A 57,671-nucleotide genomic window follows, 5' to 3' on the forward strand; every position below is an offset into this window, starting at 1 on the left:
TCTGCCTTCTGCCTTCTGCCTTCTGCCTTCTGCCTTCTGCCTTCTGCCTTCTGCCTTCTGCCTTCTGCCTTCTGCCTTCTGCCTTCTGCCTTCTGCCTTCTGCCTTCTGCCTTTGTTTGTAATCTGCACAATCTGTCTCCCAAAATGGTAGAGCCGACTCGCAAAAAATCCCTAAGAGAGCGATTTAATATTTCCCAGTTAGCGATCGAGTTTCCCTGGTTGAGTATCAGCTTTTGGATCGCGGTGACTGTAGCAGGGATATTGGCTTTCACTTCTCTGAAGTATGCGCTGTTCCCGGATATTACCTTTCCCGTGGTGGTAGTCAATGCCTCAGCCCCACTCAAAACCGCTCTGGATACCGAAAATCAACTCACTAATCCAATTGAGCAACAACTCAAATCCCTAGAAAGGCTGGATGAGAGCCGTTCTTCCTCCTATCCTGGTCAAAGCGTCGTCAGTTTGTCGTTGGCGGTGGGGACGAACCTGGAAAATGTCAGTCGTCAGGTGGAAACGTCACTTAAGAATTTAAAGCTGCCTGCGGGAGCAACGTTTAAGGTGATTCCCCTCAACCTGAACGAATCTGCGGTTGTGAGTTATGCCATCCAAAGTTCATCCCAAAATCTGAGCGATTTAGCGAAGCTTGCCAACGACAAAATTGTGCCTGCGATCTCCCAGATAGCGGGAGTCCTGAAAGTTGAGTTACTGGGTGAACCCCCTTCATCGCCTCTGTCTCTTTCATCAGCCAGTGATGCCTTAGGTCAAGGGGCGACCTTAGTGCGATTTAATGGTCAAGATGCCCTAGCGTTTCAAGTGATTAAGCGGGGGGATGCGAACACGCTGGATGTGGTGAGCAAGGTGGAAAAAGAAGTTGAAAAACTTAAATCTACCCTGTCCGGCGTACAACTTACTCTCGCGGCAACTCAGGCTGAGTATATTCGCGAGGCAACTCATGCGACAATTGATGCCCTGATTCAGGCTGTGGTGTTGTCGGTTTTGGTGATCTTTCCCTTCTTGTGGAACCTACGAGCAACGCTAATTACAGCACTAGCGATTCCCATCTCCCTGTTGGGGACATTTATCGTCATGGCGATTTTTGGCTTCAATCTCGAAACCATCACGTTGCTGGCATTGGCGTTAGTGATTGGCATTATCGTCGATGATGCGATCGTAGATGTGGAGAACATCACCCGGCATATTGAAAATGGAGAAACGCCTCGTCAAGCGTCAATTTTAGCGACCAATGAAATTGGTTTAACCGTCTCAGCGGCTACCTTTACCATCGTGGCGGTGTTTCTGCCAGTGGGTTTCATGGGAGGTGTGGTGGGTCAGTTCTTTAAGCCTTTTGGGATAACAGTTTCGGCAGCGGTACTTACCTCTTTGTTAGTTGCCCGGACTTTATCGCCGTTACTCGCTTCTCGTTGGCTCAAACCCAAAACCGCTCGCCGACGAGAGAGTAAAGAATCTGGCTTGACTCAAGGGTACCAAAACTTACTGGCGTGGTCTTTGAATCATCGATGGATGGTAATGGGATTGGCCGTTTTGAGTTTGGTGATGGGTTTAGGATTGATTCCGCTAATTCCCAAGGGGTTTATTCCCAAACTCGATCGCGGTGAGTTCAATATTACCTACACGGCTCCTTTACCCACCATTCCCAAAGAACTTTCTGCCGCTTCCGCCTTGGGTGGGTTGCCATCCGTGCCGCCCAATGGTGAATCTCCCTCACCTTTAGCGGGAGCCAGTGGTTCTTCTTCACCCGCCGATTTGCAGAAATCTCTAGCTGCTGCCCAGAATGGTTCTCTTTCACCGGATGCTGTAGAGGCATTGCGGCAAGCTCAAGCGGCTTCAGCATTTAATCCACTGAATGATTCGCTTCAGGTGGCTAAGCAGTTGGATGATGTTGTGCGGAAATCCCCTCAAGTCAAGGATGTCTTTACCATTGTTGGGTCACGTCAGGGGGAACCGAATAAGGGTAGACTCTATGTGAAACTCAATAACGACCGCACCCTGAAAACGGCGGACGTGCAAAACCAATTAGCGCGACTCATTGCCTCCGATTTCCGGTGTCACGACGAGCATTGAAGATATTCAATTTGTGGATACGGGTGGGGACAAACCTCTCAAGTTAGCGTTACTGGGGGACAATCTCGAACAACTCAACCGCACGGCTAAGCAGATTAAAGAGCGACTTGAGAAACTGCCTGGTTTTGCGGATGTAACCTCTAGTGCTACAGCCAATCAACAAGGCACAATTTTGGAAATTCAGCACGATAACACCCGCCGCACCGCTTATGTCGGTGCCAATTTGGGGCAAGATGCGACGCTAGGAAATGCAACTGACCGTATGGTTGCAGAAGCTAAAGCGGTTCTCCCTTCTGGAATCACACTCGATTTGGGAGGAGATTCTGCCCGCAGTCGTGAAATTTTGGGCAGTTTTGGCACGACGTTGGCGCTGTCGGTTTTATGCATTCTGGTGGTGCTGGCGTTGCTCTTCAAAAGCTGGAGCGATCCACTGGTGATTATTTTCTCTCTGCCGTTATCCATTGTGGGGGCAATGCTAGGGTTACTGATTACCCGCAGTGACTTCGGTATGATTTCCCTAATCGGTATCATCTTTTTGATGGGTCTAATTAACAAGAACGCCATTTTGATTGTGGATTACATCAATCAATTGCGAAGTTCTGGGTTAAATCGTACTGAAGCCATCCTTCAGGCTGGCCCGATCCGGCTGCGACCGATCTTAATGACCACGGCTTCTACTATTCTGGGGATGCTGCCTCTGGCATTAGGACTGGGAGCGGGTGCCGAGTTACGGGCACCGATGGCGGTGGCAATTATCGGTGGATTGACCACAGCCACGCTGTTGAGCCTGATTGTTGTTCCAGTTGTCTATGCTTTGCTGGACGATTTGCGGCACCGTAAGCGCTTAATATAAGTCATTTTTGAGGGCAAAATTGGTCAATCCAACATCCAACATCCAAAATCTAAAATTCAATAGGGTTTTTGTTACGGGAGGCACGGGGTTTATCGGTGCGAATCTGCTCAGGTTGCTGGTGCAACAAGGGTATGCCGTGAAAGCCCTTGTCCGTCCCTCCAGTCGCTTGGATAATCTGCAAAATCTGGATGTAGAAATTGTTCCAGGGGATTTGAACGATACGGAGTTGTGGCGGCAGATGGAGGGGTGTCAGGCGCTCTTTCACGTTGCGGCTCACTATTCCCTGTGGCAAGCTGACCAAGAGGTACTTTATCGCCATAATGTCCTAGGAACCCGAAATGTTTTAGCGGCTGCTCGTCAAGCTGGGATTGAGCGAACTGTTTACACCAGTTCTGTCGCCGCAATTGGTGTTGGTACTCTGGGTGAAATTGTCGATGAAACCCATCAAAGCCCTGTGGATGCTTTGGTCGGTCACTATAAAAAGTCTAAATTCCTGGCGGAGCAGGAAGCGAGGATTGCAGTTGAGGCGGGTCAAGATATTGTCATTGTCAATCCCAGCAGTCCCATTGGCCCATTTGATATTAAACCGACGCCAACGGGTGATATAATACTTCGCTTTCTGCGACGGGAAATGCCCTTTTATTTAGATACGGGGCTAAATTTTATTGATGTGCGGGATGTGGCGTGGGGACACTTGCTAGCACTCGAACGGGGGAAAACAGGCGATCGCTACATTTTAGGCAACCAAAACCTCACATTAAAACAACTCCTCGATCAACTCGCGCACCTCACAGGCATGAGTGCCCCAAAGCATACGGTACCCGCTTGGTTACCTTTGAGTGTGGCTTGGATTGACGAGCGAATTCTCGCGCCTTTGGGTAAAACGCCTGACGTGCCCTTAGACGGCGTGCGGATGGCACGTCAACAGATGTATTATGATGCCTCAAAAGCTGTTCGAGAATTGGGATTACCTCAGTCTCCTCTCTCGACGGCACTCAAGGATGCTGTAGATTGGTTCGTGAATCAGGGATATGTGGAGATAAGGCAGCCATCAAGCCTCAGCTAACAGGAACGATGATGGTAATAGCTAGGAGCTTACATGTGTATCCTGCCGAATCAGGTTTTCCAATGCTTCCATACGTTCACTGGACATTCCGATTCAGTGAATACCTTTGCCTTTACCCCAGATGGTCAAACCCTTGTCAGTGGTAGTGATGATACTACAATCAAGATTTGGCACTTGAGTACTGGGGCAGTGCTAAATAGCTTTGCTAGTCATTCTAGCCCCGTTGGTTGTGTTGTTATCAGCTCGGATGGTCAGACTCTTGCCAGTTGCAGTGCCACTCCGAAACTGTATCGTTATGGTGATCACTTGAATTGGGATAACACAATTAAAGTCTGGAGCTTAACAACAGGGCAACAAATTCATTCCATTACTGGACATTCAGACACGGTTACTGCTGTTGCCATCAGTCCAGATAGCCAAATTCTTGCTAGCGCCAGTTGGGACAATACCATCAAAGTGTGGGAGCTTTCTTCTGGTAACCTGCTCCACACCCTTATTGTTGATTATTCAAGTAGTACTAATCTTAATCCCATTGCCATCAGCCCAGACGGTCAAATCTTTGCGAGTGAAAGTCGTGGGAATATCGCTATTGGGAGTTTGTCATCGGGTGAATGGCTGTATATTTTAGCTGGAGATGCGCCCTCCTGCACGTCATTAGCTTTCAGCCCTGATTATCAGACTCTTGTCAGTGGTAGTAGGAACGGGATAATAAAACAGTGGAATTGGCGCAGCCGCGAATTCCTGCACACCTTTACTGGGCATTCACACAGGGTTAATTCTATTGCGATCAAACCTGATGGGCAAGTCTTTGCAAGTAGTAGTGATGACGGTACAATCAAGTTTTGGCATTTAGACAGTGGAGAATTGTTGAGTAATCTCACCTTTGCAACAGGAGTTGATGCGATCGCTTTTAGCCCTGACGGACAAACTTTTGCAAGTGCCTGTGGCAGCGCAATTCAGTTGTGGGAAACGCCGTAAAACTCTAGTTCTTTCTTTATGTAGCAGTTCTCTCAAATTAATCAAAAGAAAAGCCACATGGTTTGAGGGAGTCCAAGCCTAACCCTACAATTTTTACTCAATTGCGAGATTTGATTTTTTTAACAAACCACAGAGGCACAGAGCGCGCAGAGGAGAGAAAAGGAGGTTTTCAGGAATCATTTCAGGCTGCTAGAGATGCTAAGAGTTTATAGATGATAATTTAATACCAATTCGTCTTGAAAGATGGACGATAAATCATTAATAATAAAAGTATCTTAGCTCATTAAAAACCTCTCTATTCAGGGCATTTATTGATGAAATATGCTCGACTGGGATTGAGCTTGTTAGCGTCTAGTATTTTGCTCGCTGGAATTATCCCTACCTTTTCAGTACTCCCTCAACCTATTACACCAGCATCAGACGGTACTAACACAGTTGTCACCCAAAATGGCAATCGATTGGACATCTCAGGGGGTTCTTTTTCCAGCGATCGCGCCAATCTCTTCCACAGTTTCCAACAATTTGGACTCAGTGATGGTCAGATTGCCAATTTTTTATCGAATCACTCGATTGACAATATCCTAGGGCGGGTTGTTGGCGGTTCCCCTTCAATCATTGACGGTTTGATTCAGGTTACAGGCGGCAACTCAAACTTATTTTTGATGAACCCTGCCGGCATTATTTTTGGTCGGAATGCCAGCCTCAATGTACCTGCCGATTTCATGGCGACAACTGCCACGGGCATTGACTTTGGTTCTCTTACCTCAGCCGGGGGAGTATGGTTTAACGCCACTGGGAATAATGACTACCAAACTTTAATCGGTACCCCCAGTCGGTTTGCATTTGACCAAGTTCAACCCGCAAGTATGATCAATGCGGGTAATTTAACCGTACCACAGGGCAGAAATTTAACGTTACTTGGCGGCAGTGTGATTAATACCGGTCAAGTTACCGCACGATCGGGAAATATTACCCTTGCGGGTGTGCAGGGTGGGAATCTCGTCAAAATCAGTCAACCGGGACATCTGCTGAGTTTAGAGATTTCTCCACCGCGCAACTTATCGGGTCAGCCGTTGCCGATTACGGCTCTAAGTTTACCGAGTTTGCTGACAGGAACGGCTGGAATTGTAGAGACAGGATTGACCTTTTCCAGTAGCGGCGAAGTGCAGTTAACCAACTCCGGCACAACCCTATCATCTGAGGCAGGAATGGTGATAGCGGCGGGCACTCTCGACACATCCAACATCGGGACAACCCAGGCATCGTCCTTACTGCAAACGGGCGGTAGTGTGAATCTCTTGGGCGATAAGGTGGGTCTATTGGGTGCCACGATCAATGCTTCTGGCAATGATGGGGGTGGAACTGTCTTGATTGGTGGCGGTTTTCAAGGTAAAGGCAGCGTGCCGAATGCCATTAGCGCTTATGTGAGTAACGATTCAACGATTAATGCTTCGGCACTATTAAATGGTGATGGTGGTACCGTCATCATTTGGTCAGATCAGGCGACCCGATTTGATGGCACGATTAACGCCTTAGGGGGTGCGGTTTCTGGCAATGGCGGATTTGTGGAAGTGTCGGGGAAGGAAAGTCTCAGCTTCAAGGGTACTGTCGATACAAGTGCGGCGAATGGCAACGTGGGTACCTTGCTGCTCGATCCGACAAACATCATCATCCGTAATGGGACTGGGGATGGTGATGATTTGGATGGCTCGATCACGAGTTTTGCAGGCAGTCCGACTGGGGGTGTAGGTCAGGTACGAGCAGGTGATGCGACACCCACAATCCTGTTTGAGTCAGAGCTAGCCGGATTGGCAACGACGAACAACGTCATTTTAGAGGCTAGTAACAATATCACCATTGAAGACCTGAATGATAACTTGTTTGGAGCTAACCCCTTCCTAGTTCCAGGGTCGTTGCTTCAGGGTTCAATCACCTTTAGCGCAGGTGGTTCGTTTGCAATGAATTCAGGGGATACTCTGTTTACCCAAGGAGCAATCACGATTTCGGCAGCGAATATCGCAACGGGTAATCTGCTGGCTGGTAGTGGCATTACCCTGAAGGCTACAGGCAACATTACCACCGCTGATTTGGGAAGTTTTGGGCCAATTAACCTGACCGCAGGGGGCACTATCAGCACCAATCGTCTCCAGACAGGCGGTACCACCACTCTCGGAGGGATTCCGATTAATCTTGGGGTTGATAATGCGGCAGATATCACCCTAACAAGCATCGGCAACATTACCACTGGCGGAATTAATGCTAGTGCCAATAATGGCAATGCTGGAAACGTCAGTCTTACCAGTACAGCAGGGGAAATTCTGATCGATCCAACACGCGGTGAGAGTACGCTAATTATCGATCGCGACCCGCTTGACGCTCAAGGAGCCGTGTTTTCTGTGGCTCAGAAATCTGGACGGGGAGGAAATATCTCGCTGCGTGCTCTGGGTAATATTACGACAGGCCCGATCGCTTCTGGCTCTTTGGAAGGCAATGGAGGCGAGATTAACCTGATCAGTACAGCCGGTGCGATCGATACGACAGAAGGTGAAATTCGATATCGGGGTCAAACCATTCCTGACACCGGACTGCTACTGTCGGGTTCTGGGGGGAGTGGAACGGGTGGAAAGATTACAGTGTCCTCTGCGGGGAATCTGATTACGGGGCCAGTGGTTTCTGCTTCTATAGAGGGGAATGGCGGTGATATTAATCTCAGCAGCACAACAGGTAGTATCAATACATTGCAAGGACTGACCTCCCTTCAAGCCTTCGAGGCTCTACTTGCGATCGCTAATGTTTCGTCTGCTGACCTGTCACCCCAAACCTCCTCGACGCTTTTTCCCCTTGCCAGGACGGTTGCTGGGTCTATTGTTTCGGGTTCTGGGGGGAGTGGAACGGGAGGGAAGATTACCGTAAATTCGAGCGGTAACCTTTCTACTGGAGGCGTCATTTCCACTTCTATGGATGGCAATGGGGGCAATATTAACATCACCAGTAGTACTGGTGATATTGAAGCCTACTTAATCAACAGCCAAAGTTTAGGGGCAGGTAAAGGGGGTAACGTTGAGGTTAACGCGAGCCGTTTTTTCCGGGCTACAGGTACCGTTGCGGCGGCATTGGAGCAATTACCCCCCGATGTCATTAATCCCAGCGATATCCCTGCACAATTAGATCGACAAGCGAGCATCTCGACTTACGGCGGTGCTGGCGGCGGTTCAGTTACGATTCGTCATGGCGGGGGTGACAGGAACATTCCCTTTAGTGTGGGTAATGTCACAACCAATGGAACCGCTGGCTCAATTACAACCAGACCCAGCAACACAATTTCGCCAACCCGTGACTTTTTGGGGAGCTACACTCAGGATAATATTCAAATCATCACCTCACAACCACCACAACCACCACAACCACCACAACCACCACAACCACCACAACCACAACCACAGCAACTACCCAACCCAGACTTTCCCCCCGTACTCGATTCGCTCCCCCTGCAAGAGCCATCCACTCAATTACCAGTCGTTACCCTAGACGAGGCGCGTAAGACTCTGCGCCGCATCGAACAGAAGACGGGTGTAAAACCGGCTCTGATCTACGTCCGTTTCACACCCAAAGTTCTGGTGAGTGAACCCAGCTTTACTCAACTAGAGGACACACTGACACAAGATTTTCAGAACTATCTCGGTTTGCAGAAAGTCGCCACCAATGCAACACTTTCCTTTGAAGAGCAGGGTAGTGACCCACTCGAAGTGTTATTGATCACGGATCGGGGAAAACCCATTGTCAAACGAGTACGCAATGCTACGCGATCGCAAGTTGTCAAAGTGGCTCAAGAATTCCGCAATGACCTGACTAGCCGCCGTTCCCGTGCTTACTTAGCCTCCGCCAAGCAACTTTATCGGTGGTTTGTGGCTCCTCTGGAACAGGATTTACGAGCGCAAGAAATCAAGAATTTAGTCTTCATTATGGACACTGGGTTGCGCTCCCTACCTCTTGCCGCGTTGCATGATGGTAGTGACTTTATCATCGCCAACTATAGTGTGGGCTTAATGCCCAGCCTTTCGCTCACCGATACTCGCTACGCCAATGTGAAAAATGAACAAGTGTTAGCTATGGGCGCGAGCCGATTCTCTGACCAAAATGCCTTACCCGCCGTCTCTACCGAGTTGTCTGTGATCACACAGCAGTTATGGACAGGTCGCTCCTTCCTCAACGAGGCATTTACCCTGGAAAATTTCGAGCAAGCCCGCGCTCAACAACCCTTTGGCATTGTGCATTTAGCCACCCATGCCGAATTTCAACCGGGTAAGCCCAGTAATTCTTACATCCAGTTATGGAACACTAAGTTAACACTGAACCAACTGCGCCAATTCGGATTGAATAACCCATCAGTAGAGTTGTTGGTTTTAAGCGCCTGTCGCACAGCGCTAGGGGATAAGAATGCGGAATTAGGCTTTGCTGGGTTGGCTGTGCAGGCGGGAGTTAAGTCGGGGCTGGGAAGCCTCTGGTATGTCAATGATGAAGGGACATTGGCGTTCATGACAGAATTCTACGAGCAATTGAAACAAGCTCCGATCAAAGCTGAAGCGCTGCGGCAGGCACAATTGGCAATGCTCAAGGGAAATGTGCGTTTAGAAGGAGAAACGCTAATGACAACGCGAAATAAATTCCCTTTACCGCCTGAGTTAGCTCAACTAGGAAGCCCAGATCTTTCTCATCCCTACTATTGGAGTGCATTCACAATGATTGGCAATCCTTGGTAAGTTGAGCAACATTCGGTAACTATCCTGCCTGAAAATGGTAGCCTTCTAACAATTACTGAGTCCCAATTTAAAATTCGCAACGGTAAGAGGACATCATGGCAATTCATCTACAACAAGCCTTTGAAGTTGGGAAATACCTAGTCACGCAACGTCTAAAAGGGCGCAAACGTTTCCCGTTAGTTTTAATGCTCGAACCTTTGTTTCGGTGTAATCTCGCTTGTCCAGGCTGTGGCAAAATCCAGCATCCCACGGATGTTCTCAAGCAAAACCTCACCCCCGAACAGTGCTTTGCCGCTGTGGAAGAGTGCGGTGCACCGATTGTCTCCATTCCGGGAGGGGAACCCTTACTTCATCCCCAGATTGACCAAATTGTGAAGGGATTGGTCGATCGCAAAAAGTTTGTTTACCTATGTACGAATGGATTATTGCTAGAAAAAAGCCTGGATAAATTTCAGCCTTCCTCTTACCTTACCTTTAGTGTCCACCTAGATGGGGTGGGAGAATTACACGACAAATGCGTTGACCGTAAAGGTGTGTTTGAGATTGCCGTCAAAGCGATTCGTGCCGCCAAAGCCAGGGGATTCCGGGTAACAACAAACACCACAGTTTTTGAAGGCGCTAATCCCCAAGAAATTCAAAATTTATTCGACTTTTTGGAGACACTCAAAATTGATGGCATGATGATTTCTCCGGGCTATAGTTATGAGTGGGCACCCGATCAAGAGCATTTTCTGAAACGGGAACGAACACGGGCACTTTTCCGAGAAATTCTCGCTCCTGTCAAAGCTGGGAAGAAGAATTGGAACTTCAACCATAACCCCTTATTCTTAGATTTCCTGATCGGGGAAAAAGATTACGAATGCACACCTTGGGGTAGTCCAAGTTACAGTGTCTTAGGTTGGCAAAAACCTTGTTATTTGCTGAATGAAGGTCATTATGCTACCTTCCAGGAACTACTCGAAAAAACCGACTGGAGTCAATACGGTCGAGCCAGTGGCAACCCCAAATGTGCGGATTGTATGGTGCATTGTGGTTACGAACCAACCGCCGCCATGGATGCCATGGAGCCGCAAAACGTTGCTCGTTCCTTTGGCAGTGTCTTAGGCATTTTCCATTAATTTTAGGGGGTGCGTTACCTGACAAGTAACGCACCCCCTAAAAATTAAGAACTAACAAGAACTCTCCTCCCAAAACTCTGCGATCCTCTGCATTCCTCTGCATTTCTCTGCCTTAAAAAACTATTTCGACACTAACAAACTTGATATCAAACTCTCTTACTCTCACCCACGACTTCTTGAGCTTGACTATTCCGCAATTTCTGAGAGTAGAACGAGGCGGTTTCCTTCCCCCGCGCACACTCAGCGGCAAATTTAATTAAATGATGACCCACCAATCCCACATGAATTAAACCTTCAATCTTCCCAGCTTTCAGTTTCGGATAGGCCATTTTCCAGAAAGTTTTACGGTAGTGGCTAAATACTCCTACGCGAATCAAAATATTGGCTAACATGGCCAATCCCTTGCGAATATTAGCCCCAGAGGTACGAGCAGGACTATTCGGAACCTTAATCCGATTTGGATACGTATGTTCCATATTATAGTCAAATCGCTGATATAAGAATTCCGGTTCGTAAGCCTCTGTAATGCAGCGCTGCCACATATCAATCACCTGTTCGTAAGGCATTAAAAATTCCACATTTGAATCTCGATTTTCCTCAAAAACAAGGCGATCTTCCTGTTCTAATCTGCGCCATAATGGAGTTCTCGGTAAGGCATGAAGCAGATTAATAGTCAACATGGGAATCTGGGACAGACGAATAAACTCTAAAATTCGGTCTGCGGTTTCGGAAGTATCAGTATCCAATCCCATGATGATTCCCGATACAACTTCCATGCCGTAACTATTTAAAACCTTAACAGCATCCAGAATAGGCATACTGAGGTTGTGAGTTTTGGAAATTGACTTGAGTGCTTCCGTTTCCGGTGTTTCAATGCCACAGAAAACAGTACAAAAATAAGCCTCTCGCATCATTTCTAAAAGCTTGGGGCTTTGAGCCAGATTTAAGGTGGCCTCACAGGCAAACTGCACGGGATAACCATTGCGTTTTTGCCAATCAATCAGGTGAGGCAGCAACGTCATGAGGGCACGGCGATCGCCCACAAAATTATCATCAACAAAATACACCGCTCCCGGATTCCCAGCTTGGCGGATTGCATCCAGTTCAGCCAGAATTTGTTCTGGATTTTTCATGCGAGGATTGCGTCCATACAGTTCAGGAATATCACAAAACTCGCAGCGATAAGGGCAACCACTAGAAAACTGAATATTGGCTAAGAAATAGTGGTTGATATTCAGCAAATGGTAAGCAGGAAGGGGAAACTCACTGAGGGGTAAACGCTCCTTTGTTTCAAAGCGAATTTGTTGCTTGGGGCGTTCGCTATGTTGGTCTAAATACTCAATCATCTGGTCAGTGGCATCCCCCAATTCCCCCAGATGCAAAATGTCAAAATCCGGGTAATATTCAGGGCAACCTGACACCGAGGGGCCACCGACAACGGTGATTTTTCCGGCACGATGGGCAAGTTGATTAATGTGATTAATTTGGGGACGTTGAATGTGCATCCCGCTGACAATTACAACATCAGCCCATTGGTAATCTGCCCGTTTGGCAGGATGCACATTTTCATCAATAAAGCGAATTTCCCACTCTTTCGGCAAATAAGCTGCAACAACCAAAATTCCTTGAGGTGGCATGAACGCCCGCACCGGCCTGACTCCCATGAGAGGATAGGCATGGTGAAAGGTGCCAAATGATCGCGAATATTTGGGAAAAATGCAGAGGATGCGTCGATGGTTTTGCGGAATATAACGGGTTTTTCTAGCCGGGGTTTCAGAAACTGGATTCTCGAAGGGCTTTAATTGAGTAGTCATCCAGAACTTTTCCTCACGAAACTGAGCAATAAGTTGGGCAGGACTTTAGCTCAGATCTTGCACCCTTTTTAGGGCAGACAGGACGCCCATCTCACGGCGGCGAGATTTGTTGGGTGAGGTAGGGATGAAGCCAGCCCCATGAACAACTCACTTGAGGTCGGTGCCAGATCTGAAGCCAGCAAAGTCCGCTTGAATTGGGACTAGCTTATACCATTTTGGATTTGGGATTTGGGATCTATTTCCAGACGGAGGCTTTTACCCCCTTCTCTTGAACTCGCATCTATCTAAGATGTGACTTTTTATGCCCGCCGCCGAATTTTTGTGAAAAATCGGATTAAAATTAGCTGGCGTCAGAGTATTGAGACCTAGCGACTTGGTGAAGAGCTATCAGGGTTGGGGTGGTTGAGTCTCGTTTCAACCGGATTGATCTAGATGCCAATTCGTGTTACTCTGCCTTATCATTTCGCCAACCCCTCCAGCGCCGTCTTTCTGAAGAATTTGCTTTCGGCAATCAGCTTAGCCAACTTTTCCGAGTCAGCCCTTCAGCGTTAAAGCGATGACTCCAAGCCAAACTCTACTCATCAAAATTCAGTAAATGGACGACTAGTGCAGCATGGCGGAAATAACTATCGAGTTGAAAAAGCTTAAAAAGCTTACTGTATAAACTTTCTTTCCTTCTGCCTCCTGCCTTCTGCCTTCTTGTACTAGAGGGATTCAAACATAGCCGTAAAGCCGTCCAAAGTCATGCACTCTTCCACAAATTCTTCAGTATCGTTGACGTTTTCGAGCTGATATTCCATGATGCGTCGCTCATCGGCCCGCATCATTATAGAAGACAAGAGGGTGGCAGGATATTTAGCGGCGATCGCCTTAAAGGCTGTAGCAGAGTTGAGCCAACTTTCAGCAGAACATTGGATAATCACTCGCCACATAATTAAAGCTCCCGTTACGTTCAGTGTATAAGTCATCCGGGAACCATTGTGTCACGATTTGGGTGTGACCTGTCTATCCGGCGTATAATTTATCGGCTCATTCATGAGTGCTTTTTGACCTCCATCTGTTTGATCAACGTTCAATACATCAGAAAACCCAAAAACGAGAACAATGGCTAAAAAAATCGATAGCAATTCCCAACTCCCTTCGTCAATCCCAACTCCTGGCGGTCGCATAGCCAAACCCAGTTCTGAGTTTTACTCGATTTTTTCGCCAGAAGAAGTTTTAGGGATAATTGATGCCTTAGAATTCCGGCGAGAAATGCCTCTCAAGTATTCTTATAAAGGTAGAGGCGCTAAAATTTGGGATAATTTTTATCTAAAATATATTACTCCTAGATGGTATCGTTCATCTAGTACTGAAATTGACCTTTTAAGAGATAATTTTGACTATCTTAACGACCATTGCAAAAATTGTCAGAAGGTCAATATTGTAGATGTAGGCGCAGGAAACTCATATCCGGTCAAAGAATTTGTTGGTAGACTTCATAAATTGGGTCGAATCAATAAATATATCGCCTTAGATATTAGCGAAAATCTACTCCAACTATCTAGAGATAATTTCAACAATTGGTTTCCAAATATAGATTTCACAAGCTCCCAAATTGATATAGAAAATAATTCTTTAGCCAAAGTACTATTAGAAAAACGAGCTAATACTGAATCGGAGTCTATAGCCCAAATTTTCTTCCATTTAGGTGTAACTATGGGCAATCATCAAAACCGCTCTGGCGTTTTCAAAAATTTTAGACATAGTATGAACAAAAATGATTTATTTGTATTCACTAACGAAATTGGTTCTAGTTCTCAATGGGATGGAAGAGCCAGAGGAGGCTTTAAGTATCATGTGGAACCCGTGTATACCTGGATTAAAGAAGAGCTTGGGATTAGAGCCGAAGATTGTGAGCTGGTGAGAAAGTATGATGATAAAATAGATAGTATAGTTGCTAATATAAAACTTCGTCATCCTTATATTCTGAATTTCAGTTTTGGGGAAATTGATAAGAGCGTTGAAATCTCGGAAGGTGAAGAAATTACGATTTGGAGACAGCATAAGTATGAGCTACCTGAACTTCAGCAAGATATAGAACGAGCTGGATTAAAACTCGTCCATTACAGTACTGACAAATACTTATCCAATGTCATGGTGATTTGTGAGGTTGCCAGTCATTAGTCTTCCAGTTAATAGGAAAACAATTTTGTCAAACCCAATCATAGAAAAGCCTAAGTTAGAGTCCCAAGCGCGTGAATCAAGATTGTGGATGCCTGAGCGCGTCTTATTTACACCTGCGGCCTTGGAAGAACCTTGGGGTCAGCAAATTTTGTCTCGCGTACAGGCTCTGAATTTGCCGATTGAGGAGTTACCTCGAAACCGCCTCACAGGTCTGCGCGGTGCCGATGAGCGGGAAACCTACAATAAAAGTAAGCGTACTCTCGCCGTTGTGACCACACCGCCCAGCGCTTTCAAACTCAGCCCTATTCCACCTTCGGCTGACTGGCAGTTTCACATTGCAGAAGGTTGTCCAGCGCACTGCCAATATTGCTATTTGGCGGGGAGTTTGTCAGGCCCACCCGTTATCCGTGTCTTTGCCAACTTACCCCAGATATTAGACAATCTGACGAAGTACGAGCAAGCGGGTAAGACAACAACTTATGAAGTGAGTTGCTACACAGACCCCTTAGGCATCGAGCATCTCACTGGCAGTCTGGAGATGTGCATCCGCCATTTTGGGACACGAGAAAATGGGCATCTGCGCTGGGTGTCGAAGTTCGATGCGGTGGATAAACTGCTCGACTTGCCGCACAAGGGGCATACACGCTGCCGGATGAGTGTGAATGCAGCCCCGATTTCGGGTCGCTTTGAGGGCGGTACGGCATCGGTGAGTGACCGACTTCAGGCTTTGCGGCGTTTGGCGCTGCCTCGCTCAAAAGGTGGCGGGAGTTACCCGGTGGGTTTAGTGATTGCGCCAATTATGCCCATAGATGATTGGATGTCACATTACCATCGCCTCTTTGACCAAATCAGCGAAGCATTTGATTTTGAGTGTGACCTCACTTTTGAGTTAATCTCCCATCGTTTCACACCAGGGTCAAAAGAAGTGTTGCAACAATGGTATCCTCACACCCAACTGGAGATGGATGAGGCAACACGTAGCGTCAAGCGCAACAAGTTCGGCGGTACAAAGTATGTTTACGAGGCTGAGACGATGAAGAAACTGAGATGCTTCTTCGAGGGTGAGATTGCTAGACGCTTTTCAATGGCTCGTGTACTCTACTGGACGTAGAAGTGGGTGTATCCCACTCCCCTTAAAAACGCCTAACGACTAGTGATCAATTCCCCCATACTCGTTAACAACAGCACCTCCGACCCGACGGCGTACAACTGTTCAATCAATCCCAAGTCTTCACAAATATCTAAGGGCTTACTGTTCTTTTTGTTTCGGGCACGAACCCTTAAATCGACATGGTAACGATCGCGAAATTCCGCATATAAGTGTCGCCATACCTCACGATAAGATAAGCTATTGGCAACGGCGTAATCTCGTACTAATCGATTGATTTTAGCGCGAGTCGAAAGAGCAGAAGCTTCAACAATAGGGGGGCTGAGTTTCTTGATAGAAGGTAGTTTTTCTGCCGGAATTAGGTCGATTTCGTTAAGCTTCTTGGTCAATTCCTGGACTTCAGAAACTTGCCGTTGAAGTTCCGCACTCTGCTGTTGATAGGATGCGATTAAAGCCGCCATCATCTGTTGATTCTGCTGTTGGATAGAATTCAACTGTGACATCAAATCATTCTGGTATTCCGAACGGGAATAGCAGCCTGTCTCCCGAACTGAAGGGAGTACCTCATGATTAATCCAACGTTTGAATTGTTTGGCTTCAGGCTGATGAGATTGGCTAATCAAGGCATAAAGTCCAGCTTCGGTAACAGCTAGAACTTTTCTCATTCTGCCAAGTGAGTCGGGGATGAGGACGGTGTCTTTTTCATCGTCGTCCAAATTCAAGACGACATCCCGATAATTTTTAATTCCCAAGGCTGTGCAGGCATCGACAGCAATCCACAAAGGCCGTGCTGGAGTACCAAATACACGTATGCTTTTCCCTTCAAAGTTGAAGAGACCTAAGTTAGAGTTCATAAGGAAGGCTCCTTTATTAAAGAAGTAAGTAGCCGTTTATGCTAGGCCAATGAGTGATTTTTAATTCCAGAAGGATACTCCTCTAACAGGCAACAGAGTTACTGGAATTTTGAGGATTGCTTTTGTCTCGTCAACCCTGTATCTATTTGATAGAATAATTAGAGTTTATTACACCTTAATCTCATTTTCTTGGTTCATCTTGGGCAGAGATTAACGGGGCTTTCGCATCTCTATTAATTCTAACAAATATGGATGAACTTGCCCACTAAAAAGACTGGACAAACAGCCTAATTGAATGAATGTTGTATTCAACAAAGAAACAGTCTACAATCCCTTCAAAGCAGTGCGTAACAAAGCCACACTAGCCAGAACTAACACTTCAAACGTACCCGTCGTCTCCCCCACGTTCCATACAAAATTACCCTCTGGTTGGGGTAAGAGTTTCGACTGTCCGGGAGCAACCAAAGATTTTTCTTCGGGAGCATCTCAGTCTAAAGGAAACAAGTTGATAATTTCTCCAGACCCTCTAATAAACAGCAAGCGAACAAAGATATTACGACTTTGATTACGGCAAAAATAAATAGCCCCCCTTGGGTAGGGGGGTTGGGGAGATTAGGCTTTATTGGGAATGAAACAGAGAAAAGCGCTTTTTGGGCTAACGAGTGCCGCCAGTGGATGCTCCAGATGCCTGCTTCTGGTAAACACTGACCACTTTCTGAACATATTGACCTTGAAAGCCACTGTTGCAGCCACTATATTTACCTGTCATCCACCAACAAGCTGCACTACGAACTGCCGCCGCCTCATTGCCAGTGGCTTTCATTTGCTTATTGAATTCCCGTCCCGCAATACAACTCACGGTACGGCGTGCCGCATCTGCATCGGACTCAAATTGTGCAGGTGTCATTTGCTTTCCGATGCATCGCTTTGTCCAATCAGGGATAATGCCCGGTAAAACTTGCCACGCGCTGTACATCCCATCATTCGGGCTATTAGGGGGTGCCGCCTGCCGTAGTGCTTCAACGAATGCGTTGAGCTGGTTATCTTTGACTTGTGCTTGTGCAGCTCCAGGCATTGTCCACAGCCCTACACTAACCAATAGTCCACTCAGGAGTAGATGTTTGCTTGTTTTGATTAACTTGAAACTCATGCTCGCGACCAATGGTATTGATGAATTGTTTCGCAATAATTTTTTACACTTTCTCGCAAGAATATCCTATACCTCTCTGGGGTGAGTACCGTTCAACCGGCTCGAAACAGATTGGCTATCAGCCCAAAGCTGCGCCTAACGTGGCAAACTTAAGATTGATGAACGGCGAAGTTCTGGCATCACACATGATTACTGCGCTGGAAATACTGCTTTTTCTCCTCATTAGTGGCTCTATTGTCTTTTATCTGGCTTGTGCTATCTGTACCCTTCTGTTTTTTACGTCTGCCGAGGAAGTGACGGACACTCCCAAACCACCCGTATCTGTGATGGTTCCCGTTTGTGGTGTCGATGCGGGGGCGTGGGATAATTGGTCGTCGTTGTGTCGGCAAGATTATCCAGAATACGAAGTTCTATTTGGAGTTACCGACCCTCAAGACCCTGCTGTTCCCGTTTTGGAAACATTGGTCGCTGCCTATCCTAAGCGAGTGCGACTGTTTACCGACTTAAAGCCTCGTGGGATTAACTATAAAGATAGTAATCTGAGCTATCTGTTGGAGGAAGCTCAGCATGAAGTGATTATCTTTGCAGATAGCGACATTCGTGTTCATTCTGACTATATTCACACGGTCACGGCACCCCTAGTCAATCCCGATGTTGGGATGGTGACTTGTGCGTTTATCGCCTACAATCCCCAGTTTTTGGGAGCAGCGTTAGCTTCCTTCGGTCGCTGCTTTGACTTTATTCCCAGCCTTTTGATTGCGCGTATCCTGGATGGTGGGCTTCGCTGTGCGGTGGGAACTACCATTGCCACGAGCAAAACTACTTTGGCTAACTATGGCGGACTGCACTTGAACCGTATTGGGTCAGACTATAACTTGGGCAAACGCGCAGCACAGGCAGGGTATCGGGTTGAACTGTCTCGCTATGTTCTGGAGTCGGATACAGGACAAGAGAGTGTGGGGCAGGTATTTCAGCGAGAGTTACGTTGGGCGAGAACGATTCGTTACAATCGCGGCGCTCAGTATTATACGATGGTGTTCTGCTACGGTGCGGTTTACTGTGTGCCTTTGTTGTTGGTATCGGGGTTTGCGAATTGGGCGATCGCAGTGACTTTAGTAACCTGGTTCATTCGCTACGCTCAGGTTTTGGTATCAATTTTCTGTCTTCGTTGTCCTAAACTCCTGATATGGCTGTGGGCGTTGCCTTTACGGGATTTACTCAGCTTTGTTGTTTGGGCGATGGGGGCGTTTGGGCAAGGTGTTTACTGGCGGGGACGACGACTTCGGGTGATGGGGGATGGTTTGATTACTCAGTGGGAGTAAGTCAAAAGTCAAAGGGAAGAATCAGGAGTGCCAATCCAAATTGAACTGACACTCAAAGTTACTTTTTTTGTGCGATCGCATTACTGGTAAAATTTGTGCGATCGCTTCAATCTCTCCAAAAATCGATGCACCACATCATTGGGGTATTTAAAGCATTCATTCGAGTCGAAACGATGAACCCAAATGCCGTGATCGAGAAAGAAACCATCTCGTTTATGGACTTCTGCGGCGCGAGAGGCTGGGTGATAGGGTTCGCCATCAACTTCTAATATTGCCCAAACACCTTCGTAGCAGATTAAAAAGTCGCATTCGCGATTTCGACGCCCCTCTGTTGTAGTCAGGCGTCCTCGGCAATTGGGGAAGAATAAAACACCAGCTCGATCTAATGCTTGGGCGATTTTCACTTCGGAAACTGAGCTGAAAGATAAATTTTGCCATTCAATCTTCTTTCGCTGAATTGGTACGATTTTGTATGTGCTGTTAGTCTCCATTGGAATTTCCTCAAAAGTTGATTTTGTTCGGTGATTTACTACTGAAGTAATCCTAAAAATAACTTGTTAAACTTCCTAGTCCCTAATAACTTCTACTCCACTAGAACTTTTCTTCTAGTTGAGGGTTTTGGATGCATTGGTTAAGTTAGAAATGGCATCATGCAAACAGCAGTCAACCGCCCGGAACTTAAGTTCCGGGCTAATAGTTCAAGTCCTCTAAAGAGGACTGGTAAGCAAAGTTTAGTCCACTTGAGTGGACTTGAGCTATGAGCAAGGGAATTAATTCCCTTGCGGGCGAGTGCGTTAGGACAAAATGCTGAATTATAAAGAGGTTAAGAACCTGTCGAGCTGTGGGTATGTTATGGAATTATGGGATGACTGGGATGATTTTCTAAAAGGCATAGCTTTTGATCACAAATTGAGTGTAGAGCAGCAAGCGGTTTTCTTTGTGAGGTTGTCTCGGCTGAGCATCGATGAGAAAAGGACAAATCAGCAGATTGCCAATGAAGTTATAGGAGGAGAACCGAATACGGCTCTTTATGCGTATAACAAGCGCATGAAAGAGGTATTCGATAAGCTTTCTCACAGTTTTCCTGAAATTAACGCCGAGAGTAGAGGGAAAGTCGAGAGGACACAAGCTTGCCTGGAGAAAGCGTACTTAGAGCAGCAGAACAAGAAAAAATCTGAGGCTGCTTCTCATGCGATCGCTCCTCCTAACTGGCGCAAAGTTTGCCGCGAGATGCTGGAGACTCAAAAACAGAACCTCAGACGACAAGTGACTCAGATGGGGTTTGAATTAAATGTCTTTGTCCCTCTGGGATTAGTCGATCGCAAACAGCAATCTAGACGCAGCAGTGATTTCTCACTTCCAGCAGAGCAAGGTTCGGGTTTTTTCCAGTTAGAGAAGGAAGAAATCATCAAGACGTATGAACATGATGAGTTTCTAGAGCAAGTTATTAAGCAGAGACAACGCAAAAAGAGCAACGGGAAACGCATTGCCATTATTGGCGAACCGGGTGCAGGGAAAACGACTCTGCTGGAAGCGATCGCCTTCTCTCCAAAAACCCCAGGTTTCCCCATTTGGATTTCTCTGGGAAGCTTGGGAGAGAAAAGCTTAGAAGAATACCTCTGTCAGAAGTGGCTAAAAGATGCGCTTAAAACTTCAGATGCCACACAACAGCAGAAAGCGCTAGAAGAACTGTTTAAAAGTGGTGAAGTGTTGCTGCTGTTGGATGGGGTGGATGAGATGTCAGCACCCTCACCTGTCGAAGCTTTAGCCAAAATCAGGGATGAACTCACAGGTTGGGTTGCGGGTGCGCGGGTGGTGTTGACTTGTCGCGTCAATGTCTGGGATGCCAGCGTTAATGCGCTACAGGGTTTTGATACTTATCGCACCTTGGAGTTTAGCTATGGGGATGGCAATAAACCCGATCAGGTGAGAGAGTTTATCTGCCAGTGGTTCTTTAAAGCTGAGAAACCAGAACTAGGGGAACCGTTACGGAAAAAGTTAGACGAAGACAGGCATCAGCGCATCCGGGATTTAGTCAAAAACCCAATGCGGTTGTCATTGCTGTGTCAAAGCTGGTATTTCAACCAAGGGGATTTGCCGAAAACTAAAGCGGCGCTTTACGAGCAATTTACGCGAGCTTTCTATAATTGGAAAGAAGAACAATTCTCCACAACTCCGATAAAGCGGAAGAAGTTAAACGCGGCACTGGGACTATTGGCACGAGAGGCAATTGATAAGGAAAAGTCCCGGTTTGGCATACGAGAGAGTTTTGCTCTTGATGTCATGGGGGAAGATCTGTTTAAGTTAGCAACTAAAAAACTACATTGGCTGGTTCATATCTACAATGATGCAGACACAGGTCAACCTATCTACTCCTTCTTTCATCCCACCTTTCAGGAATATTTCGCAGCTTGTGCCATACCAAATTGGGAGTATTTCCTAAACCACGTTCCGGATAACCCAAAGCAAGGCACTTACCGAATTTTTGAGCCGCAGTGGAAGGAGGTATTTTTGCTATGGATGGGGCGAAAGAAAGATGAAATTTTTAGATCAGACAAAGAACTGCTGCTCTGTACATTAGGTACTTTTAAAGATGGATGCGGTGATTTTCAGCTTTATTACTATCGAGCGTTGTTCTTGGCATCAGCGGGTATAGCAGAATTTGAAGATTGTAAATCTGGTGATTTAATTGTAAAACTTCTTTTCTCTTGTGGGTTTAATGATGAAGGGGAATCATGTTTTAATCCTTTTGATCCGATTGCCGAATCTGCCAGATTGGCAGTTTTAGAAATAGATAGGAATCGAGCAATTAAACATTTAAGTTATTATAGAGATAATAGCCAAGATGACTATCTGAATCGAGAAGCAATATACCTATTGGAAAAACTCGGCATACATGATAATAATTCACAGAATGATTTCAATTTACCTTTTATTTCTGAAGAGGAAGAAAATCGTATTGAGGAGCTGGTAAGTTTAATAAATCAAGAATCCTATAAAAAAAGAATGTCAATTGAATATTTGCTCGACAGTTTAAAAAATAAGCCTCAAGGTACGATTAATTATTTAATTAAGGTTATGAATGAAAATAAGGGCAATGAAGTTATTGCTGAAGTTTTTAAAAAAATATCCAACGGCGATCATCTATATTTAATAGTTAAATCTTTAAAAAGATATGTAGATAGTAATTTAAGTAGAAGTGAGTATTTTGACTATTTCTATGATATCATCTGGCATTGCGCCCAAAATATGAACTATCCAGATTTTCATAGGGCTTGGCACGGTGAGCCTTCCCCTGCTCAAACCTTAAAAAGCCAACTTACCAATATCCCCTCTCAAATTCAACCCACTGACAAAACCTATCCCATTGCCATCGACACTCAAACTCTGAAACTTGAAACAAACAAAAGCGCGATCGCACAAAAATTCTGCACCAAGATTTACCGCAAAGCTGACTACTTCGATATTCCCACAGTTAACGATGCTGCTCAACTTCAGCAGTACATTCCCCGCATCCAAAACAAGTTACAGAAGCAAAACCTAGCTTTAATTCTGCATGGCTGTGAACCCAACGAACATCTGCTCAACTTCTGCTACAGTCTTGCAGATCCAGACATAGGGCTTTACATCGGTTTGATTACCAGCCAACCTTTAGAACAACCCCTGAAAGGCTTTCTACCTAATCAAGATAATCTCCTCAGTGCAATTCAAAGCTGGATTGATGAGATTGCTTGAGACAAAGTGCGATAAGCAAGAGCAAACCCTCCGTCCTCTCTTTTGTGCCAGTCCTGAGAGGAGGGGTTAAACTTCACCCAGAACCTGGTTGTAAGTCTTCAGTAAATAACTAGGTTTCAAAAAAGTAATAAAATAACCCACAGCCACTAAAGCGACAGTACTCAACGCAACTGGCACAGCCAAAGGCAGATAAATTAGGTGACGGGGTTCATTTGCTAGCATCTTCCCGACGCGATCGCAAAAAACTCCTAACTTATCCTTCATCCCAGCCATCGAATCCTGGTATTTCCCTTGAGTCAGATTGGCTTGAGCAAGTAGAATATTTTGCCAATAATAATCATGACCAATCAGCAAAAACCGCCAGAACCAATGGGATAAACTCGATGGTGGAGCGTGCATTGCCCTCGCTTGCGGCTGTCTCCAAAGAGTGTACCCTTGCTGACAAAGCTCGTGAGCATGAATGGCACAATTGCCACGATACAGAGGAAGCGAGATCGGAATGGGATGCTTCAGCAGAAACTCGCGCCGAAACGCCACATTATTCAGGAAGTATTGACAGGTTGGAGTCAGGCTTTGCTCTCCGGAATAGGGGGGAAAGATGTACGCGAGTACCATTGCGGTTCCATACACCCCTAATCCCCGTGTCATCGTTTCCCCAGCGACAAGTTGAACCTCATCTCCTTGAGTGAAGGGCATCAGGATGTTTCTTAACCAGTTCCTCTCATAACTACAATCAGAATCAAAATAAACCACAATTTCCCCTGTAGACAGTTGAGCACCCAACATCTTGGCTTTGTAATAGCCAGTGCCCAGAGGAACTTGATGTACTTTAATCCAGGGGTATTGTTCACAAAGCTGCTCTAGCAGGTTGGCGGGAGCATTGCCGCTATCAATCAGCCACACCTCATTAGCATGGGTTGGCGAAATGTCTTGATGCGCGAGGGACGCCAAAGACTGAGACAAACCCTTAAGGTCGGCATTTGCCAAGTTTTCTGTTTCTAACACGATTGAAAAACTGGGTAAGTGCTTCTCTGCTGGTATCTGTACCTGTCCCATCGCTTATTCCTGTCCCTGATCCGTAATCCATTATCTATCAGCGTCATTGCTCATTGTTCATTGGGCATTCAGCATTGATAATTGTTTTTTATTACAAACTTAATAGTTTCATGAATTTAATTTACTTTCTCCTGCGCTCTTCCTGGAGAATGGTGGCGATCGCCATTGTCACTGGTTTTTTGAGTGGGGGTAGTAGCGCGGGTTTGATTGCACTGATCGGTCATGCTATGGGTAGCGGTATCGCTTCCGCCCCAACATCGATCGCGTGGGGTTTTGCTGGATTGGCGCTGGTTGCGCTCCTAACGAGTATCTTAGCGAGGGTAGTGCTGATTCACCTCTCCCAAAATGCCATCTTCCAACTCCAAATGCGCTTGAGTCGCCAAATTCTCGCCACGGAGTTAAGCCATCTCGAAAAGCTGGGTTTCCCCCGCCTGTTGGCAACCCTCACGGAAGATGTCCAAGCTATTTCTAATGCTGTTTATATCATTCCTTTCTTATGTATTAACATTGCCATTGTTGCGGGAGGCTTAGTCTACATCACTTGGCTATCCTGGAAAGTCTTTCTGATTGTTGTGGTGTTGTCGGTGATTGCATTAGGCAGTTGTCGGGTGCTGCTCAAACGCGCAAGGCAACTAATTGCCCTCGCCCGCGAAGAACAAGACCAACTGTTTAACCACTTCCGCACCATTACCGAAGGAGTGAAAGAACTCAAACTTAACTATCAACGCCGCCAAGATTTCCTCACCCAAGATTTGCAAGCTACAGCAACTAACTTCCGCCGTCATAATACCGAGGGTTTGACTTTATTTGCCACTACCGATAGCTGGGGTAAACTCATCTTTTTTTTCGCGATCGGTTTAGTCCTATTCGTGCTGCCAAATCTCATCGTTATCGATTTGCAAACTCTCGCCGGCTACGTCTTGACCTTCACGTATTTAATCGGCCCCATGGATAATATTGTCAACAAACTTCCCCTCATTAGTAAAGCTAATGTGGCTTTGCAGAAGATTGAAACATTAGGTTTTTCGCTCACGAGTTGCAATGAAGCGGCGATGATTCCACCTCAGCTCAAGTCATCTTGGCAAAGCTTGGAATTCAAAGGTGTGACTCATACGTATCAACGAGAGCAAGAAGACATCAACTTTACCGTTGGCCCGATTAACCTGACGCTTCGACCCGGACAATTACTGTTCATCATCGGCGGCAATGGCAGTGGTAAATCAACCCTGGCAAAGCTGATTACCGGACTCTACATTCCAGAAACAGGAGAAATTCAGTTAGATGGAAAACTTATTAATCAGCAAAATCGGGAATGGTATCGCCAACATTTCTCTGTAGTTTTCTCCGATTTTTATTTGTTTGAGCGACTGTTGGGGTTTGATAACGCGGATTTAGATCAGCAAGCTAAAGAATACCTCAAGCAACTCCAACTCGACCACAAAGTTAAAGTTGAACAGGGAAGACTCTCGACCACTGCCCTTTCTCAAGGACAGCAGAAACGATTGGCGTTATTGAGCGCCTATTTAGAAGATCGACCGATTTATCTATTTGACGAGTGGGCGGCAGATCAAGACCCCCTATTTAAGGAAATCTTCTACACACAGTTTCTCCCTCAACTCAGAGATAGGGGCAAAACCTTACTCGTCATCAGCCATGATGACCACTATTTTTACTTAGCAGACCGCATGATCAAACTGGACTATGGCATGGTCGAGTTTGACAAGCGATCGCACCCATAAATTACTCAACCCATGTCCAAGAGCCCTAGCATGGGGCTAACGTTCAAACGTCAGCCCCATGAGTGGCTTTAGCCGGTTTATCCAATCGCTGTCTCACGCTTCGCTACCTGTTCAATTAGAGCCAGCACATCACTACGGCTAAGCTTCTCTTTACCGTTACTCAATGCATCCAAGGTGCCATGAGCCAACAGCAGGGGAATTTGGCAAAACGTCAAAGCCGGACCCTCCGGAAGCGCGTTGGTGTAGGCATCGGCAAGGGCTAAATTGCGACGTGCATAAGCTTGCATCGCATCTTTACTCCAACCTTCGGGATAAAAGTCTACTCCACGCGCCAGATCGTCGGTGTGGTTACGGAGAATGTTGACCGCTTGTAACCCTCGACCAAACCCAACCGCCTGCATCCGGTTTGTCTGGGTCCCATCATACCAAGTCCATAAGTCGGAGAGTAACAATCCCACCGCACCTGCAACGCTAAAAGTATATCGATCTAAGTCCGATTCGGTTTGAATACTCCAGTTGTTATCTGCCCAGTAAGCCATTCGATCCGCCATGGCTGCCGTAGCATCCCAAATCCGAGGCGCAATATCTTCAGGTGCCAAACTTGACCATTCGCCAATCCGAATGCTTACCTCTGGTAATATTTCTTGGTGTAGACTGAATCCCTCAGAGAAGTCATGGAGCGCAAAGCCATTAACAGCGGCTTGCAACTTCAGGCTAATCATTCGCAACAGTTTTGCCTTAGAGGGATTATCGACGCTTGGATGATCTTCGATTTCATCAATGGCACGCATACATAAGTAAGCGGATGTGACGGCTTCTTGCAGCCTCAAGGGTAAATAACTAATTGGGATGTAAAAAGTCCGGCTAGTTTCTTCTAAAACTTCTAAGGCATCTTCACGTAGAGCCATCTGTTGCACTCCTATGATTGATTGTTACACCAAGCTACAATCCAACATATCTTCTTTTGTCACTTTCGTTATCGGAAAATCAGCGACTTCTCTATATATTGGCGGGCTTCCCTTGTGGGAAGAAATAGATTAAGAAACATTCATCATACTTGAAATGTGGACGACTTTTTATTAATTTTTTTGGTTTTATTTTTATCTTTAGAAAAATCCGAAAAAGGATAAATTACAATTAATTTTTCATTCTAAATTAACGAATGCCTACTTAATTTATTACTCCCTGTATTCAAGATTACAGTTGAAAATTACACTTTAAGTTTCGAGGATTCTTTAAGGACAGCGTCATCCAATCGAGCGTTTGACTTTATCCTCTAAAATGAAAATCATGTTGTTGATATATACAATAATTCGCTCTGTGACACAAGCAGGTTCCAGTTAATTTATGTGAGGTAGAAGCGGTTAACTTTTGAAAAGCACAGGCCGACAAATTTAAGTAAAAGTGGGCGAGTTAATGCTCAACGATAGGAATTCATTGAAGCTACCCAAAAAGGTAACAATGGCAAAACACAACCCTAATATAGATTCGCCATGAATCCTAAAAACTAACTTGAGAAGAAGAAAAAAAGTTGGGGATTACCTATCCTTGGCGCAGTTTTATTTTTTATATTTACCTTGAGAGCCTCCCAAATCTATTAGTAAAACCTTTTTCTAAACTTCTTCCCTTAACTGAGATACAGAGGGTCGTGAAGACTCAGTGTAAATCCTTAGAAAACCTCTCCGAAAATTAAGTTTCAGTGATGGTGCTACAAGGATTTCAGGTTAATTATCGGAGAGGTCTAGAGTGTTGCAGAGAGTGTCAAGACAGCATTTTTGGTATTGTCTTGCGACCGTTACAACATTGGGGATGAGTTAGCCAGAAATTTCTCCCCGCTGAGTCAACAAAGTTTGATGACGACCAAAGGCCATGAGCGGAAAATATTGTTGATAGAGATGATATTTCAGATAAAAATGACTGGGAAAGCCAGTCCCTGTAAATTCCGATTCGTTCCATGTGCCATCCGAGCGCTGGGTGTTTAAAAGGTAATTTACACCCCGTTCGATTGCCTCACTGGCAAATTTTCCAGTCGCCTCACCCGCCGCCATTAACCCAATTAAAGCCCAAGCGGTTTGGGAAGCTGTACTCGTTCCTTGTCCTTTGAGAGCTGGGTTATCGTAACTGCGGCAGGTTTCGCCCCAACCTCCATCTGAATTTTGGCATCCAACCAGCCAAGCCGCACCTCGTTCAATACGTCGGCAGTGAGTTTGAGGCGCGATTAAGGCTAGGGCAGAAAGAGCACCACTGGTTCCGTAGATATAATTAACTCCCCAACGACCAAACCAGGAACCATCCGCTTCTTGTTCACGAATCAGATAATCAATCGCTCTTGCCGTTTGATTGGCATCGATGGACAAGTTACAGCACCCCAGCATTTCTAACACCCGTGCCGTTACATCTGCTGTGTTCGGGTCAATCATCGCTTTCAAGTCACCATAGGGCAACTGATTGAGCCAATCTTGATTATTGTCCAGATCAAATGCCGCCCAACCCCCAGCTTGGCATTGCATCGAGGCAATCCAATTCACAGTACGAGCGATCGCAGCTTGTTTCAACCGTTCATTCGGGAGTTGCGCCTGATGGAGAGCCATCACCACCACCGCCGAATCATCCACATCCGGATAAAAGCGATTCTCAAACTCAAACGCCCAAGCACCGGGTTTTCCTTGTTTATTCTTAACCGCCCAATCGCCGTAATCTAAAATCTGCTTGCTCAATAACCATTCTCCCGCCCGAACGACGGCGGGATGCTCCGGCGAGAAACCCGAATCAATTAAGGCGCGAATCGCCCAAGCGGTATCCCAAACGGGCGAAATGCAAGGCTGAATACAATAACTCTGTTCGGTTTCAATGGCAAAGTTATCTACGGCTTTAAGTCCCCGGTGGACAATGGGATCGGCTGAATCATAATCTAAGCAGCGCAACGCCAGAAGCGAGTTCAGCATGGCAGGAATAATCCCTCCCCAGTCTCCCGTGGCTTCTTGCCGCTCTAGAATCCATTTTTCAGCCGCCTTGATGCCTTCTTGGCGAAAAGGGACAAGATTTAAGCTTTCGGCGAATTTAAAGCCATGATCCAGAACTAGAAATACGTCTGTCCAATCAGAATTTCGGGGTAAATCAAACCGGGCATTTTCCCTGCCTTCGGTATAGAGTTCATCGAGAGTAATTCTGGGATTGACCTGAAACACCGGTTTGCGATCAAGGACAATGAGGAGAGGAACTGTGCTTGAGCGTGCCCAGCTTGACATTTCGTAGATGTTGAAGGGAAACTGTTCTGGCAACAGCATCACCCAAGGTGGCAAAGAAGGAACGCCTTGCCAGCTATAGCAGCCAATCAGGGCTAGATGGATTTTAGTGAAAATGCGACTGCGACTAATTCCGCCCCGTTTTAAAATAAAGGTTTTGGCTCGAAGCATGGCTGGGTCGGTTTCCGATACCCCCAGCAACTTGAGCGCCATATAGGCTTCAACGGAAGTACTTAACTCTCCACCATCTCCGTAAAAGAGTTCCCAACCCCCATGCTCTCGTTGTTGCGATCGCAGGTAATGTTCTACTTTGTGTAGGGGACGTTCTAAGTCAGTTCCCCAAATCTTGTGGAGCAGAACGGCTTCTGCGGTGATGGTGACATTAGATTCTAACTCAGCCCACCAGTAGCCGGCTGGATTTTGAATCGAGAGTAAATAGTTTTGTGTTGCAGCGATCGCTAGAGCCAATCTTGATGCTGTAGCCTTGTCTTGCGTTTGCATTGGTTTCCCGTCTATCTGTAACACTCCCCACACAAGGCAGAATCATAACGGAAAACCTCTCAGATTTCCAAGGAGTATCTATGGGTTCGGAAGTACCTTTTTCAGGGCAGCAAACCAACGGGAGGCCATTTTCCGTTCACCCACTTCACTGGGATGACAGCCATCATAGGTATCAGCGCCTGCTTTGGGGTTGAAGCCACTAAACTGATCGACAACAACGATGGGTGACTCCTGAGTGTTCGTCCTCCGGGCTAAATTCCCAATCAGCTTATTGAGTTGTTGAATTCGCGGTGGATTTCCACAGGGGATAATCTGTGCAATCAGCAGCTTTACCCGTGGGTTGACAGCACGTATCCGCTGAATCAGTTGCCGAAGTTCCTCGATGGTACTCTCCAGGCTTTGTCCACGAGTCAGATCGTTATTTCCCAGATGAATCAGCACGATGTCGGGTTCGCTGATTCGCATCCAGCCGTCAATTCTTTCCAATACCTCATCTACGCGCCAACCCCAATGTCCCTCGTGATCGGGGTCAAAGTCTGATAAGGGAGAAGGCCCTTTAAAATTCTCTCGTGTTGACCCAACAAAATCAACGTTGTAACCCGCCTTACGTAATTCAAGCCAGAGGGGACGACGATAGCTATTATGCTGAGTATTCCCCTGCGTGATCGAATCGCCCAACGGCATGATGCGCGTCGGATTTGCGGATGGCTCCGCTTTTGATGTCGCCGTCGTAATGCACAAGACACTTAAGAGAGTTCCGGCAACGAAAGCTGGCAGCATGAACCTGCCAATTGAGAGGTTGAACTTCAACTTGCTCCTGGCTCCTGAACTCTGAAAGATAAGGGTAAAGATAGTGTATTGTGCTTTTTGATGTACACAAGACTCAACATGCTGCTGGGTGAGATGGGGTTAGGATTGACCGTTCTATCTTTGCTGATTTGGCTCGGATTGCTGGGCTTTCGGGGTCAATTTTGGCGAACCGATCAGCGTTTAGAAGCAGTAGAAACACCGCCACAGCCCACCCCTTCAGAATTATATCCATCAATCTGTGCTGTCGTCCCGGCTCGGAATGAGGCTGAATTGCTACCCGTAACCTTGCGATCGCTCCTCAACCAAGACTATCCTGGCTCCTATTCGGTGATTTTGGTGGATGATCACAGTACTGATGGTACAGCGAGTGTTGCTCAACAGGTTGCCCAAGAACTGAACAAAAGCTGGCAGTTGAAAATGATTCCAGGTGTACCCCTGCCTGCGGGTTGGACGGGAAAGCTTTGGGCGATGGAACAAGGCATTCGCCATGCTCAGAACCTAACCCCACTGCCTGACTATTTGCTGTTGACGGATGCCGATATTGAACATGACAGTGGCAATCTCCGCCGCCTCATCGCCAAAGCACAACAGGCAGATTTAGATCTCGTTTCCTTGATGGTGCTACTGCGATGCCAGGATGTTTGGGAGCAATTTTTAATCCCAGCGTTTGTGTTCTTCTTTCAAAAACTCTATCCCTTTCGTTGGGTGAATGACCCCTTTAATCCTACCGCCGCCGCTGCTGGGGGATGTATTTTGATTCGTCGTGAAGCGTTAAGTCGCATTGGTGGATTGCAGGTGGTTCGCCAAGCACTCATTGATGATTGTGCCTTGGCTCAAGCCGTAAAGTCGAGTCGTTCAGAGGAAGGGAAAGGCAGAAGTCGCATTTGGCTAGGACTTACGACTTTAACCCGGAGTTTACGCCCTTATCCCTCTTTAGAGACGATTTGGGAAATGGTGGCTCGCACCGCCTATACACAGTTAAACTATTCGCCCTTATTGCTGTTGGGAACGCTATGTGCTATGACTCTGGTTTACTTGGTGCCGCCTGCGGGAGCCATCTGGGGAGGATTGACGGGAAACGGGATAGTTGCGATCGCGGGTTTATCGGCATGGCTGTTGATGAGTGTGGCTTACTTCCCTATCGTCCGATTTTATGGGTGTTCACCTGGGTTGGCATTTTCCTTACCTGCGATCGCTTTTCTGTATACTCTGATGACTCTAGACTCTGCTATACGGCACTGGCAAGGTCGAGGCGGTGCTTGGAAAGGAAGAATGTATTCTGAGAGAGGGTAGGGCAAGCTTTTTTTTCACAAAGAAATCTCCTTTGTGTTGACAACTAAAGCTTGAAGGAGAAACTAGAGAACTTTTTCATCCTTCATCCTTCACAGGTGATATTTCAGATCCATTATTCACTTTTTGCTGTATTGCCTGCCTTAATCCAACCTTCTTGATTACCCTCAACCACGCGCACCTGTTGCCATCTGCCATCGTCGCTTTGTTTGAGAACGAACAATTCCTGATTGGCAGCAACACCGCCAATACGGTTTGACTCGAAATTAGGCGCGTCGCGCAGACTCAAGCCTTCTGGCCAAGTCACACGCGCTTTATAAGCTCCTGGTGGCAGTTTTTGGATGGGCGACTTACTAGGCGTGGGAGTGGGTTGACTGCTCAGTTTGGATTTAGAAGTCTGAATTAAACTGGCTTTCTTAGCCATCGGGAACTTCTTCTGTTGTTCTTCCGCAAAGATAGGTTTGGCAGGACTAATAGAGAGCCTTGTCCAGAAGTAATAAGCCGCACCCAGACCACAAAAGACCAAGAATATGATGCCGACAAAAAAACCGAGGATAAACTTAAAGATGCCTGACAAACTCATAGGGAGTTGTGGGTAATTGGTAATGGGTAATGAAGGGGTAATGGGTAATCGATCTTTAATCACCCACTATCCATAAACAATCGGGTTACTGAAATTGACGCTGAATGCGATTGCTCAAACGGCTATCTCTAGATGCCATTCGGGCTTTTCCGGCAGCTGCCCAGTTTTGTAAAAATTGGATTTGCTCTTGTGCGGTTCGAGCCAAGGGGATGATCTGGCTGGCGGATTCCAAGATATCATCGGTGGTGAAGTCTCGGTTTTGGCTGAAGCCAATGTGCATGGCTTCGATTAGGGTTTGCTCGATTTCCGCTCCCGAAAAATCAGGTGTTTCGTAGGCTAATCGGTCTAAATCGTAATTCTTTAAGTTATGAGGCCGCAGTCGAGATAAATGTAACTCAAAAATTGCTCTGCGTTCTTCTTGGCTGGGTAAACCCACAAAAAAGATTTCATCAAACCGCCCTTTACGCAGCATTTCTGGGGGTAACGCTTGGATATTGTTGGCGGTGGCGACGACAAAAACGGGGGATTTTTTTTCGGCTAGCCAGTTGATAAAGGTGCCAAAAACGCGGCTGGTTGTTCCGGCGTCTCCTTTAGAATCAATACCAGAAAAGGCTTTGTCAATTTCATCAATCCACAGGATGCAGGGAGCAAGCGCTTCTGCTAACTGAATCATTTGTCGGGTGCGGGATTCCGATTCTCCCACTAAGCCCCCAAACAGACGCCCCACATCTAAGCGTAGCAAGGGTAGGTGCCAGTGATGGGCGATCGCCTTTGCGGTTAATGATTTTCCAGTGCCCTGAATTCCCACTAACAGCAAGCCGCGAGGATGGGGTAAACCATATTGTCTGGCTTGTTCGGTAAAAGCACCGCCCCGCCTCAGCAGCCAGTCTTTCAGGTTATCCAAACCACCAATATCAGAAATTTTCTCGGTTGTTGGGTAAAACTCTAAAATTTGCGTCTGCCGAATCGATTGGCGTTTTTCTTCTAAAATTAATTCCACGTCTTCGGGTTGAATTTCGCCATGAGAGGCGATCGCACGAGCAAGAACCCGACGAATCCGTTCCAGAGATAGCCCCTGTGCAGAACGTACTAGCTCATCTAGAACTTTATCGCTCAAGGATTGTGCTGTCGCGCCCAGCAAGCGTTGAATTTCGGCTTTGATTTCCGAGGCGTTGGGTAAAGGAAATTCCACCACCGTCAGCACTTCTGCTAACTCCGCCGGAACGGCGACTTGTGGCGACAGGATGACAATATTCTTGGGTTGGGATTTTAGGCGTCGTGATAAATTTCTCAGTTTCCGAGAAACGGAGATATCGTCTAAAAAACGGTGAAAATCTCTTAATATAAAGATAGCGGCGGCGCTTTGGGCTACTTTCTCCACAAATTCTAGCGCTTGTAACGGATTGCGGCGTCCGAAACCGACATCATTCGGGTTGCCCTGGTAGCCGTCCACGAAATCCCAGATATAGACAGCGCGATCGCCTAAACGTTTCCCCGCTTGTGCGATCGAGGCTTCCACTCGCTCTTCTTCCGGCGTGGGAATATAAATTAAGGGGTAGCGAGCCCGGAGAAGCAGCTCAAATTCATCATTAAAACTCATGACACACCAAGGTTATGGGCAACACCAAGAATTAAAAATTGAGACAACTTTTTTTAAATTGCGTATTTTTAATTCTTGCTCCAAATCGGCAGACTATCCAGGAAGCTGTTTTTTCAGGTTTTCCAGAGCTTGCCAACGCTGATCCGTGGGCGCGGAACTCCCCTGTTGATTAATCTGAATACCTGGGCAATTCGAGTCACAAAGCTGCCGAGGGGGAGTTGCCAAACACAGTTGCTCGTATAGCCAAACGTCTGGCTGAAAATAGCCTTGGGGTGGCAGCATTTCAACCAAGTCTTCCAACGCCGTCTCCCGTTCTAATGGTCCTTCATCCGGTTGGTCGGCTGATTCATCTAACCAAACCATTTCCGAGGCATCAACTTTTAAACGGTGATTGTACTGCTGCAAGCAGCGATCGCACGTTAGGGTAATAATGGTTTCCGCTTGGGCAGAAACTTCTAGATAATTCCCTTTATGCGTCACTTGCATTCGACCGCGCACTGGGGTGAGCGTCTCTAAACCAGCAATGCAATCGTTAACCGGAATGACCTCTGTCTGCTCTGGTAGCTTAAGCAGCCAAGGAATATGAATGGCTTCCATGATGCTTATCCTTTTTTTAATTAACCCCTAGGCAGCTAAAAAATAAACCCTGAAACGAAGATCTGTCTGGAAACGCTCATCGTTCCCCAACAACTCTACTCTTTAGCGTAGACGCACAACCAGGCGTCGGTCAGGCTCCTGTCCCCGGCTTTGAGTCTCCAAGTCTTCGCATTCCTTCAAAAAGGTATGAACTTGACGCCGTTCTGCGGAGGACAAGGATTTCATTTCATATTCTTGTCCCGTCTCGCGCACTGTCTGGGCGGCATGAGCCGCCATCGCCCGGAGTTCCTCTTGACGCTGGAGGCGATAACCATCGATTTCTATGGTATAGGCGGCTTGTCCCTCTTCCTCCTGCCCCAAATTCAGAATTGAATTAGCCAGGTACTGAATCGCATCCAGGACTATTCCGTCTGGGCCAATCAAAATTTCAATTTGTTTGGGAGTCAGTCGGGTTTGATCGATGGTTAACCAATAGTTTGGCTTATCGTCACCTGAGTCATCGGTTAGGGTTGGCGTCACCTGTGCCGCCAACTTGGATAAACGCAGGAGTTCCTCAAGCCACTGCTGACCCCGCTGCATGAGCTGCTTGTCCATAACTAACTCGAAGCCTTTTTCTTAGAACGCCGTTCAAAAGGCAGTGATTCCCGCTTCTCCCCAGCTTTGGTTTCTTTCTCTTGCGTCTCCATCATTTTTTGAATGTTTTCGGGCAAGGGTTCGCGCATCAAAATAAAGGTCTGGGCTGTCTGAAAAATATTGGCAATCACCATGTACATCAGCACGCCAGCAGGCAAGGGGAAGAATAAGAACATCCCAGAGAACAGAATTGGAGTGAGCTTATTCACCGTTGCTTGCTGCTTTGAGGCATCATCACTCGAAGCGTTTTGACCCGAAAGTAGCTGGTTTACATACAAACTAATGCCAAACACGAGAATCATGCTAATGACATCCCAGTGGATCCTTCCATCGGGTTCAAAAGCGCCCACACGCCCTAGAGCCTCAATGAAGAGAAATCCTTTATCAGCGGCTAGTCCGGGCAGGCTGCCCTGAAGCGTTACTTCTCCGGGTTCTACTGCTTCTAGAGTTCCGTCTTCCTGAATCCGGATGTGTTCTGCCCCTTTGGTCACTTGCCATTTGGGAGCAATTTTCGTCTCCGGATAATCGACCAGCAATTTGCTCAGAGGCTTGCCTTCAACGGTTTGAAACTCTACTTGGGTTTTTTCTCCAACGACTAAACGGCTTCCCCCCGGAAGAATAGCCGCCACTGGGGCATGAACGCCATCAGCGATGTAAATGTTTTGGGGTTTGGTGGCAAACGCTTGGGGCTGAATCAACTCCATCTGCTCTCTGGGAAAGATTTGGAGATTGACGGCGTAATTAACGTCAGAAAACGGTGACCCCCGCAAGGTCGCAAATAAGGCAAACAATACCGGCATTTGCAGCACGACGGGTAAACAGCCCGCTAGGGGATTGCCAAACTCTTTGAAGAGTTTGCCCATCTCTTCCTGCTGTTTAGCTGGGTCATCTTTGTAGAGTTTTTGAATCTCTTCTTGCCGCTTTTTCATTAGCGGTTGGGTGATTCGCATACGCCTCATATTGCGAATGGAACCAGCGTTCAAGGGAAAGAGGGCAAAGCGAATCACCAGGGTCAGCGCCACGATGGCGAGACCATAGCTTGGCACAATCCCGTAAAAGAAATCCAGGATTGGCAGCATGACGTTGTTGGAAAGAAACCCGACACCAAAATCCATTCGTGTAAAGTCTACCTAGGCGCTGTAAAGTTTTCTGAATCTAATCTATCTAATATTCGTGCCAATGCGAGACGGTTATCCGGTAAGCATTGATAAACACCCCAATTCTGCTTGGCCTGAAGGCAGAAGGTTGGGGATGTGAAGCGTTGATTCTTGTTCTTTGTCGGTCACAGAGGTTGAGCCTCTTACGACACCCTTGGCTCTAAGCCTTGACAGAATCGAGCGGTCTACCTGTTTTTTGGGCGGCTTTTTCAGCAATGTGGTCATAGATTTCGCGGAACCGGGGAATGGCGCGTATTTCCAGACGACTGCCATCTTTGAGGGTGACCACAATGTCTCCCCACCCTCCAAAACCACGGGGAACTTTAACGACTTTGACCACCTCTGAAAAGATAATGTCTGTGCGATCGCGCCCCTGCCAACCCCCAGTGATCGAAATACGGCGATCCGTAATTCGATAGCGCAGCCATAGGGAACGAACAATAGCTCCCACCGTCAAGGGCAAGCAAATCACCGTGAACCCTAACAAAATATTAATAATCAAATCGCCAACATGGGGGCCACCTTCGTAGAAGACTTCCTCTTTAATGCCCATTTAATACCTCTGCTTCTGCCAACAACTGCTCTAATTCTCGCAAAAATTGTGCATAATCGCACCGCTCGGCTCCTGGCCGTACCCCTACTATCAGTTGCCATCCTGGAGAGAGTTGGGGTAACAACTGGCGTAAAGCTGCCCTAAGGAGCCGCTTAATTCGATTGCGAACAACCGCTTTTTTACTAACTTTTTGACTGACAGAGATGCCAATGCGAGTTGGAGACTGGTCTTGATTTGGCGACGATAACCTCTCAGACATCGGGGCGTCCACGGTACTGGTGCGTCGGGGCAAACCTCGCAAAGTTAAATAACGCCCAGTTCGACGTATTCCTTTTTGATAAACGAGCTGAAAATCTCGCCAGTGCCTGAGTCGATGCACTTGAGGCAATGCCACGCTTCTACTCCAGTACGAGGACACAACCGACAGCTAAAGAAGGAAGGCAACCACTACTCGATGCAATAGTCACTCAAACTATACCGAGAGACGATGACGTCCTTTGCTTCTACGAGCTTTAATTACGTTCTGACCGTCTTGGGTACGCATCCGTGCGCGAAAACCCGACTTTCTTTTCCGTTTGCGGCTGGTGCCGCCTAGAGTACGTTGAGTCATATGCTGTTACTTCCCAAAAAATCAATCTGACGCTTTGTTCAAGAGCCACAATCTATTACAGTAGCACTTTGACCGTCAAGGGGATTGGTCATCCCTGGTGAGGCATAGAAAGTTGCGCCGTTAAAAGTTCTCTTCAGCTCACGGAGTTTCTCCTCCACAATCCTGTTACAGAGGGGTTTTTAACCTCCACCAATACTCAAAATCCAAGTACCGACGTAACGGGGTAATGGAACATCACCAGGCGTCAGCACCTGAGCGTTGAAATAGTACATCCCACCAAAGGGTGGATTTTTAACGTTTGAGAAGACGATCTCGATACTATTCCCCGCCTGGATTGCGTCCTCTAACTGAATCTGAATGACGTGATTTTCTTTATCCCAGTTCACTTCTGAGATAGGCATCTTTTTGTTTTTGACACGCACCTCAACTCTTTTGGGGTCAAACTTGCCGTCGAAATAATCGGGATAAGAAATGGCAATCTGGGCAACCCCTAACTCCAATTTCTTGGCAGGGATTTTAAAGCGGTAACGATCCCAGCCGTTCGGCTGACCGCCATAATCTAAGTAATAGTTCAGCTGATTTTCACGAGCAACACCGCTCCACAGTGTAAAACCTGGGTTGCTCTGTGCCCAGCTTTTGATGGAAAACCCCGTGATGATACAACCCGTAACGGCTACGGCAGAAATCATGCGTCGGAGCGACGATTTTTTGGAGAACATAGGCTGACTACTCTTCCCGTAGGGTAATGAGGTTTGTCACTAAACTTTACTATTTTTGACTCTTTTTGAGAGTATCAAAGTTGAGTTACTGCGGATAATCACAGGTGGTGACGTTAAAGACTCTTAGAAAGTGCCTCGGAGACTGGCCTTGACCCTTGATCGGTAAGTCGCTCTTTCCAGGAAGGGTCGGGTCGGGAAAAACCGTGAGGCATATGGGAGAACAGTACAGTAAATTTTAACCAGAATGAGACCGTGATTAAAATTTTGTTAAAGTTTTTTGAGTCGCTTGTCAATGCCTGGGAGCAATTTGATTGAGCCAGTGAATATTTAAGACAAGTTAAAGATCGCATTCAGGATCGGGTAGGCAACACTAGGATGCAAGTGAGAACATTACTTGCATCCCTTGCCAAATCGGCTTGCTAAGTGCAAAGTATTAGTTGCTCTCTGGTGCCGCCAGAGAGATATCTGCCTTGCCAATTCAAACGGCTAGTTCTGTTTAAGTAAGTTTACTCATCCTCACTAGCTTAAGTCACAAGGAGCGTTCATGAAAATAGCGATCGCGAAAGAAATTGAAGTCGGTGAGCGTCGCGTCGCCTTAAATCCGGATACGGTTGCCCGATTAGTGAAACAGGGCTTAGAAATTTGGGTAGAAAGTGGTGCCGGAGAGGGTTCATTCTTCAGTAATGATGCCTATGAAGCCGCTGGTGCCAAAATCATCTCTGATGTCAGTGCATTGTGGGGTGAAGCCGATGTTCTGCTAAAAGTTGGCCTCCCGAAAGAGCATGAAGTTCATCAACTACGGGAAGGGAGTGTGTTGATTAGCTTCCTCAATCCCTTAGGTCAGCCAGAGGTGATTGAGCAACTCGCGAATCGAAAAGTCACGACATTTAGTATGGAGCTGATTCCGCGTACCAGTCGTGCTCAAAGTATGGATGCTCTCTCCTCTCAGGCGGGTGTAGCAGGATACAAAGCGGTACTGATTGCGGCGGCGGCGGCACCCAAGTTTTTCCCCATGTTGACAACGGCGGCAGGTACAATTAAACCCGCCAAGGTATTTGTGATGGGCGCTGGTGTTGCAGGTCTACAAGCCATCGCTACGGCTAGACGCTTAGGTGCTGTAGTGGAAGCCTTCGATATTCGCCCAGCCGTTAAAGAAGAAGTGCAGAGTCTCGGTGCTAAGTTTGTCGAAGTGACACTCGAAGAAGAAACCGTAGCCGCAGGGGGTTACGCCAAGGAGATTTCTGAGGCATCAAAGCAGCGGACTCAGGAAGTTGTTACGGAACATGTTAAAAATGCCGATGTTGTAATTACAACAGCTCAGGTTCCGGGGAAAAAAGCCCCATTACTGGTTACTGAAGAAATGGTGCAACAGATGCAGCCTGGATCTGTGATTGTTGACCTGGCAGCAGAACAAGGCGGCAACTGCGCTTGCACGGAACCCGGTAAGGATGTTGTGCGTAATGGGGTTACGATTATTGGCCCGATTAACTTGCCTTCTTCTATGCCTGTACACGCCAGTCAGATGTACGCCAAGAATATCTCCACCCTGTTGCAATACCTGGTTAAAAATGGGGAGTTACAGCTGAACTTTGAAGACGACATCATCAATAGTACTTGTGTTACCCATGCCGGAGAGATTCTCAATCAACGGGTAAAGGAAGCCTTAGTTCAGGTTAGAACAGCTGTGTGAAGCACCTTTTGTTCCTCTCTAATTTGTTGCATTGAGTAACAGCAAACCGTCTGTAAATTTATGACAGCAGCTACATTACTTTCAAGTTTGTTTGTATTTGTGCTGGCGTCTTTTGTTGGTTTTGAAGTGATCAACAAAGTGCCGCCAACGCTCCATACCCCCCTCATGTCCGGAGCCAACGCCATTTCTGGCATTGCTGTGATTGGGGCCTTAATCATCTCTGGCCCTAAAGAGTCAAGTCTCACCGTGATTTTGGGCTTAATTGCCATCGTGCTGGCAATGGTCAACGTGGTAGGTGGCTTTCTGGTGACGGATCGGATGTTGCAAATGTTTAAGAAGAAAGAGGTGAAGGCATGACCGACTTTCTCCCAACGGGGATCGAGCTGAGCTATTTAGTTGCAGCCTCGCTATTTATTTTGGGCCTGAAAAAGCTGGGTTCACCGGCGACAGCACGTCAGGGCAATGTCATCGCTGCCGTAGGCATGTTGCTGGCTATCGTGGCGACGCTACTAGAACGGCAGGTACTAAACTATCAGATGATTCTCTTGGCGCTGGTCATTGGCTCAGTGCTGGGTGTGATTGCGGCCTATAAAGTGCAAATGACCGACATGCCTCAGATGGTCGGTTTGCTCAATGGTCTGGGGGGTGCGGCCTCTGCCTTGGTAGCGATTGGGGAATTCTGGCGCTTGTTGAGTAGTGGGGAACCGGTCACCCTGTACGCCACGATTACGATTATTCTCGGCGTCTTGATTGGTGGGGTTACCCTGACGGGGAGTTTAGTGGCGTTTGCTAAATTGCAAGGGCTTCTTCCGGGTGCTCCGATTACGTTTCCGTTGCAACAACCCGTCAACGCCCTGATCTTGATTGGCTTTCTCGCGGCGGGTGGTTATCTCATCGCCACACCTGGTAATCTCTCCATTTTCTTGGGACTAGTTGCCATCTCCCTTGTACTCGGCGTGCTGTTTGTCATCCCAATTGGCGGTGGTGATATGCCAGTGGTGATTTCACTGCTGAACTCTTACTCTGGCCTAGCCGCGAGTGCGGCGGGTTTTGTCGTGATGAATAACATGTTAATCATCGCTGGCGCATTGGTCGGCGCGTCGGGAATCATCCTGACTCAGATTATGTGTAAAGCGATGAACCGTTCTATTGCTAGCGTGCTGTTCGGTGCTTTTGGTTCGAGCGGCTCCGTTAGCGTCGCGGGAGGTAGTGGCAGCAGTGACCAGACGGTCAAGAGCGTTGACGCGGAAGAAGCGGCAATGATGCTGGGCTATGCCCGAAATGTAGTGATTGTTCCTGGCTATGGGATGGCGGTAGCTCAGGCACAGCACGCCGTGCGAGAGTTGGCGGATCAGTTGGATAAACTGGGTGTTGAGGTTAAATATGCCATTCATCCGGTTGCAGGTCGGATGCCGGGACACATGAATGTGCTCTTGGCGGAGGCCAATGTGCCTTATCCCCAACTTTACGATATGGATGACATCAATCCCCAATTCGATGAAACCGATGTGGCTCTGGTAATTGGTGCCAACGATGTTGTTAATCCAGCCGCTCGCAGCGATGCGGGGAGTCCAATTTACGGAATGCCGATTTTAGAGGTGGACAAGGCTAAGCACGCGATTGTGATTAAACGCGGCATGAGTACGGGCTTTGCCGGTGTTGATAATGAGCTGTTTTACAAAGACAAAACGATGATGCTCTTTGGTAGCGCCAAGGATGTCGTGGCGCAGCTAGTTTCTCAAGTGAAGCAGCTTTAACCAAGGTTAAACATTAAGCTCTTCCACAGCGATTTTGCACTGTCATTGTTGTTTAAACTCTTGTGGGATTGTGGGATGGGCCGAAAAGCCTGTCCTAATATGAGCAAGTTAAATGTGGAATAGCTGATCAGGTTGAAGGTTGAAGGGGGTTTGAACCTGCAACCTTCGACTTTTCAACCCTTAGCCCGAAATATCAGTTGGAGAATCGGTATGAATGGCTTCTAGCTTCAGCAGAATTTTGGGCTTGAGTTTCTCAAATTCCTGTTTTAGAATCCTTTTAGTTAACTGAGATTGACCAGAGGATACTGAAGTTTGACTCGAATTCGCCCAATCTTTCAGCAATTTGCATTGAGCAGGGGCAATATTTGAGGTCATCACTTTAGCACATTGATGGGGTTCTGATAGAGCAAAGAATAAGAGACGGTAGCTTCCCGCTTCTCCTAAGAGTCTCACCATTTTCTGACCGATATCGGTTTTAAGGTCTAGGTAGCAAGGAAGCCAACGAGCTCCGTGTTCGCGGTTATGCAGGACAGTAATCCACAGTACGATTGGATGGGGCGATGGTAAAAAGAGGAATTGGTTGTAGCGCGTACTAACCAAACGGTCTTGAATGTCTTTTTTGTTGAGCATCACCCAAAGGGTGGCTAAAGGTTCATTGTTGGCTTTAAGGATATGGGGAAAGACAATTGTCGCTTGGGGTTTGTCTTTCGGCCAGGAGGTTGCCCGACAAATTTCATCTGCTGAGCGACTGCGCTCCTGGGTTGGCGGATTAGGTGGAGGCAGCTCGTCCACCTTACCCCCCCATTCCCCAACCAGCTGTTCACCCCGCTTAAGGCATTCCTGTATAGATTTTAAGACTCGCAGGATTTCCTCGACGCTTTGAGGACGATGGTTGGGGTCTTTTGCCAGACAGCTAAGAACCAGCTTCTTGAGGTGTTTTGGTAATTTGAGGTCTGGATTAACCGATTCAAAGGAGCGAGGAGGGAACTCGTGGTGAGCTTTGTACCAGCCGCCGAAGGAATGTGTTTCGCCCAGAATGGGCATCTCGCCAGTCAGCATCTCAAACATCATCACACCCAGACTATAGATGTCAGAGCGTTTATCCAGTTCTTTACCCTCCATTTGTTCTGGCGAACAATAAGCGAGGGTACCCATAAACGAGTGTGTTTGATCGCCGTCGGATTGGAGAAGCTTGGCAATTCCAAAGTCGAGGATTTTGACTTTTTCTTCGAGAGAGTCGTCTTCGGGTTGAATAACGAGAATGTTGCTTGGCTTGATATCCCGATGAATGACTGGGCTGAGTGTACCATCCCGAACGATGCCCCTATGAGCTGTTTGCAGTCCCGAACAAATTTGGCGGGACATACTCAAAAACCGAGATAAAGCGAGGGGTTGCCGTCGAATGATTTCGCTTAAGCTATCTCCTTCCAGGTATTCCATGACATAGAAGGAAACCTCATTTTCATCTACGCCATAGTCCCTAACTCGAACAATGTGACTGCTTTGTTCGCCCAGCATGGCACAGATCGTTGCTTCCCCATAAAAGCGATCGCGCATTTTTTTGGTCAGCAAGGTCTGGGACAGAAATTTGACTGCAACGATGACTCCGCCCAGAAGCATATCTTTGGCTTGATAAACCCGACCCATAGCGCCTTTGCCGATCAGCTTGACCAGTTGATAGCGATTGGCGACTAAGCGACCATAGTTGGGGTCTGTTGTCATGATTTTGTTCTAGCAGCTTTAAGCAGTTGAATTAAAGATACCTAGTCAGCGATGTCTTGCTAAAGACGTGTTGGGAATTTGTCAAACCAAAACCGCCGTGCATGATCTACGATCTTTCGCCTTTCTATTTTCTTTCTTGCTTGCTTCTGCCATCGATGGATTTTTCCCTGAAACAAGAGGCGACAAACTTAGCAAGATTAGGCGGCTAGTGTTCTAGCACGTTAACAGTTTCATGTTTTCCGAACAAATGGTCGTTCAAGACACATCTATCAAGTCGTTGCCAATAGAGTTATTCCATTGAGTCGAACTCACCCCAGAGTCAACTGGAAACATCGCGTTACTCTGGCTGACGTTCTAGAGTGGCCTCCATGGTGCTGGTCAAATAGTGACCCGCCATGATCCCACTGGACAGATAGTAGGTATTTTCATTGAGCCGATGGCTTGTTTCAAAGCCGCTACGGCGGTGGCGATCGCCTAATACCCAGTAACGTTGAACAATGGATTCTGGAGTCACCCAGCCTTCGCCTTCCACATGTCCTAAGACACTGTGTTTTAAGACAAAGGTATACTGCCGTTCGCCAGCGTCAAGACGCCCCCGATACTGAAAAGATATATCCTCGCGCTCACTGTCGGGAAACACTAGCTTGGTGACCATGGTAAACCAATTTTCCCGACCCCAGGCAATGAGCGTCATACCTCTGACGGGAATTGGCATCCCATTGCGCTCCAGCCAATTTCCCTGGAGTGTCCAGCGTCCTGCCTCCAATAAAAAGGTGTGAGCCACGGTGTTACCCTTTGCTTATTATCTAATATTGCCTCTCTCATTCTCCGCACTCAGATCACTTGCAACCAGTAATTAGCGTAACTTCAACAATTGCCTCAAGCGGCATCAATGAGAATGAAAGGCAGCAAGTAAATTTAAGTATAACCGGAGTCCTAGGGCATACAGGGAGGTTTGTCTAAGTTCACGCTCCAAGAGGTGGATAGACATTCCCTAGGAGTACGGCTGAGTTTGCTCCAGTTACCTTGGGGAGATTACCAGGGATACCGAGATTACGCCAATAAGCCAAAACAGCAAAAGCGATCGCTTCTTTCAAATCTGCACTCACTCCTGCTTCGTCGGTTGTTAGCACCGGTATCGATCCTAGCTGATCACTTAAGCGTTGTTTTAAGTAGAGATTGCGGCTTCCACCCCCACATAAAAGGACTCTCTGGGGCATCTGGGGTAAAAAGTTTTGGTAGCTCATGACAATTGACCTCACCGTCAGTTCGGTCAACGTTGCTAACAGATCCGTGGGTGTCAAGTTATACGCCTCGCCTTCTGCCAAGCACTGGTTAAAGTAATCCCAGCCAAACAACTCCCGGCCTGTAGATTTCGGCGGCGCTATCTGGAAAAAGTCTTGACTGAGCCACTGTTCTACCAGCGCATCACAGGGAGTGCCACTGGCTGCCCACTTTCCATCTTGGTCGTAAGTTTGGCTACCCCCCGTGAAATGCTGCATAGCTAAGTCCAAAAGGGTATTACCTGGCCCCGTATCCCAGCCGCAAACTTTATCTATCCAGTCACCTTGACGCAAGGGTAGGTATGTCAAATTGCCGATACCACCAATATTTTGAATACATTGGTGCTGAGTGGGCGACGAAAGCAGGTAAGCATCCACCTTGGGCACGAGTGGGGCACCCTGTCCTTGTGCCGCCATGTCAGCCGCACGGAAATTGCTTACCGTCTTGATACCCGTCAGGTGGGCAATGAGTTCTCCTCGTCCCAGTTGGAGAGTGTATCCCAGGGAGGAGACGGGGAACGTTTCGACCGCTTGTTGCTTCCCCAGTTTCACAGGTGGGCGGTGATAAACAGTTTGACCGTGGGAGCCAATCAGGTCGGCTGGGGGATGACCCGTCTGTATTTCTTGTGCCGCTTGGGCAAATTGAAGGGCGATCGCATCATCTAACTCTGCCAATTCTGCCATTGAAACAGCCGCACCAGCGCAGACTTGCAGAATTTGCTCTCTGAGCGTTTCTGAGTAGGGATAAGTTGCACCAGCTAACAGCTCAATTTTTAAATCAACATCAGTACCAGTAATTTCTACTAAGGCGGCATCAATTCCATCCACCGATGTGCCGCTGATTAAGCCGATTACGAGGGGCATAGAATGTTATTTCTACTGGGTTATTGGGTGTTTTCAGCTTATCGGAATGAAGGCGCGATCGCAAAAAAATAACGCTCCGGTTCCTTAGCGACGAAGGAGAGAACCAGAAGACTCCTCTTTTATAAGAAGATGTTAGCGAAAGAATAACTCTCACGCTTGTAAGGACTTAGATTATTCTTTTTCTGGTGAATAACCTGTAAATCAACGCTCCTCGGTGTAGCCATTGAGCTGAGTTTTAATAATTTTAAATACACACGAAACTCGTGCGTGAACCTTGCATTTTTTGAAAAAAGAGATAGAAAATTAAAGTTAGTCTTCCCAGGAAGAAAAGAAGGATGCCATGAAGAAGTTATTTTCTAAGATTTTTGCATAAATCGTCAATTGAAGGGTGATATGACTATAGCACCCTTGCAAAGATGGACTCAGGTTAATGCTTTATGTAGACTCAGCTCTTACACTAAGTCTTTTTAATCCTCCCCAGCCCTTTCCTCCTATGAGATCCGGTTGAGCAGGGGAGGGAGTTAGATTCTCCCCTTAATCAGCCGGAACTCATACGAGCAGGTTAGGGGGGTGATGCAAGAAGTGAGTAGAGGCATTTCAAGCTATTTTACGGCAAAAAAAATCACTTACTGAAACCGACGGCTCGCCCTACACGTCATGCTGATCACATCCCCTCAAACAAATTTATTAGCTTTATGCTAAATTTCCCTGATGGAAGGAAGGACTAGAGCCGTCCTCTCTCCTAACTGAAATCAGTAAAAATCTAACTCAAGGAGGATTACAAATGCCGACAGCTTATATGTCTCAAGCCCCTATCAAAAAAGCTTCCCTGAAGCTTCCAATTCTGCGTCCAGGCAGTTCTGGTAGTACCGTGAGAGTTCTACAGCAGTTACTCAATTTTAAGGGCTTTAACCTTGAGATCGATGGCGAATTTAATTCGCCTACCCAAGAGGCGGTGAAAGAATTTCAACAGATGAACGGTTTAGGGATGGAGGGAATTGTTGATTCCCAGACTTGGTATTATCTGAGTGCCGGATTGCTGCCACTAGAGTGTTGATCGGTCTTTCCTAGAAATGTGGCATGGGATAAGCACCATTTAGTTGACTTGGTGGCTAATGCATTTGACGCTTTGTGACACCAGGAGCATCTGCCACGCCCATGTAATCTCCTCTCCTTGGATGCTATCGCTCCCAATTGTGCGAACACTAGGGAGTTACGTCTCATGCTAGCGCCAAAGGTTCGTGGCGGCGATTTCAGAATACAAGATGTTCTTTGTGAAGTGCTTCATCCCTTCGAGCAAGCCCATATGACATCTTAAAGTCTAAATCTATAAATTTTTGCCTGAGAAAATTTAGCTCACGGCCTTGTTTTGCCTGTCGGGGTGAGTGCTGAAGTCATTTCATCTATCACTAAAACGGGTTTATCTACCAACACTAACTCTGGAAAAATTGGAACCAATACATAGAGATCAGGGGGCAACGCTGCATCGCCTTCTATCTCTAATGCCTATGGATCGTTCTCCATCACCCAAAAATCCCCATCAAGATCGTTGACAATTCGCCTAAAGTAATATCCAATTAACCCAGTCTACTCATGACAATTCCTCATCCCAATCCTCTGGTTGGTCATTGCTTTGGCGGAAACTCTTGCCATCGCTCAATATTTAAATAACAGGAAACTTGTCTCGACCCTCAGGCCACACCGACTCATAACACCTCGAATCCTTTGAGGGGTCGGTAGAATTAGAGCGCCCTTCTGGATAGCTGTATATTTTGCCATGACAATTTATTTTTATAAAGTGAGTGACCCCTACGGCTGCTTTTCCAACTTCTCTCTTCACCCGATTGAGGTGGGGGGATTATATTGGCAAACTGTGGAGCATTACTATCAAGCCCAAAAATTTGTCCGTACTGAGAATGAACGATTGATCCAAGTGATTCGAGACGTGAAAACACCGATGGAAGCGGCTCAAATAGGACGAGATCGCACCCTCAAACTGCGTTGTGACTGGGAAGAGGTAAAACGGCAAGTGATGTGGCAAGGGGTTTTGAGCAAGTTTCTCACTCATACCGATATTCAGGTTATTCTACTTGATACGGGTGAAGAACTGATTGTCGAAGACTCTCCCACCGATTACTACTGGGGCTGCGGTCAGGAAAAAACAGGTCAGAACCAACTGGGTCAGATTCTCATGAATGTTCGTCAAGAAATTCGGCAGCGTCTGTCCAGAAAATAAATTTTTCCCAAAAGGCAGTGAGGAGGAATCTGGAGACGCGAGCCTAGGTAAATTTCGCGTTCTGAGCCTTTTTAGGATTCGGTAAATAGAAGTTTTCACGTCTAAAATAGGTATTATTACCGTCGGCTCGTCGACTGAAACCTTGTTCGGGATCATGTCTTATGCATGAATAGTTGAATAACCCTCAATGCGATTCCATCTAGGATAGCTCCACTTTCTCTAACCAATGAGGCGATAGCTTATATGTTCTTCAGGCGGCGACCCTATAGCCTTAAACCCAAGAAATTAGAGGGAAACCTTAACTCTTGGGGATTGTTGAAGAAATTTCAAAGAGCGCTCATATCGGCTGAAATTGGATAGGATTCTCTGTTCTTACAAACCTCTTTGTCTGCTTTGAAGTTACCCAATGCGGATAAGCAGAAATAATCGTACATCTTTAATCGATTCGTTGGGTGCATAACGACAGAAAAAAATTTTATAGAGATTAGGACAGTGCCACAGCCAGAACTAAGCCAGGAAGATTTGCTACGCCGAATTACCAATCGGATTCGCCAATCTCTGGAATTGGAAGAGATTTTAGCAGCGACTGTTGCTGAGCTTCGTTCATTGTTGGGAACTGATCGGGTCATCGTTTATCAGTTTCATGCATCTGGCAGTGGAGAAGTGATGGCTGAGTCGATTCAAGACAATTGTCTTCCCTCCCTCAAAGGGCTAAACTTTCCAGCCGATGACATTCCGGAAACAGCCCGCCAAAAGTATATCGAGAAGCGTCTATGTTCCTTCGTGGATGTGGGATTGGGACGGATTGGTTGGTTACCCATTGATTGCTGTATTACCAGCGAAGAGACAACACCCCTGGAGGAACTGGTTGAATATTGCCCTGTAGACTCTTGTCACGCCGCCTATCTCACGGCGATGGGGGTTCAATCTACAGTGGTTTTGCCGATCGTGCATAACAATATCCAGTCTCCACACGCCAAGGAACAACTCTGGGGACTATTGGTATGTCACAGCATCCAACTGCGTGTGATATCCCGACGGGAACTACAAGTGATGCAGTGGGCGATCGATCAGGTTTCCATTGCGATCGCTCAGTCCCATCTGTTAGCGAAAACCAGGCAACAGCACTTTGTGGAAGCAACAACGAACCGAGTTGCCACGCTGTTGCATTCTCTACCAACGATTGAGCTTTCTGCTGCACTCGAAGAAACGGTCGCCGCCCTCCAAGGTTGTGGCGGCAGACTCTACATCGCCCCTTACACCACCGATGATAAGGCGGAAGTGTTGACCTGTGGAACTCAACTGGCACCTCTGACTGGAGAAACCGAGAGTTTCATCGAACAGCATCCTGTCTTTACCGCCTGGGCGTCCTGCCAGGAAGAGAACACCCTCTTACTCGCAGAACGAGGAAAACCCGGAGAGAATTTCCCAGCCCAACCTGGGAACCCCCGCATCGATTCATCACCCACTCTCAGCGCCAAAGGACTGCCCTTCTTCCCAAGTTGTTCGCCGCTAACCGTGAGCAATTTGTATAGTATTCCTGATTGGCGCACCCTCACCCCAGCCTTCCGCTTCACGACGATTCGAGGAGTCCTCGTGATGCCTTTGTATTATCGCTCCTCCTTCCTCGGCTATCTCAGCATTTTTCGTCCCGAAATCGATACGGAAACGTTGTGGGCGGGACGCTTTGATCCTAGTGAAAAACAACGGCTTCCCAGGCAGTCGTTTGAAGTTTGGCGCGAGTTAAAACGGGGTCAGGCCAAGGAATGGACACGTCAGGACATTGAATTAGCAGTCGCCTTAGGTCATCAATTTGCCATGGCGATCGAGCAGTATGAACTCTATTCTCTGGTGCAGTCCCTCAACGCTAACCTGGAACGCCAAGTCGAAGAACGCACGGCAAAGTTACAACAAGCGCTGGAACAGGGGCGCGCTTTGGAACGAGTGACTAGCCAAATCCGCAGCACACTCGATCTGAACACGATTCTCCAAACCATTGTGCGAGAAGTGCGCTCCCTGCTCGATACAGACCGAGTCGTGATTTACCAGTTTGCTGATAACGCTCAAGGTACAGTGATTGTCGAGTCGATTAACGGCGACTGGTTCTCTACTTTAGGTGCAAGTGACCCTCATGGGTACTTTCTAGAGACACAGTGTCAACCGAACAAACGAGGCAAAGTGCGCGTGATTAGCGATGTCAGCCGTGCCCCCCTTCCACCGGCTCAGCGAGAGTTTTTGCAGCGTTTCCACATCCAAGCCGCCTTAATTGTCCCGATTGGAATGGGGGCTTATCATTCCCAAGATATTTTTAGCTGTACCTGTACTCCGACAAGCCCCCAGAAGAATCAGGGGGAACAGCCCCTGTGGGGATTCCTGATTGCCCAAGAATGTCATGCTCCGCGTAGCTGGCAAGCCTTTGAGATCGATCTACTCCAACAATTGGCTGACCAAGCGGCTGTGGCGATTCAGCAAGCTGAACTTTATGAACAAAGCCGTACTGCTGCCGCTACAGCGACGGCGCAAGCCAAACAACTGGCGATTGTTGCCCAACAACAACAAGCCTTATTTGGCGTGATTACCAAAATTAGAGAATCCCTAGATGTCAAAGCCATTTTCAAGGCAACAACTACAGAAGTCCGGCGGCTACTCGCGGCTGACCGGGTAGCTGTGTTTCGCTTTGCTCCTGAGTTTGGCTACGATCACGGAGAAGTAGTGTCTGAAGACATTCAAGCCGGATTGCCTGAGGCGAACCGTAACATTCAAGACTACTGCTTTGGGGAGAAGTATCGTTCTGGTTGGATTCAGGCCATTCCTGACATCTACAATGCAGGTTTAAACGACTGTCACATCAAAATTTTGGAGCAGTTATACGTCCGCTCGACGCTGATGGTGCCACTGCCCAAAGGGGATACACTTTGGGGATTGCTCTGTATCTATCAATGCACGGGCTCACGTTATTGGGACACTTCGGAAATTGAGTTTGCTCGACAGGTTGCAATTCACCTGGGTATTGCCTTACAGCAAGCAGGATTATTGGAAGACAAAGAGCAACAGGCAGCAGAACTTCAGTTCACTCTTGAGAATCTCAAGCAAGCTCAGACTCAACTCATTCAAACGGAAAAGATGTCCAGTTTGGGTCAATTGGTGGCGGGTGTAGCGCACGAAATCAACAACCCCGTCAACTTTATCTACGGCAACCTAACCTACACCAATCAGTATGCTCATGATTTGTTGAATCTGCTTCATCTGTATCAGAAGTATTACCCGACTCCAAACCCTGAAGTTGATGAGTATGCCAAGGCAATCGACTTAGACTTTCTCCAAGAAGATTTACCCAAAATCTTGGCTTCGATGAAAATTGGCTCGGAGCGTATCCGCAACCTCGTACTTTCTCTGCGGAATTTCTCCCGACTGGATCAAGCGGAGATGAAGCCCGTTGATATTCATGAAGGCATCGACAGTACGCTGTTGATTTTGCAACATCGCCTGAAAGGAAAGCCCAATTATCCGGGTATTACAGTGGTTAAAACCTATAGTGAATTGCCAATGGTTGAGTGCTATGCTAGTCAGCTCAATCAGGTATTCATGAACGTTCTAAGTAATGCCATTGACGCTCTAGAGGACTATCATACCAGTCGCATAGCTGAGGGAATGAAGATTCATCACAGTCAGATTACGATCTCGACTCGTGTCAAGCCAGTGGACTTAGAGATAAGAGGAGACAGGAATCGAGAAAATTCGCCATCCTCCTTACCAACGTCTTCTCACGTTGTCATTGAAATTGCCGACAATGGTCCTGGGATTAATCCAGCGCTGCTCTCGAAAATCTTTAACCCCTTTTTTACAACGAAACTTATTGGGAAAGGAACCGGTTTGGGTCTTTCCATTAGTTACCAAATTGTGGTGGAAAAACATGGAGGCAGCTTTAGATGTGACTCCCAACTCGGACAGGGAACCCAGTTCCGGATTGAGATTCCGATACAGCAGCCAAAACCCACCCCAGAACGCCCTTTGCTGACGAGCGAACCGCTCCGGGGATAGTTGGATTTTGCAGGCTAGGATTTTTGGCTCCACTCCCCATGCCGATTAACGCTTGCCTTGCTGCCACTTGGCGATCGCTACTTTAGCCGCCTCCGCAGAGGGGGTGCCGGCTGGAACTAATGAGGCTGACTGAATCGCCTCTTGTAACTTCCCTCGCGATGCCCGCGACTGAGCGATTAAATAAATAGTACGGCTCCATTGAGCGGTTAACTGTTGGGCTTCGCCATACCCCGGCTGCTCCGGCAAAATTGGACGCAGGGTGGTAATAGCGCGGCTATAAGATGAGGCTTGATTGGGTTCAATTTGTTGTTTAGCCTCTTGGATCAGGGTTTTGTTTTGCTGCTGTTGGGTGGCAAGAACTTTCCATCGGTTAATTGTCTGCTGCGCTTTGCCATAAACAGACGGGTCATCTTTGGGAACCAATTGAGCCGCAGCGATCGCTCCCCCCAAATTTCCAGCTTTGGCTCGTCCCTCTGCTAAATCCAGAATCACCCCACTCCAACGCGTAATATCTCGCCGCGCCTTTGGATACAGGGGGTCGCTCGGTTTAACCTGACGCGCTTGAACAATGGCCTTATTAAATAAAGAGGCTTGATTCGGTCGGAGCAAGTGTCTTGCCTGATCTAATGTTTCTTGATTGGCTTGAAGACGACTTGGCTGGCCTGTCTGGGGTAATGCAGTTGTCGGATTAAGGGTGCCTTCCGCGTCTGTCTGAGGCGAGAGTGGCTCTGTTGCCGGGGATGAGGTACTCGGTGCGTCTTTCACCGTGGATGTCTCGACAACTGGCTGATCGGTAAAAGCATCTCGGTTGCGGAATAGTACACCGACAATCATCAGCGCTAAAACCAGGACAGCACCGCCTCCCCAAAGGAGCAGTTGTTGCCACCAGCGTGTTTGACGACCCGCCGCTTCAGAGGAATTGGTTGTATAGGGAACCATCGCCATAGGCATTGATTCCGTCTGATGGGTGGTGGTTACTGGGATTGAAGAGGTATTCGTGGGTGTCTCTAAAACCGAAACCACACTGGTTGGTCTAGGGGTGCCGATTCCGTTGTAGGAATAATCTTCCTCGGCGTCTTCAGCGTCCCATCGGGTTGCAGACCTAAACGTCATAGAATGGCTAACTGGATTCGGCTCAAGCCCTCGTGAGTAATAGGTTGTAGGCCAAATCCGCTGTTGTTTATTGGTTTGGGGTGGAATCACGAGCAACGGCGTTTGAATCGGTCGCCAGTGGTGCTGGCTCAACTCCGGTAGGCGATCGCGCAGATACTGTTCCAACTTCTCCAACGTCGTGTCCGTGTGATAGTAGGTCAAGGCTTCTAAAAGTGTCGTCGTAAATAAGCCATGACCCAGTCCTGCCGCTTCGTGGGAAAATTGGTCGAGTTGGCTGGAGAGCACGAGGACAATTCCCATCTGGCGTGCTAATTCTACGAGTTCCGACCCAACAGGCGCACCGGCTTGCAGTCCAGGTGAGCGGTTGATGTCTAAGAAGACGAGGAGGTTTTCATCGCCTTGAGCCTTGAGGGAGGCTAAGAGACTACGCGCAGATATGGCGGTTCCGGGAATATCTTTTGGGTTAGCGTCAATGGGTAAAAAGTAATCAACCTGTTCCCAACGGACACCATAGCCACTGAAAAAGAACCAACGCCAATTAGCTGAATTCCCTGAAGTCGGGCTATTCCTCTCCAGAGCGGACAAAATATTGTCCCGGGTTGGATAACTGGACTGGTTACCCATCAAACGCGATGTGTCACTTAACAACAAACACTGGTTGGATGGCACCTCAGCTTGATTCATCCAAAATTGCCATATCGCCTGTGCATCGGCTTCCCCATAGTTGAGAGGGGGTAAAAACTGATAGTGATTGATGCCGATTGCGATACAAGCGTGATTTGCCATATGCTCTTGTTTTCAGCTATTTGATGAGGTGATTAGATCGGTTAGGTTTGGCATTTAATTAAGATGCCCTAAGTTTATAGCGAATGCCAACCCCAAAGAGCTAATCGGTCTATAGTCTATAATTTTTCCTTTATCCTATAGATGAAATTTATTAATCAGGGTATTTATCATCAAAAATACTCACGCAAAACGCTAACGTTCAAGACTAACCAGGGAGTGGGGCGTATGTTTAAATTTAAACCGAGGTTTGTCAATCCTTTGTCAGCCATTTCTGCGCCGCTGAAGAAGGCTTCTGACGAGTTTTTTCCAGCTATCGCTCACAAACAGATTGCGCCGTTGAGTTTAATGGCAATATTAGGTCTTGTCAGTGTCAGTTGGCTGACGACCTCTGTAGTCGCGCCGCCCAGCGCCCAAGCTTACACCGCTCGTCTGAACGTTGTCCTCACCCGTGAAACTGGCGAATCCTTCCAAAGCTTCCTGCGTCGTGCCGAGGCTGTGGCTAGGGCAGCCGCTCAGCGCAGCTTTGACCGAGACATCTTGGTGACAGACGTAGCGGTGACGCTGATGGGGCAAAATAATGGTGCGATTGTCCCGCTATTGTCCTTAGAGGTCACCCGCCCATCTTGGAGAAGCAGCCCTGATCCCCAGCGTTGGATCACCTACTTCCCCAATACCGACACGCTACTGGGATTTGACCCGTCTTCGGAAGACCCTGGAACTCAACCCGGAGGAACCCCTCAGCCCATGACAATGCCATCCCCAAGCGCTACCCCGACGCCACAGACCCCGACTGGCCCCAGAGTCATCGAACTCCCAGGTGGAAACCGCCGGATTATCCCAGCCTCTCCCCCTGCTAACACAGCACCACCCGCCGCCCCTAATCAACCCGCCGCACCTAATCAACCCGCCGCCCCTAATCAACCCGCTACTCCAGCTTCACCTGCTGCGCCAGCCGCTCCGGCTAATAACCAAATCCCTGATATTCCCGGCGCACCCATCCAGCGAGTGCCCCTGCCGCCTCCCCCTTCTGGGCGCTAATCATCTAGCCTAAGGAACTAGCCGCTTCAAGCCGGTCAAACTTCTGGAGGCAATCGCCTAAAATGGAAAGGTTGTCAAAAATTCTGAACTGACATGGCTGTTCCTAAGAAGAAAACCTCGAAATCGAAACGAGACAAACGCAAAGCGACTTGGAAGCGCAAGGCGGCACTGCAAGCTCAAAAAGCCCTGTCTCTCGGCAAGGCCGTTTTGAGTGGACGCTCTTCCTTTGTTTATCCGACCGAAGAGGAACAAGAGGAAGAAAGCTAACACTAACAAATGGAGAGTCGGCACAGGCTTGGGGGGTCTTTTTGTTGACGTAAATTTTGCCCTGATGGCAAAATTCAACGCTACGGTGTGATTAGTACCCATATCACTATCTCTACTGGAATCATGATAGGGAAATTCTTCCGTAAACCAGAATCAGATCAGAACGAACGCGTTCCTCCCGGTCAATACCTCACAAAAGGTTTCCCCGTGCTGACTTATGGTCAGACCCCCCAAATCGACTTCCAAACCTGGGAATTTCGCGTCTGGGGCTTAGCCCAACCCAAGACCTTTAGCTGGTCTGACTTTATGGCGTTGCCCCAACACGATTTCACCGCTGATTTTCACTGCGTGACACGCTGGTCAAAACTTGATGTGACATGGACAGGCATCAAAGTGACCGATTTTATGAGCCTAGTAGAGGTCGATCCCAAGGCCACTCACGTCATGGAACACTGCTACGGTGACTACACGACGAATATCCCCCTCGAAGATTTTGTGCGGGAAGAAAACTTTTTTGCCCACACCTTGTTTGGAGAACCACTCCCCGCAGAGCATGGTGGCCCCCTGCGCTTAGTGGTGCCCCATTTATACGCCTGGAAAAGTGCTAAATGGCTCAACGGCTTAGAATTCCTCGATCACGACGAGTTAGGGTTCTGGGAGCGTAATGGCTACCACCGTCGAGGAGAGCCTTGGGCGGAAGAGCGCTACAGTTTTTAAGGGAACCGTTGTCGTGGTTTTGCCGTGAAAGCACTGGGGACTGGGTCTGTAGTGAAAATATCCCAATCCCTAATTCGACAGGACTTAGGGCAAAACTCTACTTGTAGGGTGCACCGCAATGCACCCTACGCTGCTGTTTTCGGGTTTCCCCTTAGCAGTGGATTAACTCACGGGACTGTTGCTTGACTCGACCATAGGTAGTGGCTTGTTGCAGTCGAGTTAAAGCCTCAATATCATCTAGGTCGTACCGAACCGCAAACATTTGTCGCAGTTGCTCTTCGGTTTGTACGGTTAGATACCCGGATTGAAGCACCTGATAAACAATCTCACGAATCGTAGACATGACGCCTGTTCTTGTTGTGTTCTCTTCTTTCTAAGAAGTATCGCGTCTTTGAGGGAAAGAAGCTGTGATTCTGTGGATTGAGCTAGGTGATAGTAGTAATTAGTTCTAAGTGATTAAAAGATTTTTTTTTAGTGATTCAAATCACTAATGCATGTATATTTAGCTCAGCAACCTTTTCAATAACTTGAGCTTGCCTTGATAAGGAGGATACCTTAATTTTAAATCTAGCAGAAAAGAGCGATTGAGTAAACTTTTTTGATGTGAAAACGTCTCAAAGCTGGCCTGACCGTGATAACGACCCATACCACTACTCCCCACACCGCCAAACGGCAAAAGGGGAAAGGCTACATGCAGAACAGTATCGTTGATACAAACACCGCCAGAACTGGTTTCCTGTAAGACTCGCTGTTGATGTTGCTGGTTGTGGGAGAAAAGGTACAGCGCAAGGGGTTTAGGTCGAGCTTTGATGAGTGCGATCGCTTCATTCAAATCAGTGTATTCAAGAACGGGTAAAATGGGGCCAAAGATTTCTTCTTGCATGATTGGCGCGTTCCAATCCACTTGATCAATAACGGTGGGAGCGATGTAAAGGTTTGTAGAATCGGTATCACCGCCAATGATAATTTCACCAAAACCGAGGAACTTACAGAGGCGGTTAAAGTGATGTTGGTTAATTATTCGGGCATAATCAGGACTGGTGGATGGGGTTGCTCCATAGAAGTCTCGGATACATTGTTTAATGTGTCCCAATAAATTGGATTTAATCTTGTGATCGACTAACAAATAGTCAGGCGCAATACAGGTTTGACCCGCATTGAGAAACTTCCCCCAAACAATTCGTCTTGCTGTGTATTCCAACTGAGTTTCAGCATCTACAACGCAAGGACTTTTTCCACCCAATTCTAAAGTCACGGGGGTTAGATGTTTAGCCGCGGCACTCATGATAATTTTTCCGATTTCAGTGCTACCCGTAAAAAAAATATGGTCAAATTTTTCTTCGAGTAACTCTTGGGTAACTTCTTTCCCACCTTCCACGACAGCAATGAAAGATGGGTCAAAGTATTTCGGTATTATTTCAGCTAACAGATGAGACGTATGAGCGGCAATTTCTGAAGGTTTGAGAATTGCACAGTTTCCCGCCGCGATCGCACCGATCAGAGGAGATATGATTAACTGAAAGGGGTAGTTCCAAGCACCAACAATCAGAACAACGCCTAATGGCTCAAAATAAACCTTGGATGAACCGGGTAAGGCAATCAATGGAGTGTTAACCTTCTTGGGTTTGGTCCAAGATTTGATATGCTTAAGCGCGAATTTGATTTCTTCTAGGCAAACTCCTACTTCAGTGGCATAAGCGTCATATTCAGACTTGTTTAAGTCGGAATGTAAGGCTTGTGTAATAGCTGCCTCATTTTCTAAAATTGCTTGTCTTAAAACTTTTAATTGAGCAACTCTAAAAGAGATATCTTTTGTCTGATTTGCGTTAAAAAAATTGTGCTGTTGACGAATAAGACTAGCCGTCGATGCTTGTGTCAGCATAACTCTTCCTTAAAAAATGTAGTGATATTAAACTGAGTCTAAGCGATCCAGATATGCTGGGAAAATCGTAACGCAAAGTTGACCAGTACAATTGTAAAAAAGACCAGGGTAGCGTATCCCCAACGAGGATAGCGTTCGAGTAAGATACCCAGCGCGATCGACAGTGAAACAATACCATA

At 47.1% G+C, this 57,671-nt stretch carries 46 protein-coding genes (1 of these 46 running past the window's edge); 21 read left to right on the forward strand and 25 right to left on the reverse strand.

The genetic code is table 11. The features are described from left to right. Nucleotides 1–144 precede the first annotated feature (144 nt). The 6 genes from NDI48_27775 (at nt 145) to hpnH (ending at nt 10,854) form a co-directional block, all read left to right on the forward strand. Nucleotides 145–2,079, forward strand: coding sequence for an efflux RND transporter permease subunit (locus NDI48_27775; GenBank protein MEP0834966.1), 1,935 nt, complete (start codon nt 145–147; stop codon nt 2,077–2,079). Next, the gene (locus NDI48_27780; protein MEP0834967.1) at nt 2,045–2,932 is read left to right on the forward strand and encodes an efflux RND transporter permease subunit; all 888 of its coding nucleotides are present in this window, start codon (nt 2,045–2,047) and stop codon (nt 2,930–2,932) included. The genes NDI48_27775 and NDI48_27780 overlap by 35 nt, the downstream gene beginning before the upstream one ends. A gap of 19 nt (nt 2,933–2,951) precedes the next feature. Next, entirely contained in the window at nt 2,952–3,998 is a 1,047-nt protein-coding gene (locus tag NDI48_27785) for an NAD-dependent epimerase/dehydratase family protein (GenBank protein ID MEP0834968.1), read from the forward strand. A 96-nt stretch (nt 3,999–4,094) separates the two neighbouring features. Continuing rightward, nucleotides 4,095–4,976, forward strand: a complete 882-nt coding sequence (locus NDI48_27790) for a WD40 repeat domain-containing protein (protein ID MEP0834969.1) — start codon at nt 4,095–4,097, stop codon at nt 4,974–4,976. Nucleotides 4,977–5,290: 314 nt separating this feature from the next. Further along, nucleotides 5,291–9,736: a CHAT domain-containing protein gene (locus NDI48_27795; GenBank protein ID MEP0834970.1), complete on the forward strand. Its 4,446-nt coding sequence runs from the start codon at nt 5,291–5,293 to the stop codon at nt 9,734–9,736. 95 nt (nt 9,737–9,831) lie between these two features. Beyond that, on the forward strand, nt 9,832–10,854 hold the full coding sequence (gene hpnH, locus NDI48_27800; protein MEP0834971.1) for an adenosyl-hopene transferase HpnH: 1,023 nt from the start codon (nt 9,832–9,834) through the stop codon (nt 10,852–10,854). Between the two features lie 146 nt (nt 10,855–11,000). Here the strand turns inward: hpnH and NDI48_27805 are convergent, their stop codons facing one another. Together NDI48_27805 and NDI48_27810 are read right to left on the reverse strand one after the other, a co-directional pair. Then, nucleotides 11,001–12,668, reverse strand: a complete 1,668-nt coding sequence (locus NDI48_27805; GenBank protein ID MEP0834972.1) for a B12-binding domain-containing radical SAM protein — start codon at nt 12,666–12,668, stop codon at nt 11,001–11,003. Nucleotides 12,669–13,372: 704 nt separating this feature from the next. Continuing rightward, nucleotides 13,373–13,636, reverse strand: a complete 264-nt coding sequence (locus NDI48_27810) for a hypothetical protein (GenBank protein MEP0834973.1) — start codon at nt 13,634–13,636, stop codon at nt 13,373–13,375. Nucleotides 13,637–13,772: 136 nt separating this feature from the next. On the opposite strand from NDI48_27810, the gene NDI48_27815 reads away from it, so the two are divergent. Next, complete coding sequence (locus NDI48_27815; GenBank protein ID MEP0834974.1) at nt 13,773–14,834, forward strand: L-histidine N(alpha)-methyltransferase; 1,062 nt, start codon at nt 13,773–13,775, stop codon at nt 14,832–14,834. Between the two features lie 25 nt (nt 14,835–14,859). After that, entirely contained in the window at nt 14,860–15,945 is a 1,086-nt protein-coding gene (locus NDI48_27820; GenBank protein ID MEP0834975.1) for a radical SAM protein, read from the forward strand. A gap of 32 nt (nt 15,946–15,977) precedes the next feature. Here NDI48_27820 and NDI48_27825 read toward each other — a convergent pair whose 3' ends face one another. Together NDI48_27825 and NDI48_27830 are read right to left on the reverse strand one after the other, a co-directional pair. After that, nucleotides 15,978–16,796, reverse strand: coding sequence for a hypothetical protein (locus tag NDI48_27825; GenBank protein ID MEP0834976.1), 819 nt, complete (start codon nt 16,794–16,796; stop codon nt 15,978–15,980). A 655-nt stretch (nt 16,797–17,451) separates the two neighbouring features. Continuing rightward, complete coding sequence (locus NDI48_27830; protein MEP0834977.1) at nt 17,452–17,871, reverse strand: hypothetical protein; 420 nt, start codon at nt 17,869–17,871, stop codon at nt 17,452–17,454. Between the two features lie 233 nt (nt 17,872–18,104). Between NDI48_27830 and NDI48_27835 the strand changes: the two genes are divergently transcribed. Next, complete coding sequence (locus NDI48_27835; GenBank protein MEP0834978.1) at nt 18,105–19,268, forward strand: glycosyltransferase; 1,164 nt, start codon at nt 18,105–18,107, stop codon at nt 19,266–19,268. Between the two features lie 80 nt (nt 19,269–19,348). On the opposite strand, the gene NDI48_27840 is transcribed toward NDI48_27835, so the two are convergent. Further along, a complete protein-coding gene (locus NDI48_27840) occupies nt 19,349–19,759 on the reverse strand; it encodes a hypothetical protein (GenBank protein MEP0834979.1) in 411 nt (136 codons plus the stop codon). Between the two features lie 313 nt (nt 19,760–20,072). On the opposite strand from NDI48_27840, the gene NDI48_27845 reads away from it, so the two are divergent. Further along, a complete protein-coding gene (locus NDI48_27845) occupies nt 20,073–23,003 on the forward strand; it encodes an NACHT domain-containing protein (protein MEP0834980.1) in 2,931 nt (976 codons plus the stop codon). A gap of 66 nt (nt 23,004–23,069) precedes the next feature. Here NDI48_27845 and NDI48_27850 read toward each other — a convergent pair whose 3' ends face one another. Next, nucleotides 23,070–24,059 carry a glycosyltransferase family 2 protein gene (locus NDI48_27850; protein ID MEP0834981.1) on the reverse strand — a complete coding sequence of 330 codons (990 nt, stop codon included), beginning with the start codon at nt 24,057–24,059 and terminating at the stop codon, nt 23,070–23,072. 110 nt (nt 24,060–24,169) lie between these two features. On the opposite strand from NDI48_27850, the gene NDI48_27855 reads away from it, so the two are divergent. Further along, entirely contained in the window at nt 24,170–25,798 is a 1,629-nt protein-coding gene (locus NDI48_27855) for a cyclic peptide export ABC transporter (protein ID MEP0834982.1), read from the forward strand. 77 nt (nt 25,799–25,875) lie between these two features. On the opposite strand, the gene NDI48_27860 is transcribed toward NDI48_27855, so the two are convergent. The 3 genes from NDI48_27860 to NDI48_27870 all read right to left on the reverse strand — a co-directional run bounded on the left by NDI48_27860 (nt 25,876) and on the right by NDI48_27870 (nt 30,324). Beyond that, entirely contained in the window at nt 25,876–26,706 is an 831-nt protein-coding gene (locus NDI48_27860; GenBank protein ID MEP0834983.1) for a phytoene/squalene synthase family protein, read from the reverse strand. Between the two features lie 906 nt (nt 26,707–27,612). Further along, nucleotides 27,613–29,544 carry a squalene--hopene cyclase gene (shc, locus tag NDI48_27865; GenBank protein ID MEP0834984.1) on the reverse strand — a complete coding sequence of 644 codons (1,932 nt, stop codon included), beginning with the start codon at nt 29,542–29,544 and terminating at the stop codon, nt 27,613–27,615. A gap of 78 nt (nt 29,545–29,622) precedes the next feature. After that, nucleotides 29,623–30,324 carry an SGNH/GDSL hydrolase family protein gene (locus tag NDI48_27870; GenBank protein MEP0834985.1) on the reverse strand — a complete coding sequence of 234 codons (702 nt, stop codon included), beginning with the start codon at nt 30,322–30,324 and terminating at the stop codon, nt 29,623–29,625. A 90-nt stretch (nt 30,325–30,414) separates the two neighbouring features. On the opposite strand from NDI48_27870, the gene NDI48_27875 reads away from it, so the two are divergent. Beyond that, nucleotides 30,415–31,647, forward strand: coding sequence for a glycosyltransferase (locus tag NDI48_27875; protein MEP0834986.1), 1,233 nt, complete (start codon nt 30,415–30,417; stop codon nt 31,645–31,647). Nucleotides 31,648–31,759: 112 nt separating this feature from the next. Here NDI48_27875 and NDI48_27880 read toward each other — a convergent pair whose 3' ends face one another. From NDI48_27880 to NDI48_27920, 9 genes are all read right to left on the reverse strand, one after another. Further along, nucleotides 31,760–32,290, reverse strand: a complete 531-nt coding sequence (locus NDI48_27880) for an SH3 domain-containing protein (GenBank protein ID MEP0834987.1) — start codon at nt 32,288–32,290, stop codon at nt 31,760–31,762. 22 nt (nt 32,291–32,312) lie between these two features. Further along, the gene (locus NDI48_27885; protein MEP0834988.1) at nt 32,313–33,827 is read right to left on the reverse strand and encodes an AAA family ATPase; all 1,515 of its coding nucleotides are present in this window, start codon (nt 33,825–33,827) and stop codon (nt 32,313–32,315) included. Nucleotides 33,828–33,920: 93 nt separating this feature from the next. Beyond that, nucleotides 33,921–34,424 (reverse strand): YceD family protein, encoded by a 504-nt coding sequence (locus NDI48_27890; GenBank protein MEP0834989.1) that lies wholly within the window; start codon nt 34,422–34,424, stop codon nt 33,921–33,923. A 102-nt stretch (nt 34,425–34,526) separates the two neighbouring features. Next, nucleotides 34,527–35,018 carry an RNA-binding protein gene (locus NDI48_27895; protein MEP0834990.1) on the reverse strand — a complete coding sequence of 164 codons (492 nt, stop codon included), beginning with the start codon at nt 35,016–35,018 and terminating at the stop codon, nt 34,527–34,529. A gap of 2 nt (nt 35,019–35,020) precedes the next feature. Further along, entirely contained in the window at nt 35,021–36,172 is a 1,152-nt protein-coding gene (gene yidC / locus NDI48_27900; protein MEP0834991.1) for a membrane protein insertase YidC, read from the reverse strand. Between the two features lie 202 nt (nt 36,173–36,374). Then, nucleotides 36,375–36,767 carry a PH domain-containing protein gene (locus NDI48_27905; protein MEP0834992.1) on the reverse strand — a complete coding sequence of 131 codons (393 nt, stop codon included), beginning with the start codon at nt 36,765–36,767 and terminating at the stop codon, nt 36,375–36,377. Next, nucleotides 36,757–37,161: a ribonuclease P protein component gene (gene rnpA, locus NDI48_27910; protein MEP0834993.1), complete on the reverse strand. Its 405-nt coding sequence runs from the start codon at nt 37,159–37,161 to the stop codon at nt 36,757–36,759. Before rnpA ends, NDI48_27905 begins: the two co-directional genes overlap by 11 nt. Before the next feature lie 78 nt (nt 37,162–37,239). Then, nucleotides 37,240–37,377 (reverse strand): 50S ribosomal protein L34, encoded by a 138-nt coding sequence (gene rpmH, locus NDI48_27915; protein MEP0834994.1) that lies wholly within the window; start codon nt 37,375–37,377, stop codon nt 37,240–37,242. A 179-nt stretch (nt 37,378–37,556) separates the two neighbouring features. Next, nucleotides 37,557–38,096: a DUF2808 domain-containing protein gene (locus NDI48_27920; protein ID MEP0834995.1), complete on the reverse strand. Its 540-nt coding sequence runs from the start codon at nt 38,094–38,096 to the stop codon at nt 37,557–37,559. A gap of 544 nt (nt 38,097–38,640) precedes the next feature. Here NDI48_27920 and NDI48_27925 point away from each other — a divergent pair. The 3 genes from NDI48_27925 to NDI48_27935 are packed head-to-tail and all read left to right on the forward strand — an operon-like array spanning nt 38,641 to nt 41,543. Next, entirely contained in the window at nt 38,641–39,786 is a 1,146-nt protein-coding gene (locus tag NDI48_27925; GenBank protein MEP0834996.1) for a Re/Si-specific NAD(P)(+) transhydrogenase subunit alpha, read from the forward strand. Nucleotides 39,787–39,846: 60 nt separating this feature from the next. Continuing rightward, nucleotides 39,847–40,143, forward strand: coding sequence for an NAD(P) transhydrogenase subunit alpha (locus NDI48_27930; protein MEP0834997.1), 297 nt, complete (start codon nt 39,847–39,849; stop codon nt 40,141–40,143). Next, nucleotides 40,140–41,543, forward strand: coding sequence for an NAD(P)(+) transhydrogenase (Re/Si-specific) subunit beta (locus tag NDI48_27935; GenBank protein MEP0834998.1), 1,404 nt, complete (start codon nt 40,140–40,142; stop codon nt 41,541–41,543). The genes NDI48_27930 and NDI48_27935 overlap by 4 nt, the downstream gene beginning before the upstream one ends. A gap of 180 nt (nt 41,544–41,723) precedes the next feature. On the opposite strand, the gene NDI48_27940 is transcribed toward NDI48_27935, so the two are convergent. The 3 genes from NDI48_27940 to NDI48_27950 all read right to left on the reverse strand — a co-directional run bounded on the left by NDI48_27940 (nt 41,724) and on the right by NDI48_27950 (nt 45,412). Beyond that, nucleotides 41,724–43,265 (reverse strand): serine/threonine protein kinase, encoded by a 1,542-nt coding sequence (locus NDI48_27940; protein ID MEP0834999.1) that lies wholly within the window; start codon nt 43,263–43,265, stop codon nt 41,724–41,726. Nucleotides 43,266–43,602: 337 nt separating this feature from the next. After that, complete coding sequence (locus NDI48_27945; GenBank protein MEP0835000.1) at nt 43,603–44,049, reverse strand: hypothetical protein; 447 nt, start codon at nt 44,047–44,049, stop codon at nt 43,603–43,605. Nucleotides 44,050–44,230: 181 nt separating this feature from the next. Then, nucleotides 44,231–45,412: an anhydro-N-acetylmuramic acid kinase gene (locus NDI48_27950; GenBank protein ID MEP0835001.1), complete on the reverse strand. Its 1,182-nt coding sequence runs from the start codon at nt 45,410–45,412 to the stop codon at nt 44,231–44,233. Between the two features lie 784 nt (nt 45,413–46,196). On the opposite strand from NDI48_27950, the gene NDI48_27955 reads away from it, so the two are divergent. The 3 genes from NDI48_27955 (at nt 46,197) to NDI48_27965 (ending at nt 51,689) form a co-directional block, all read left to right on the forward strand. Then, entirely contained in the window at nt 46,197–46,469 is a 273-nt protein-coding gene (locus NDI48_27955; protein ID MEP0835002.1) for a peptidoglycan-binding protein, read from the forward strand. A gap of 720 nt (nt 46,470–47,189) precedes the next feature. Next, nucleotides 47,190–47,648, forward strand: coding sequence for an NADAR domain-containing protein (locus tag NDI48_27960; GenBank protein ID MEP0835003.1), 459 nt, complete (start codon nt 47,190–47,192; stop codon nt 47,646–47,648). 492 nt (nt 47,649–48,140) lie between these two features. Further along, nucleotides 48,141–51,689, forward strand: coding sequence for a GAF domain-containing protein (locus NDI48_27965; protein MEP0835004.1), 3,549 nt, complete (start codon nt 48,141–48,143; stop codon nt 51,687–51,689). A gap of 45 nt (nt 51,690–51,734) precedes the next feature. Here NDI48_27965 and NDI48_27970 read toward each other — a convergent pair whose 3' ends face one another. Beyond that, a complete protein-coding gene (locus tag NDI48_27970; GenBank protein ID MEP0835005.1) occupies nt 51,735–53,588 on the reverse strand; it encodes a caspase family protein in 1,854 nt (617 codons plus the stop codon). Between the two features lie 225 nt (nt 53,589–53,813). Between NDI48_27970 and NDI48_27975 the strand changes: the two genes are divergently transcribed. The 3 genes from NDI48_27975 to NDI48_27985 all read left to right on the forward strand — a co-directional run bounded on the left by NDI48_27975 (nt 53,814) and on the right by NDI48_27985 (nt 55,610). Further along, nucleotides 53,814–54,626 carry a hypothetical protein gene (locus NDI48_27975; GenBank protein ID MEP0835006.1) on the forward strand — a complete coding sequence of 271 codons (813 nt, stop codon included), beginning with the start codon at nt 53,814–53,816 and terminating at the stop codon, nt 54,624–54,626. A 93-nt stretch (nt 54,627–54,719) separates the two neighbouring features. Further along, entirely contained in the window at nt 54,720–54,893 is a 174-nt protein-coding gene (gene rpmF, locus NDI48_27980; GenBank protein MEP0835007.1) for a 50S ribosomal protein L32, read from the forward strand. A gap of 123 nt (nt 54,894–55,016) precedes the next feature. Further along, the gene (locus NDI48_27985) at nt 55,017–55,610 is read left to right on the forward strand and encodes a sulfite oxidase-like oxidoreductase (GenBank protein MEP0835008.1); all 594 of its coding nucleotides are present in this window, start codon (nt 55,017–55,019) and stop codon (nt 55,608–55,610) included. Nucleotides 55,611–55,761: 151 nt separating this feature from the next. Here the strand turns inward: NDI48_27985 and NDI48_27990 are convergent, their stop codons facing one another. From NDI48_27990 to NDI48_28000, 3 genes are all read right to left on the reverse strand, one after another. After that, nucleotides 55,762–55,953 carry a hypothetical protein gene (locus tag NDI48_27990; protein MEP0835009.1) on the reverse strand — a complete coding sequence of 64 codons (192 nt, stop codon included), beginning with the start codon at nt 55,951–55,953 and terminating at the stop codon, nt 55,762–55,764. A 159-nt stretch (nt 55,954–56,112) separates the two neighbouring features. Beyond that, nucleotides 56,113–57,492, reverse strand: coding sequence for an aldehyde dehydrogenase (locus tag NDI48_27995; protein ID MEP0835010.1), 1,380 nt, complete (start codon nt 57,490–57,492; stop codon nt 56,113–56,115). A 38-nt stretch (nt 57,493–57,530) separates the two neighbouring features. Continuing rightward, on the reverse strand, nt 57,531–57,671 hold the 3' portion of the coding sequence (locus NDI48_28000) for a hypothetical protein (GenBank protein ID MEP0835011.1). The gene runs 1,137 nt beyond the window's last position; 141 of the gene's 1,278 nt are visible here — the last part of the coding sequence; its start codon lies beyond the right edge, outside the window — the gene reads right to left on this strand; the stop codon is at nt 57,531–57,533.

This window comes from Microcoleus sp. AS-A8 (assembly GCA_039962225.1).
Classification (GTDB): domain Bacteria; phylum Cyanobacteriota; class Cyanobacteriia; order Cyanobacteriales; family Coleofasciculaceae; genus Allocoleopsis.

Bases quoted from the DNA above. Each gene is read 5' to 3' on its own strand.
- NDI48_27940 (MEP0834999.1), bottom strand. From the start codon at position 43,265: ATGACAACAGACCCCAACTATGGTCGCTTAGTCGCCAATCGCTATCAA.
- NDI48_27985 (MEP0835008.1), top strand. From the start codon at position 55,017: ATGATAGGGAAATTCTTCCGTAAACCAGAATCAGATCAGAACGAACGC.
- NDI48_27930 (MEP0834997.1), top strand. From the start codon at position 39,847: ATGACAGCAGCTACATTACTTTCAAGTTTGTTTGTATTTGTGCTGGCG.
- NDI48_27905 (MEP0834992.1), bottom strand. From the start codon at position 36,767: ATGGGCATTAAAGAGGAAGTCTTCTACGAAGGTGGCCCCCATGTTGGC.
- NDI48_27860 (MEP0834983.1), bottom strand. From the start codon at position 26,706: ATGGCTCTACGTGAAGATGCCTTAGAAGTTTTAGAAGAAACTAGCCGG.
- rpmF (MEP0835007.1), top strand. From the start codon at position 54,720: ATGGCTGTTCCTAAGAAGAAAACCTCGAAATCGAAACGAGACAAACGC.
- NDI48_27805 (MEP0834972.1), bottom strand. From the start codon at position 12,668: ATGACTACTCAATTAAAGCCCTTCGAGAATCCAGTTTCTGAAACCCCG.
- NDI48_27955 (MEP0835002.1), top strand. From the start codon at position 46,197: ATGCCGACAGCTTATATGTCTCAAGCCCCTATCAAAAAAGCTTCCCTG.
- NDI48_27990 (MEP0835009.1), bottom strand. From the start codon at position 55,953: ATGTCTACGATTCGTGAGATTGTTTATCAGGTGCTTCAATCCGGGTAT.
- NDI48_27850 (MEP0834981.1), bottom strand. From the start codon at position 24,059: ATGGGACAGGTACAGATACCAGCAGAGAAGCACTTACCCAGTTTTTCA.
- NDI48_27815 (MEP0834974.1), top strand. From the start codon at position 13,773: ATGGCTAAAAAAATCGATAGCAATTCCCAACTCCCTTCGTCAATCCCA.
- NDI48_27830 (MEP0834977.1), bottom strand. From the start codon at position 17,871: ATGCCTGGAGCTGCACAAGCACAAGTCAAAGATAACCAGCTCAACGCA.
- NDI48_27795 (MEP0834970.1), top strand. From the start codon at position 5,291: ATGAAATATGCTCGACTGGGATTGAGCTTGTTAGCGTCTAGTATTTTG.
- NDI48_27950 (MEP0835001.1), bottom strand. From the start codon at position 45,412: ATGCCCCTCGTAATCGGCTTAATCAGCGGCACATCGGTGGATGGAATT.
- NDI48_27935 (MEP0834998.1), top strand. From the start codon at position 40,140: ATGACCGACTTTCTCCCAACGGGGATCGAGCTGAGCTATTTAGTTGCA.
- rpmH (MEP0834994.1), bottom strand. From the start codon at position 37,377: ATGACTCAACGTACTCTAGGCGGCACCAGCCGCAAACGGAAAAGAAAG.
- NDI48_27870 (MEP0834985.1), bottom strand. From the start codon at position 30,324: ATGCTGCCAGCTTTCGTTGCCGGAACTCTCTTAAGTGTCTTGTGCATT.
- NDI48_27960 (MEP0835003.1), top strand. From the start codon at position 47,190: ATGACAATTTATTTTTATAAAGTGAGTGACCCCTACGGCTGCTTTTCC.
- NDI48_27890 (MEP0834989.1), bottom strand. From the start codon at position 34,424: ATGGAAGCCATTCATATTCCTTGGCTGCTTAAGCTACCAGAGCAGACA.
- NDI48_27855 (MEP0834982.1), top strand. From the start codon at position 24,170: ATGAATTTAATTTACTTTCTCCTGCGCTCTTCCTGGAGAATGGTGGCG.
- NDI48_27995 (MEP0835010.1), bottom strand. From the start codon at position 57,492: ATGCTGACACAAGCATCGACGGCTAGTCTTATTCGTCAACAGCACAAT.
- NDI48_27895 (MEP0834990.1), bottom strand. From the start codon at position 35,018: ATGGACAAGCAGCTCATGCAGCGGGGTCAGCAGTGGCTTGAGGAACTC.
- NDI48_27845 (MEP0834980.1), top strand. From the start codon at position 20,073: ATGCTGAATTATAAAGAGGTTAAGAACCTGTCGAGCTGTGGGTATGTT.
- NDI48_27975 (MEP0835006.1), top strand. From the start codon at position 53,814: ATGTTTAAATTTAAACCGAGGTTTGTCAATCCTTTGTCAGCCATTTCT.
- NDI48_27925 (MEP0834996.1), top strand. From the start codon at position 38,641: ATGAAAATAGCGATCGCGAAAGAAATTGAAGTCGGTGAGCGTCGCGTC.
- NDI48_27775 (MEP0834966.1), top strand. From the start codon at position 145: ATGGTAGAGCCGACTCGCAAAAAATCCCTAAGAGAGCGATTTAATATT.
- NDI48_27920 (MEP0834995.1), bottom strand. From the start codon at position 38,096: ATGTTCTCCAAAAAATCGTCGCTCCGACGCATGATTTCTGCCGTAGCC.
- yidC (MEP0834991.1), bottom strand. From the start codon at position 36,172: ATGGATTTTGGTGTCGGGTTTCTTTCCAACAACGTCATGCTGCCAATC.
- shc (MEP0834984.1), bottom strand. From the start codon at position 29,544: ATGCAAACGCAAGACAAGGCTACAGCATCAAGATTGGCTCTAGCGATC.
- NDI48_27840 (MEP0834979.1), bottom strand. From the start codon at position 19,759: ATGGAGACTAACAGCACATACAAAATCGTACCAATTCAGCGAAAGAAG.
- NDI48_27885 (MEP0834988.1), bottom strand. From the start codon at position 33,827: ATGAGTTTTAATGATGAATTTGAGCTGCTTCTCCGGGCTCGCTACCCC.
- NDI48_27825 (MEP0834976.1), bottom strand. From the start codon at position 16,796: ATGAACTCTAACTTAGGTCTCTTCAACTTTGAAGGGAAAAGCATACGT.
- hpnH (MEP0834971.1), top strand. From the start codon at position 9,832: ATGGCAATTCATCTACAACAAGCCTTTGAAGTTGGGAAATACCTAGTC.
- NDI48_27970 (MEP0835005.1), bottom strand. From the start codon at position 53,588: ATGGCAAATCACGCTTGTATCGCAATCGGCATCAATCACTATCAGTTT.
- NDI48_27835 (MEP0834978.1), top strand. From the start codon at position 18,105: ATGAACGGCGAAGTTCTGGCATCACACATGATTACTGCGCTGGAAATA.
- NDI48_27875 (MEP0834986.1), top strand. From the start codon at position 30,415: ATGTACACAAGACTCAACATGCTGCTGGGTGAGATGGGGTTAGGATTG.
- NDI48_27810 (MEP0834973.1), bottom strand. From the start codon at position 13,636: ATGACTTATACACTGAACGTAACGGGAGCTTTAATTATGTGGCGAGTG.